41 protein-coding genes (1 of these 41 running past the window's edge) are annotated in these 43,724 nt (G+C 65.4%); 13 read left to right on the top strand and 28 right to left on the bottom strand.

All coding sequences use genetic code 11. From position 1 onward, the window contains the following. Positions 1 to 321: 321 nt before the first annotated feature. The 3 genes from flbT to ACQR10_RS03730 all read right to left on the bottom strand — a co-directional run bounded on the left by flbT (position 322) and on the right by ACQR10_RS03730 (position 3,528). Positions 322 to 717: a flagellar biosynthesis repressor FlbT gene (gene flbT, locus ACQR10_RS03740; protein WP_315716969.1), complete on the bottom strand. Its 396-nt coding sequence runs from the start codon at positions 715 to 717 to the stop codon at positions 322 to 324. A 216-nt stretch (positions 718 to 933) separates the two neighbouring features. Continuing rightward, a complete protein-coding gene (locus tag ACQR10_RS03735; RefSeq protein WP_315800636.1) occupies positions 934 to 2,481 on the bottom strand; it encodes a flagellin in 1,548 nt (515 codons plus the stop codon). A gap of 297 nt (positions 2,482 to 2,778) precedes the next feature. Further along, positions 2,779 to 3,528: a histidine kinase dimerization/phospho-acceptor domain-containing protein gene (locus ACQR10_RS03730; RefSeq protein WP_316180410.1), complete on the bottom strand. Its 750-nt coding sequence runs from the start codon at positions 3,526 to 3,528 to the stop codon at positions 2,779 to 2,781. A 669-nt stretch (positions 3,529 to 4,197) separates the two neighbouring features. Between ACQR10_RS03730 and ACQR10_RS03725 the strand changes: the two genes are divergently transcribed. The 5 genes from ACQR10_RS03725 (at position 4,198) to ACQR10_RS03705 (ending at position 9,138) form a co-directional block, all read left to right on the top strand. Then, positions 4,198 to 4,920: a Crp/Fnr family transcriptional regulator gene (locus tag ACQR10_RS03725; protein ID WP_315800638.1), complete on the top strand. Its 723-nt coding sequence runs from the start codon at positions 4,198 to 4,200 to the stop codon at positions 4,918 to 4,920. 237 nt (positions 4,921 to 5,157) lie between these two features. Continuing rightward, positions 5,158 to 5,547 (top strand): response regulator, encoded by a 390-nt coding sequence (locus ACQR10_RS03720; RefSeq protein WP_008968243.1) that lies wholly within the window; start codon positions 5,158 to 5,160, stop codon positions 5,545 to 5,547. 223 nt (positions 5,548 to 5,770) lie between these two features. After that, a complete protein-coding gene (locus ACQR10_RS03715; protein ID WP_434848434.1) occupies positions 5,771 to 6,094 on the top strand; it encodes a response regulator in 324 nt (107 codons plus the stop codon). Beyond that, entirely contained in the window at positions 6,091 to 8,646 is a 2,556-nt protein-coding gene (locus ACQR10_RS03710) for a hybrid sensor histidine kinase/response regulator (protein WP_315800639.1), read from the top strand. The genes ACQR10_RS03715 and ACQR10_RS03710 overlap by 4 nt, the downstream gene beginning before the upstream one ends. A gap of 246 nt (positions 8,647 to 8,892) precedes the next feature. After that, positions 8,893 to 9,138: a hypothetical protein gene (locus ACQR10_RS03705; protein ID WP_006614403.1), complete on the top strand. Its 246-nt coding sequence runs from the start codon at positions 8,893 to 8,895 to the stop codon at positions 9,136 to 9,138. Between the two features lie 128 nt (positions 9,139 to 9,266). Here the strand turns inward: ACQR10_RS03705 and ACQR10_RS03700 are convergent, their stop codons facing one another. Then, a complete protein-coding gene (locus tag ACQR10_RS03700) occupies positions 9,267 to 9,872 on the bottom strand; it encodes a helix-turn-helix transcriptional regulator (protein WP_315800640.1) in 606 nt (201 codons plus the stop codon). 314 nt (positions 9,873 to 10,186) lie between these two features. Between ACQR10_RS03700 and ACQR10_RS03695 the strand changes: the two genes are divergently transcribed. After that, a complete protein-coding gene (locus ACQR10_RS03695) occupies positions 10,187 to 11,338 on the top strand; it encodes a hypothetical protein (RefSeq protein ID WP_315800641.1) in 1,152 nt (383 codons plus the stop codon). Between the two features lie 35 nt (positions 11,339 to 11,373). On the opposite strand, the gene ipdC is transcribed toward ACQR10_RS03695, so the two are convergent. From ipdC to ACQR10_RS03675, 4 genes are all read right to left on the bottom strand, one after another. Beyond that, positions 11,374 to 13,011 carry an indolepyruvate/phenylpyruvate decarboxylase gene (ipdC, locus tag ACQR10_RS03690; RefSeq protein ID WP_315800642.1) on the bottom strand — a complete coding sequence of 546 codons (1,638 nt, stop codon included), beginning with the start codon at positions 13,009 to 13,011 and terminating at the stop codon, positions 11,374 to 11,376. 156 nt (positions 13,012 to 13,167) lie between these two features. Beyond that, a complete protein-coding gene (locus ACQR10_RS03685) occupies positions 13,168 to 13,359 on the bottom strand; it encodes a hypothetical protein (RefSeq protein WP_315800643.1) in 192 nt (63 codons plus the stop codon). A gap of 141 nt (positions 13,360 to 13,500) precedes the next feature. Beyond that, the gene (locus ACQR10_RS03680) at positions 13,501 to 14,412 is read right to left on the bottom strand and encodes an acyl-CoA acyltransferase (RefSeq protein WP_434848433.1); all 912 of its coding nucleotides are present in this window, start codon (positions 14,410 to 14,412) and stop codon (positions 13,501 to 13,503) included. 192 nt (positions 14,413 to 14,604) lie between these two features. Then, complete coding sequence (locus tag ACQR10_RS03675) at positions 14,605 to 15,825, bottom strand: hypothetical protein (RefSeq protein ID WP_434848437.1); 1,221 nt, start codon at positions 15,823 to 15,825, stop codon at positions 14,605 to 14,607. Between the two features lie 147 nt (positions 15,826 to 15,972). Here ACQR10_RS03675 and ACQR10_RS03670 point away from each other — a divergent pair, with 147 nt between their 5' ends. Continuing rightward, a complete protein-coding gene (locus tag ACQR10_RS03670) occupies positions 15,973 to 17,157 on the top strand; it encodes a glycosyltransferase family 4 protein (protein ID WP_434848432.1) in 1,185 nt (394 codons plus the stop codon). On the opposite strand, the gene ACQR10_RS03665 is transcribed toward ACQR10_RS03670, so the two are convergent. The 13 genes from ACQR10_RS03665 to ACQR10_RS03605 form a co-directional block, all read right to left on the bottom strand. Beyond that, positions 17,158 to 18,336, bottom strand: coding sequence for a glycosyltransferase (locus ACQR10_RS03665; protein WP_434848431.1), 1,179 nt, complete (start codon positions 18,334 to 18,336; stop codon positions 17,158 to 17,160). It abuts the gene before it with no gap. Then, the gene (locus ACQR10_RS03660) at positions 18,329 to 19,351 is read right to left on the bottom strand and encodes a polysaccharide deacetylase family protein (RefSeq protein ID WP_434848430.1); all 1,023 of its coding nucleotides are present in this window, start codon (positions 19,349 to 19,351) and stop codon (positions 18,329 to 18,331) included. The genes ACQR10_RS03665 and ACQR10_RS03660 overlap by 8 nt, the downstream gene beginning before the upstream one ends. Further along, positions 19,348 to 20,868 (bottom strand): lipid II flippase MurJ, encoded by a 1,521-nt coding sequence (locus ACQR10_RS03655; protein WP_316215555.1) that lies wholly within the window; start codon positions 20,866 to 20,868, stop codon positions 19,348 to 19,350. Before ACQR10_RS03655 ends, ACQR10_RS03660 begins: the two co-directional genes overlap by 4 nt. 181 nt (positions 20,869 to 21,049) lie before the next feature. After that, entirely contained in the window at positions 21,050 to 22,207 is a 1,158-nt protein-coding gene (locus tag ACQR10_RS03650) for a glycosyltransferase (protein WP_315800649.1), read from the bottom strand. Then, complete coding sequence (locus tag ACQR10_RS03645) at positions 22,204 to 24,474, bottom strand: exopolysaccharide transport family protein (RefSeq protein WP_316215554.1); 2,271 nt, start codon at positions 24,472 to 24,474, stop codon at positions 22,204 to 22,206. Before ACQR10_RS03645 ends, ACQR10_RS03650 begins: the two co-directional genes overlap by 4 nt. Before the next feature lie 26 nt (positions 24,475 to 24,500). Beyond that, on the bottom strand, positions 24,501 to 25,655 hold the full coding sequence (locus ACQR10_RS03640) for a glycosyltransferase (protein WP_315800651.1): 1,155 nt from the start codon (positions 25,653 to 25,655) through the stop codon (positions 24,501 to 24,503). A 370-nt stretch (positions 25,656 to 26,025) separates the two neighbouring features. After that, positions 26,026 to 26,718, bottom strand: coding sequence for a DUF2848 domain-containing protein (locus ACQR10_RS03635; RefSeq protein ID WP_316215553.1), 693 nt, complete (start codon positions 26,716 to 26,718; stop codon positions 26,026 to 26,028). A gap of 72 nt (positions 26,719 to 26,790) precedes the next feature. Continuing rightward, a complete protein-coding gene (locus tag ACQR10_RS03630) occupies positions 26,791 to 28,116 on the bottom strand; it encodes a DUF3422 domain-containing protein (protein WP_316215552.1) in 1,326 nt (441 codons plus the stop codon). A gap of 760 nt (positions 28,117 to 28,876) precedes the next feature. Then, positions 28,877 to 29,632: a hypothetical protein gene (locus ACQR10_RS03625; RefSeq protein WP_316215551.1), complete on the bottom strand. Its 756-nt coding sequence runs from the start codon at positions 29,630 to 29,632 to the stop codon at positions 28,877 to 28,879. 16 nt (positions 29,633 to 29,648) lie between these two features. Then, complete coding sequence (locus ACQR10_RS03620) at positions 29,649 to 30,314, bottom strand: hypothetical protein (RefSeq protein WP_316215550.1); 666 nt, start codon at positions 30,312 to 30,314, stop codon at positions 29,649 to 29,651. A 19-nt stretch (positions 30,315 to 30,333) separates the two neighbouring features. Continuing rightward, complete coding sequence (locus ACQR10_RS03615; RefSeq protein WP_316215549.1) at positions 30,334 to 30,774, bottom strand: hypothetical protein; 441 nt, start codon at positions 30,772 to 30,774, stop codon at positions 30,334 to 30,336. A 61-nt stretch (positions 30,775 to 30,835) separates the two neighbouring features. Further along, the gene (locus tag ACQR10_RS03610; RefSeq protein ID WP_316215548.1) at positions 30,836 to 31,393 is read right to left on the bottom strand and encodes an ATP/GTP-binding protein; all 558 of its coding nucleotides are present in this window, start codon (positions 31,391 to 31,393) and stop codon (positions 30,836 to 30,838) included. A gap of 3 nt (positions 31,394 to 31,396) precedes the next feature. Continuing rightward, positions 31,397 to 32,191, bottom strand: coding sequence for a phosphoribosyltransferase (locus ACQR10_RS03605; protein WP_316215547.1), 795 nt, complete (start codon positions 32,189 to 32,191; stop codon positions 31,397 to 31,399). Positions 32,192 to 32,612: 421 nt separating this feature from the next. Between ACQR10_RS03605 and ACQR10_RS03600 the strand changes: the two genes are divergently transcribed. Next, positions 32,613 to 33,917 (top strand): PQQ-dependent sugar dehydrogenase, encoded by a 1,305-nt coding sequence (locus ACQR10_RS03600; RefSeq protein ID WP_316215546.1) that lies wholly within the window; start codon positions 32,613 to 32,615, stop codon positions 33,915 to 33,917. A gap of 62 nt (positions 33,918 to 33,979) precedes the next feature. Then, on the top strand, positions 33,980 to 34,153 hold the full coding sequence (locus tag ACQR10_RS03595) for a hypothetical protein (protein ID WP_316215545.1): 174 nt from the start codon (positions 33,980 to 33,982) through the stop codon (positions 34,151 to 34,153). A gap of 56 nt (positions 34,154 to 34,209) precedes the next feature. Here ACQR10_RS03595 and ACQR10_RS03590 read toward each other — a convergent pair whose 3' ends face one another. Further along, positions 34,210 to 35,025 (bottom strand): NAD-dependent protein deacetylase, encoded by an 816-nt coding sequence (locus ACQR10_RS03590; protein WP_316215544.1) that lies wholly within the window; start codon positions 35,023 to 35,025, stop codon positions 34,210 to 34,212. Positions 35,026 to 35,135: 110 nt separating this feature from the next. On the opposite strand from ACQR10_RS03590, the gene ACQR10_RS03585 reads away from it, so the two are divergent. Further along, a complete protein-coding gene (locus ACQR10_RS03585) occupies positions 35,136 to 35,288 on the top strand; it encodes a hypothetical protein (protein WP_316215543.1) in 153 nt (50 codons plus the stop codon). Between the two features lie 6 nt (positions 35,289 to 35,294). Here the strand turns inward: ACQR10_RS03585 and ACQR10_RS03580 are convergent, their stop codons facing one another. Genes ACQR10_RS03580 through ACQR10_RS03560 form a run of 5 tightly spaced genes read right to left on the bottom strand, consistent with a single transcriptional unit; the run spans position 35,295 to position 39,972 of the window. Then, positions 35,295 to 36,200 (bottom strand): polysaccharide deacetylase family protein, encoded by a 906-nt coding sequence (locus tag ACQR10_RS03580; protein ID WP_316215542.1) that lies wholly within the window; start codon positions 36,198 to 36,200, stop codon positions 35,295 to 35,297. 4 nt (positions 36,201 to 36,204) lie between these two features. Next, positions 36,205 to 37,005, bottom strand: a complete 801-nt coding sequence (locus ACQR10_RS03575; RefSeq protein WP_316215541.1) for an ABC transporter permease — start codon at positions 37,003 to 37,005, stop codon at positions 36,205 to 36,207. Beyond that, positions 37,002 to 37,868: an ABC transporter permease gene (locus ACQR10_RS03570; RefSeq protein WP_316180379.1), complete on the bottom strand. Its 867-nt coding sequence runs from the start codon at positions 37,866 to 37,868 to the stop codon at positions 37,002 to 37,004. Before ACQR10_RS03570 ends, ACQR10_RS03575 begins: the two co-directional genes overlap by 4 nt. A gap of 2 nt (positions 37,869 to 37,870) precedes the next feature. Beyond that, a complete protein-coding gene (locus ACQR10_RS03565; protein ID WP_316215540.1) occupies positions 37,871 to 38,941 on the bottom strand; it encodes an ABC transporter ATP-binding protein in 1,071 nt (356 codons plus the stop codon). After that, positions 38,938 to 39,972 (bottom strand): extracellular solute-binding protein, encoded by a 1,035-nt coding sequence (locus tag ACQR10_RS03560; RefSeq protein WP_315800663.1) that lies wholly within the window; start codon positions 39,970 to 39,972, stop codon positions 38,938 to 38,940. Before ACQR10_RS03560 ends, ACQR10_RS03565 begins: the two co-directional genes overlap by 4 nt. 197 nt (positions 39,973 to 40,169) lie before the next feature. Here ACQR10_RS03560 and ACQR10_RS03555 point away from each other — a divergent pair, with 197 nt between their 5' ends. Further along, positions 40,170 to 40,907, top strand: coding sequence for a GntR family transcriptional regulator (locus ACQR10_RS03555; protein ID WP_315800664.1), 738 nt, complete (start codon positions 40,170 to 40,172; stop codon positions 40,905 to 40,907). Positions 40,908 to 40,922: 15 nt separating this feature from the next. On the opposite strand, the gene ACQR10_RS03550 is transcribed toward ACQR10_RS03555, so the two are convergent. Continuing rightward, complete coding sequence (locus tag ACQR10_RS03550) at positions 40,923 to 43,016, bottom strand: adenylate/guanylate cyclase domain-containing protein (RefSeq protein ID WP_316215577.1); 2,094 nt, start codon at positions 43,014 to 43,016, stop codon at positions 40,923 to 40,925. A 292-nt stretch (positions 43,017 to 43,308) separates the two neighbouring features. Between ACQR10_RS03550 and ACQR10_RS03545 the strand changes: the two genes are divergently transcribed. Continuing rightward, positions 43,309 to 43,614 carry a BufA1 family periplasmic bufferin-type metallophore gene (locus tag ACQR10_RS03545; protein ID WP_315800665.1) on the top strand — a complete coding sequence of 102 codons (306 nt, stop codon included), beginning with the start codon at positions 43,309 to 43,311 and terminating at the stop codon, positions 43,612 to 43,614. Between the two features lie 39 nt (positions 43,615 to 43,653). Next, a protein-coding gene (gene bufB / locus ACQR10_RS03540; protein ID WP_316215539.1) for an MNIO family bufferin maturase crosses the window boundary here: on the top strand, positions 43,654 to 43,724 show its beginning. It continues 850 nt past the right edge of the window; only the first 71 of its 921 coding nucleotides appear in the window; the start codon lies at positions 43,654 to 43,656; its stop codon lies off the right edge, out of view.

Genomic DNA, 43,724 nt, shown 5'->3' with positions numbered 1-43,724 from the left:
GATTGTCGACGGTATCCAGGCTCTCGCTGGTCTCCGTCAGGAACTCACGCAACAGATCGTCCATGAAACTGGCCTTCCAAGAATTGGCGCCGCGGTCACGGGGCGACCGCTGATCCTGTCAGAGCGACGGTCGGTCCCGGCCTTCACCAGCAGCGCGGATCGATACCCGGCCCTCGCCGACTCGGCTGAACAGACTTTCGTCCAAGCCATCGTTAGGTGGGGCTTTTATCCGTCCCGTTAATTTTATCGTCCGTGCTAATACGGACGTAGCACCGACCTCTCAGGCTGAGGTGAGCCCGGCACCTTTCCGCGGCCGGAATGTCAAGGCATCGCTTCTGCCGGCGCGACTGCGCGATCCTCTCGCTCGATCAGCGCCCTGATCTCCTTCAGCGCCTTGTACAGCGCTCCTTCCGTGACATGGCGATCCACCATCTCGGCTTGGCCGGCGGCTTCCGGAATCGCCCTGCGCAACTCGTTCATACAGGCGAGATAGGACGCGCGATAACGGATCGCGTCGTTCTTCAGATACATCGTCTGGACGCAGAGGTAGAGGCGCTTGGCCGGCGTATCGGCGGTCTCGGCGGTGACGGTGTCGCGCTCGCGGAGGATAGGCGCGTCGCCTTCGACGATGAAGCGGGCGCGCGTGTTCGAATTCACGATAACGCTGTCGCCGATCACGATGCGCTCGAAAGGCTTCAGCTCGACCCGCAGGGGCATGGCCCAGTCTCCTCTCAGAAGGCTCCTCTCGGGAGTCTCCTCTCGGGAGCGGCGTCGTCGGCAGGCTGCACTCGCGTCGACACGACGTTGCTCTCGTGCTCGCTGCCCGGCTGATCCGGCGCCGCAGCCGAGCGGCGTCAATTTGCGAATAGTCTAGAGCCGAAAACGGCGGGGCAAGCCCCGCCGCCTCCGATATTCGTGGGTGCCGTCCGCGCCTTAGCGCAGCAGCTGCAGCACGCTCGCCTGCGACTGGTTGGCGAGCGACAGCGCGGACACCGCGATCGACTGGCGGGTCGACAGCGCCTGGCTGTTGGCCGCTTCCTCGTTGGTGTCGGCCAGCGTCAGGTTCGACGAACCGGTCTGCAGCACGTTGATCAGGTTCTTGTTGAAGTCCTGACGAACCTGCACGACCGAGAGGTTCGAACCCAGCGTCGAGGCCTCGTTGCGCAGCGTCGAGCTCGCCGAGTTGAGCACGCCGATGACCTTGTTCGCCGAGTTGTTGTCGAGGAAGTCGGTGCCCGAGGTCAACGTCGAGAGGCCGAGGCCCGCCGAGTTGAACGTGACACCGGTGATCGACAGCGTCGACTTGCCGGTTTCGTTGAAGGTCAGCTTCAGCGTGTCGCCGTTCAGCAGGTTGATGCCGTTGAACGAGGCGTCAGCCGCGGTCGTGTTGATCTGCGCCAGCACGTTGTTGTACTGGGAGACCAGGCTCGCGCGCTGCGTCTGAGCAGTCGCGTCCGCCACCGGAGCCGCCGCCGTCAGGCCGTTGAAGGACTGGCTGGAAGCAGCCGCCGTACCACCGATCGCGCCGATCGTGGCCGAAGCCGCGTCGTTGGTCGTGGTGATCGAGATCTTGCCGGTGGACGAGTCAACGGTGGCCTGCAGGTTGTTGGCTGCGAGCTTGGCGTTGAGATCGTTCAGCGACTTGACCTGCCCTGTCCCGAGGCCGAACGTGATGCTGGTCGCCGTGCCACCTCCTGTGGCGCCGACAGTCAACGTCTGTCCGGATAGGCCATCGCCGACGGCAGTCAGTCCGAGCTTGGCCAAGGTGCCGGTGCTGCCCGAGAGCGTCAATCCGGACGCCGGCGGCGTCAGGGTGATCGCACCCGCGGTGATCGACGCGGTGACGCCGGTCTGGGTCTGGATCGCCGAGAGCAGATTGCTGACGCTGTCGCCAATGCCGATGTTGGTGCCGGTCGAGGACGTGCCGGTGACGAAGGTGAAGGTGGTGCCGTTGACGACCAGCGTCTCGCCCGAGGTGATGCCGGTGGACAGATCGTTCGACGAGCTGCCCGACGTACCCGACAGCTTGGTCGAGCCGGTGATCGCCGCCGGCGTCGTGTTGTCGTTCTGCACGACCGAGCCGGTCACCGCCGTCGAGCTGGAGCCCAGCAGGTCGGTGGCGGTCGCGCCGGTCAGAGCCGCCGAGGTCACGCTCGACTTGGTGGAGTAGCCCACCGCGCTCTGCAGCACCTGGTTGGCGATCGACTTGGCGCTGTCGACGAGCTTCTGCAGCGAGGTGATGCCGGTGTTGGCGGCCTGCAGCACCTGCACGCCGTTGCCGATGCCGTCGAGCAGATTGGAGATGTCGGAAGCGCGGTTGTCGAGACCCTGGGCGGTGAAGAAGTTGGTCGGATTGTCGAGCGCCGAGTTGACCTTCTTGCCCGTGGAGAGGTTGTTCTGCGTGGTCGCGAGGAGCTGAGCCGTCGACTGGAGCGAGAGCAGGTTCTGGCGAACCGACGCAGAGAGTACGATACCTGACATTGTCATTCCCTTCTGGATGAACATGAGTAGACATCGCCGCACCGTTCTGTCGGCGATGGCGCAGACTGATCCGCGGAATCCTACCCGTTCGTTAAATTGACTTCGGAACGGCCCCTCGGGGCGTCCGCTGCCGCCGTTAATGCTAATTGGCCGCTAATCAGCTCGATCAAATGCGCGCAGATCGCCGGAATTCGCGGTAAAATGGCGTGCAAACGCAGGCCTTGCGGCCGGCCCACGCCAATGCGCGGTGCGACCGTTAAGGCAGCGCTAACCAAGAGCTTGGGGAAGGGTGGCAGGTCAGGAGGGGGCGCGGTCGGCGCACGGGAGGACGATCTCGACGCTGGCGGCCGGGCCGTGCGGCTCCTTGAGCTCCAGTCGCCCATTCGAGCGCCTGACGAAGTCCTCGACCAGCCGGATCTCCGAGAATACCGCATCGGCTGGAGCCGCGTCCGCCGCGCCCGCTGACGCCGTCAACACGATCTGCACGTCGGAGGAGTTGCCGCCGGCGCCCGAGCCGTCGACCCTCATGCGCCTGGCCTGGATATCGATGCGGCCGCCATGCTCCAGTCGATGCCGCGCACCGATCGCAAGACACAGCAGTGCCGCCATCAGCTGACCCGGATCGGCGAAGACGGCCGGCACGTCCGCGCTCACCGATGTCGTCACCTCGACCCCGGTGCCCAATGTCGGACGAAGCAGGCGAGCGACGTCGACCAGGAGCTCGTTCAACTCCACCGCACATGGCTGCGGCGGCCGGCCCCTTGCGAACGACAGAAGCTGCGACGTCAATCGAGCGCCCCGGGTCGCAGCCTCGTCGATCAGACGCGCGACGGCCGCCAGTTCGGGCTTGTCCTCGACCGCCTCGGCGAGGATGTCGATGGTCCCCGTGATCACGGTGAGAATGTTGTTGAAGTCGTGCAGCAGGCCACCGGCAACCTGACCGACGATGGCCATCCCTGGATGGATGTCGGGCGTCGCTGCAGCCGGAATGTCTGCGCTCGGGCTCGGCAGCGACTGATTGGACCGCTGGTAGGTGGAAGAAGCCATGAATCCTGCAATACCTGTTTGGGGGGGAGGACGGCGGGGCTATCGGAACGCAAATGAACGGACGCCGCTGCAATGTTCAGCTTCGTCTTGACGCTCAGCCTTGGCGCTCAGTCTCATCGCTGACCATCGATCGCGCCCCGGCTGGATGCAGCATCAGTCGGACTCCTGCTCCTGCCATGACGACAACCTCGTCACCGCCAGTCGCAGGACACCGGCCGATGCCTCCACTCGCGACGAGAGTTGCATCCGACAGAAAAAGATCCGTCAACGAATCAGCGCGCTTATTAGCGATTTTGGCTTCAAGATGTCCGCTGTCAATTGCGGCGCTTGCTACGTGGTGCCGTGCCCGGCGGAGCTGCGGCGCCCGGAGCAACGAGACATTCGCCGCAAGCGTGCTGCGCTGCCTTCACGAGCCGAGGCGGGGGCCGATGCGTGCCGACTGTATACAACCGCGCGCGGTCAGACCAGCACATCGCACACACGTTGATGGCTTGAATCCGCAACGCGCATTCGCGCCCGTCTGCACGACAACGCACACAGCAGGAGCGAATGGTCTTTACTGGGAATATTACCCGCGATTCTTCTTGTCAGCGGATGGGACGCAGTTCTATGGAACCATGAGGGCATTGAGATCTGCGAGGCTTCGTTACTGCAATGCAGGAGATGGCTTTGGACCCCAGCTTGCGTTCTCCGAACGGCTTCCTGTCGTCGCTGTCCGACGATGATTTCGAGCTGATCCGACCCTATCTGCGGACCGTGGATCTGGTGCAAGACTCCGTTCTCGCCGAGGTCGGCGAAAAGCTGACACGCATCTACTTCCCCCATCGCGGTGTCATCTCGCTGGTCGTGAACCTCGCGCGCGGAGAGCGCGTTCAGGTGGCCATGATCGGTCGCGATAGTCTCTTCGGAAGCATGTCCCTGCTCGCAGGCAGCGATCCGGTGGTGCTGAACAGCGCGGCGGTCCTCGTTCCCGGTGCTGCATCGGTCGTCGACATCGACAGGGTCCGGGCAGCCGCCGAACAGAGCCCCTCGTTTCGCGCGCTGATGTTGCGCCACGCACTCGCCATCTACGTGCAGTGTCAGCAGACCGCCGGTTGCAACGCCGCCCACACCGTCGAGTCGCGTCTCGCCCGTTGCCTGCTGCAGACGCATGACCTTTCAGGCGGCAACAAGCTCTACATCACCCAGGAGTCCCTGGCGCAGATGATCGGTGCCCGTCGCAACAGCGTCTCGCTGGTGGCGAGCACGCTGCAGCAGGCCGACTTCATCCACTATAGCCGCGGCCATATCGAGATCATCGATCTGGACGGGCTGAAGAGGACGGCGTGTGAGTGCTACGGCGCCGTGAAGGCTCACTACGAGAATCTGGTCCGGCCGCGCAGCCTGCCGTAGGCAGGCGTCGTTCCGGCCGTCGCGCGCCGGCGCCTCGCCGAACGCCCTTGCCTCCGTACAACTACGGCCCATCGCATGATCCCCATCACCGATGCGGACGGAATTAACGCGCTGTTCAACGGGCGCTGATAATTGTCGACGTGCTGACGAGCGCGAGTTCCAAGAAGCGTCGAATAATCTTCGTGCTGATATATCTCGCCCGTGTTCGGCTTTTGACCAGACGCGCGGAGTAATGACATGGCCTTTGATCTGTCGATGCCGATCCTGGTGGTCGATGACTACGCCACTATGATCCGGATCATCCGCAACCTGCTGAAGCAGCTCGGATTCGAGAACGTCGACGACGCCAGCGACGGATCGGCCGCGCTCTCCAAGATGCAGGCCAAGAAGTATGGGCTCGTGATCTCCGACTGGAACATGGAGCCGATGACCGGCTACGACCTGCTGCGCGAGGTGCGTGCCAGCCCGGAACTGTCGAAGACCCCGTTCATCATGATCACGGCCGAGTCGAAGACCGAGAACGTCATCGCCGCCAAGAAGGCCGGCGTGAGCAACTACATCGTCAAGCCGTTCAATGCTGCGACGCTCAAGACCAAGATGGAAGCCGTGTTCGGCCCGGCCGAATAGCCGAACTCCCTTTGAATGCCCTGCGCGGCGGCCGGACCGGTGTCTGGCCGCTTTCTCTTTAGCGGACGAACTCCGCGCGGTTGACGTCGGCAGGACGCATACATCGCCGCCCCCTCCCCGTAGTCGTACGGAAACCAAAATTTACGAGGGGGTCAGAGCCGGCCGATAGACGTAATCCTGCTTGCCGATGACCATGTCAGGGTGGCAACGGGACAGGGAATTCATGCGCAACGAACTCCTCGTGATCGAAGATGCCGCCGTGCATCTTTCCATCTTGCGAAAGATTGCAGCCCAGGCCGGCCTCGCCACGACGGGCGTGAGCTCGGTCGACGCCGCCTCGCTCGTCCTGCACAAGAGGGACTTCGACTGCGTCACGCCTTACCCCTCCCTGGGAGACCGCTCCGGCACCGAGGTTCTTGAGCTCGACATAGCTCCCCCCTTCTCGACGCCGATCGACCTGAAGCGGTTCCGGCAAACTCTCAAGCAGATCGCGCAGGAGACCGATCGCCGGCGGCTTTCAGAGCGGCAGGCTGGTAGCAGGCGATGAGCAAAAAGAAGCGCTTTCTGGGAGCGCCTGCAGCGATCGCGCTGATCCTCATCTGCGTCATTGCCGGCAGCAACCTCTTCTTCCTCACCAACCTGCGCGAGAACGCGCTTCAGCACGCCGAGGAAGATCTCAGCCGCCATAGCCTCACGCTGGCGGAGAACGCCGACCGTTCGGTGAAGTCCGTCGACCTCGTGCTCACGAGCGTGCGCGACTACCTCGTGCGCGGCGGCGCTATCGACGCTGCGACGTATCGCAATGTCGCGTCAGACCATCAGACCCACCTCCTGCTCAAGGAGAAAATCGCGGGACTGCCGCAGATCGATGCGGTGACGCTGATCGACGCACAAGGCAGGCTCCTGAACTTCTCGCGCTACTGGCCGATCCCGGACGTCAACATCGCCGACCGCGACTACTTCAAGGCGCTGAAGGCCGACCCTGCGCTGCAGACGTTCCTCAGCACACCGGTTCAGAACCGCGGCGACGGCACCTGGAACATCTATTTTGCCCGCCGGCTCGACGATTCCAATGGCAAGTTCATGGGCATGATGCTCGGCGCCATGTCCGTACCCTATCTGGAGAACTTCTTCGGCTCCACCGCGCAGGGTCTCGATGCCGCGGTATCGCTGGTCCGCGAGGACGGTACGCTGCTCGCGCATTTTCCGCCCACGAGCGAGATCGGCAAGCCGACCTCCGGCTTCGGTCAGCGCGCGCTGTCGGCCGGCGGCGTGCTGCGCGAGCCCTCCGCACGAACCGGCGAGATGCGCCTGCGGGCCGCAAAGATGCTGCCCAACTATCCCGCGATGATCGTGGTGTCGGTATTCGAGCACGACGTCCTGAAGGCCTGGCGTGACATGGCGACGCTTCTGGTCATCGTGTCGCTGGTGAGCGCGATGGCCGTGCTCGCGGCCGCGGTCCTGATCTCCCGCTGGTGGGAACGCCACGAGCACCTGATCGAGGCCGCCGAGGCCGCGAACGCGGCGAAGTCCACCTTCGTCGCCATGATGAGCCACGAGATCCGCACGCCGATGAACGCGGTGCTCGGCCTCGCCACGACGCTGCTGGAAACCAATCTCGATCCCGAGCAGCGCCGCTCGGTGGTGGCGATCCACAATGCCGGCGACAATCTGCTCGAGATCCTCAACGACATTCTCGACTTCTCCAAGCTCGAATCCGGCCAGCTCTCGCTCGAGGACATCGCCTTCTCCGCCGAGGCCCTGGTCCACAACACGCTCAGCATCATCGGGCCGCGGGCTTCCGCCAAGGACCTGAAGCTGAGGAGCGTCGGCGACCCATCCGTGCCGCCGGCGCTGGTCGGCGACGCCGGCCGCATTCGCCAGATCCTGCTCAACCTGGTTTCCAACGCGGTCAAGTTCACCTCGTCCGGCGAAGTGGTCGTCACGACGCGCTGCATCGAGCAGGATGACGAGAAGGCGACCGTGGAATGGACGGTGACCGATACCGGAATCGGCATTGCCGCCGACAAGATCGGCTCGCTGTTCGCGAACTTCGTCCAGGCCGACAATTCGATCAGCCGCCGGTTCGGCGGCTCCGGACTCGGACTCGCGATCTGCAAGCGACTGATCGAGCAGATGGGGGGTGACATCAAGGTCACCTCGACGCTGGGCAGCGGATCCACGTTCTCGTTCCGCCTGACGCTGCCGATTGCCGAGACCGTCGCGGTGCCAGAGCAGAACGACGACGGCATCTACGCCTCGCTGCAGAACCGGATCGCGGCGTTCGGCCGGCCGCTGCGCGTCCTCGTGGTCGACGACAATCCGACCAACCGCCTGGTCGCGACCAAGATGCTCAAGGATTTCGACATCCAGACCGACACGGCCTGCGACGGCGCCGAGGCCGTCACCGCCGCCAGCCGCTTCAACTACGACCTGATCCTGATGGACGTCCGCATGCCGGAGATGGACGGCTTCCAGGCGACCCGCACCATTCGCGCACGTGGCGAGCGCCGCTCCAACGTGCCGATCATCGCCTTCACGGCGAACGCCTTCATGGAGGATATCCGAGCCTGCCGGGAAGCCGGGATGAACGACTTCGTCGTCAAGCCGGCCCGCAAGAAAGCGCTCGTGGAGGCGATCCTGCGCGTGCTGCCCCTGCCCGTTCCGGTGCCGGTGCCGGAAACCGCGGCGTCGGACGCCCCGCTGGTGCCGGCTCAGCCGGATGCCGCGGCCGCCGACGTTGCCGCCGACACCGAAATTGCTCCCGAAGCTGCGCTGGACCGCGAAGCCTATGCCGAGCTGGTCGGCGAGATCGGCGACGAGGCAGCACAGGAGATCCGCGACGTGTTCTTCAGCGAAACGGATGCGCGGCTGAAGCAGCTCCGCCAGCTGACGCTCGACGGCGAGCGCATCAAGATCGGCCGCGAGGCGCACTCGCTGAAGAGCGCAGCCGGCACCTTCGGGTACCGCCGGCTCGCAACCTACGCACTCGCGCTCGAGAAGAGCGCGCCGCGCCTGTCCGCCAGGGAGTATGCCGAGCTGCTCGACAACATCGAGGCCGCCTACGCCGCCGCCCGCGCCCAGGAGCTGCAATATTGAAGCGGGGAGGCCGCAGGCCTCCATGGCGCATGCCGATCGGCGCGACGTCCCCGTACGGCGCACCGCGGCGACGAGGACGGGCTCGGACGATCGAGATGGCAAACGAGACGTTCACGACGCGGATTCGCCGAACCTGATCTTCATATTCCCTTACAATGGGTTGACGCCGTACTTCTACGGCTCACGATTTTCACAATCAACTAATCATGAGCTGCCAGACTTGGGGTCACATAGGAGATGTGTCCCATGTTTACTTTTGAAACCGCCGACCAGAAGGAAGTCAGGCGTTTCCGAATTGCGCAGTTCAACGGCCGGACCGCGACCGTGAAATCCGGCGGATCCACGATCACCGGCCACGTCCGTTCAGTCATGGAAAAGGAAGCGAGCGTCCCGCCGCGCTGGACCATTACGATTGTGCCGACGCCGCCCAAAGCCCAAGCGCCGCTGCGACCGACCTCCCGGGTTCGCCCCTTCGCCGAGGATTATTTCTGACAGCACGGACGTCCGCGTCCGCAATCAGCGCGTTCGACCGAGCCGGTCGGACGCCAATTGTCGTTGTCTGCGTTGCGGGGGCACCGCGGGGTGGAAGGCGCGAGCGCGGCATTCGCGCTCGTCCGTCGTCATCCGATCTGGTTGAGGAGTGCTGCGCGGACGAGTTCGGCGGTGTTGCGCGCGCCGACCTTGCGCATGGCTTCGGCGCGATGGCTCTCGAAGGTGCGGGGGCTGATGCCCATGCGCAAGGCGCCCTCCTTGTTCGAATGGCCTTCGCTGATCAGCTTGAGGACCTCGTGTTCGCGCGGGGTCAGCGACTTGCTGGCCCGGCCGGGCGGTCGCGCGGACGCCGCGCCCTGCTCGTGAGCCGGCACCGCCCGCGACAACGGTCCGAACTGCCCGTGCGCGCCGGACATCTGGTTGACCAGGGCGCAGACCCGCTCGGTCTGTAGCAGCGCATTGTCGACGACCACCTGGACATGCCGGCGCTCGCCGGGCGTCCTGGCAATCTCGTCACTGCGCTGCTTGATCTCCTCCATGTAGAGCATCAGCGCGGTCAGCGAACCGTTCAGTTGACGAGCCAAGGCGAGCGTGCCCCGGTCGTCCTGCTGTCCCACCGCAAGCGGGGCCGGGGCGCGCAACCGGGGCGCCGGGAGGCCCGGGTCGTTAACCTCCAGGCCGCCGGGAGCAGGTGCGACGTGATCGTCGGATAGGCTGTTGTTCAGCTGTGCCATGCCTCATTCTGGCGCCACAGCGACTTTAACATGGTTAATTCTACTACCCGTAGCAATACGGGCTTCTCCGGCAACTCGCGCAACCGTCGATAATTTCTCCCGAAAGTTGCAAGCCGAAATAGTTAAGCCGGTGCGCGATGCCGGGCTTCGGAAGACCGTCCCCGGCGTGCGCGGCGGCGCCTGTCCAAGACGCCGCGCATTCCTACGATTGTTTACTGACATTAATTTCGCACCAACTGTTTCGTGCTTCCATGCGTTCCGTGCCCGTCCGTGGAGACGAGCGACCTTGACATGTAGCTGACAGCCTGACGCCAATGGGACCGGTCGACCGGATCTGGGAATTCCTGCAGCGGTTGTCACCGCTGACACGAAGCTGTCTGCTCAGCGAGCTCGAACGGCTGGAGCTGAGCGGCGTCGACATGCCGGGATCCGCCGACCTCCAGGCGCGGCTGCGCGCCGAGATCCGCAACAACAACGGCGCCGGCGGCCACCGCACCATCAATCCGTCGCGCTACTTCTTCATGCCGGTCGAGCAGCTTCTCATCGACGGATCGCCGGAGCATGCCAATGAGGGCCGCATTGCCCGCGGCTCCCTCACGCCGATCTGGGAATGGATCTCGCGCGATCTGCTGCCGACCATGGCGCGCGACTACAACGCACAGATGAAGGACCTCATCGCCGCGGACAAGCAGCGCGAGATCCGCCAGACGGCGAGCGCGTTCCAGACCAAGGTGACGAAGTCGCTGGAAGGCACGCTGGCGCGCGCCGAAGGCATCGAGCAGGTCCGCAGCAAGCTGAAGGCCTATACGGCATCGCCGTCGGTGTTCGACGACGTCGTGAAGCTGATGAAGGCGCTGCGCGCCCGTGAGGAACTTGCAAAGTTCGCCGATTCGTTGCCGGACCGGATCGCGGAGTTCGACGATCCGCAGGTGAAGAAGATGGTGCTGCTGCTCGATGCGCTGCGCAAGAAGCAGCCGGAAGCCGTGCCCTTTGCGTTGACGCTCGTCGCCAAGCGTCTGAAGGAGCCGTGGCAGGTGATGCGGCTGGCGACGAAGGCGGCGCGTTCGAAGAACATCGCCGACGTCATCGCGGCACCCTACGCGATGACCGTGCCGATGGTGCTCGACCAGCTGGAGGACAAGCGGCTCGCGCTCCGGATCGCGCTGAAGAACAACCGCGTCGTGACCGCCAAGGAAATCCTGACCAGCATCTATGACATCGAATATGCGATCCAGGTCCGCATCGATCGCATCGAGGACTCGGACTGGGGGACGCGCCTGAACGCCATCATGGCCAATACCGACAAGATGGTACAGGCCGAGGTCAAGCGCTTCCCCGAAGAGGTCGGACACGTGCTCGGCTCGAACAGGCTGCGCAGCCATCGCACGTTCGGCGGCCGCCTCACCTATTTCGCCTGGAAGGGCCGCGATGCGATCAAGACGGTGCTGCGGTCGGCAACCGGTTGACGGCCGCGCGTTCGAAGCGGCCCCTGGACCGATCCTCAGCCCTGCGCCATACGCTCCCGCGCCGACTTGAAGCCCGCCACGAAGCGCGCCAGCGTGTCCGAGGTCTTGCCGCGCGGCAGCATCACTTCGATCAGCGAGAACCGTCCCCGACGATGCACCGCGCGCTCCAGCGCGGCGACCAGTTCGCCGCGGGTGGCGACGCGCTCGCCCGTGCCGCCGATGGAATTGGCGATATCGGCATAGTGCCAGTCGTCGAGATCGTTGAACCGCGACTCCGGCTGGAACACGCGCAGCATCTCCCAGCTGCAATTGTTGAACAGCACGACGATCGGATCGAGGCCGTAGCGGCGGCAATTGCCGAGCTCCCATCCGGTCATCTGGAACGCGCCGTCGCCAACCAGGATCAGCGGACGAAGCCCGGTCGCGGCCACGCCGATGCCGGCCGGCACGCCGAAGCCCATCCCGGCGTAGTAGCCCGGCGCTGCCAGCGCCGTGTTGTCGATCTCCATCGCCGTGAACAGGCAGTCGCCGATATCGGAGGTCATCGGCATCCGGCCATGGCGATCGAACATGTCGTTGATCGCGGTCGCGATGTCCGAAGGCGCGATCGGCGCGCCATCGGCAGCCAGGCCACGCGGATACGCCGAGCGCTGCCGCGGCAGACCGGGAGCCGCAGCCTGCGGTGCCGCGCGCTCGTCCAGCGCATCGATCAGATCGCCGAGCGGCATGTCGCGATAGGTGTGATGGCCGATCTGGACCTCGCGGCTGGCGGCCAGGATCATGCGGCGCGGGTCCGGCGCCCGGTTCGACAGCGCGAAATTGGTGTCCGAGAGGATGACGCCGAGCATAAGCACAAGATCGGCATTCTCGACCAGCTCCGTGATCGCCGGATTGCCCGCGGCGCCGAGATAGGTGCCGGCGACGACATCGTCGGCCCTGTCGAGCAGGCCGCGACCCATGAAGGTCGTCACGAGCGGCAGGCGGAGCTTGCGCGCCAGCGCGGCGATCCTGTCCTCGACGCCGTAGCGGCGGATTTCGACGTCGACGACGATCACGGGACGCTCTGCCTGCGCGATGCGGGCGAGGATCTCCTCGACGCACTCGTCGAGCGCCTCGCGGCTGGCCCGCCGTGGCGGCAGCGGCGCCACCGGCTCGACCTCGGCATCGACCATGTCGCGCGGAAATTCGAGATACACCGGCAGCGACATCTCCTTGGCGCTGCGCAGCACGCGCGCGATCTGCGCCGGCGCCGTGGCCGGATCGCTCAGCACCGCCTGATCGCAGGTGATCTCCTTGAACACCGCGAGCTGCGTGTCGACGGTGCGGGCCTGATGATGCAGCAGGAAGCCGGAGACGCGCTCACGCGCACCGGGCGCGCCCGCGATCACCACGACCGGCGAGCGTTCGGCATAGGCGCCGGCGACCGCGTTCACGACGTTGAAGGCGCCGGCGCCATAGGTGACGACGGCGACGCCGAGGCCGCCATGATAGCGCGCCGCCGCATCCGCCGCGAAGCCGACCGCCGGCTCATGGCTCAGCGTGACGCTCGGCAGGATGTTGCTCTCCTCGATGACCTTGAACAGCGGCAGCACGAAGTCGCCGGGAATGCCGAAGATCTCGCGGGCGCCGTGGTCCTTCAGGGCGGCAAGCAGCGCATGGGCAAGAGCAGGCATCCGGATCCCCTGAGCGTAGCGTGACGTTCAGCCGGTGCTACACGATGAGGGCCGGACTGCCAACCACCCGCCGCTCGGTCGGCGAGCCATGCCGTCCGGATCGCCTCGTCCAAACTTCATGAGGGAGCGCCAAGGCCCAAGCTCACCCGCGCCGCATCAGTTCGCCGTCAGCAGCAGGGCCTGGGCGGAGGGTGCGCCGCCATGCGGCATGGCAAGCGTAACCGTGAACAGGATGGCGACTGTCATGATCATGCAGAGCTTCATCATGACCGTCCTGCGATCGGTGATCGGCAGGAACAGGAAGAACAGCAGCATCGCCGCCAGCGCGAGTTCGAAAACGTAAGACATGGATGACCTCCTCCGTTGCCAGGAGGATGGCGCATGCCGGAAGCCCAGACTGTGCGTGCCGTCACATCGGTCCCATGGTCCACGCGAGCCAGTATCCCGGCCTCCGCAGCGGGACCGCGCAAACCAATCGATTGCCACCTCTCAGCCGTCGAACAGCGCGGCCTCGGTAAAGGCGAGATCGCCGAGACGCGGCGGATGCGGCCCTTTGGCGTATTTGCGTCCGCGCTTGTCCGAGTACCAGCCGGCCAGCCCTGCGATGGGCGCATTGGCATCGAGCCGCACCAGCAGGCCGCCGCGCCGCAGCAGCAGCCAGCCGATGTTGCCTGCCAGCCGCACGAGGTCGGCGACATCCCGGCAATACAGCAGGCGATACACCGGCAGCGCATTCATCACCCGGTGCTTCTGAAACACGAACGGATACGCCGCATCGGCCGCACGCGCGACGAGACTGAGACATCCCCACTCCGCATGCTGCCGCAACAGCTCGGCCTCGTCGGGAGATAGCCCGTGCAGATTGTCCGCGGAGAATTCATCGACACGGACATCCGGGCGCGGTCGTGACAGCGCCAGCGCGGCATAGACCTGTCCCTTGCAGTAGACCGAAAAGCCCTGAGCCTCGACCTGCGGCCAGGTGTGCGGGGCCGGCGTGATGTTGAAATAGGTCACCGTCTTGTCGCGCGTCGCCGCGCGCACCAGCATCGAGCTGAAGGCACGGAACGCCGGCTCGACATACCAGCTCGAGACATTGGCCCTGACGATCGGCTCACCGCCGATGCGGAGCGCGGAGAACAGCAGCAGGATGACGCCGACGGGGACCCCGCCATGGTCGAGACAATAGCCGAACGCCGGATAGCCGGCCGGCCGCGGGCGCGCCGCGTGGCGTTCGAGTCCGCGCAACCAATAGGCTTCACTGCGAAAGGCGAATCCGCGCGTCAGCAGTGCGGCAACCGCCGGCAGATCCGCCGCGCCGATCTCCCGGATGCGAACGCCGGTCACGGCCTGCGCGTGGGCCGGCCTGTCGTTCGCAATCTCAGCCTTCTTGATTGGCTGCATTCCAGCATCACCCGAGAGAGATCCAGCACCACCCGTCGCGCGGCGGGATCGTCACGGCGGCAATTATCGTAAAAAGCTTTGGCGGTAGTGAACCACGTCGTGCTGGCCTTACTTTTCAGTTAACGGAATGCGCAACACACACCCCCTGCTTCGATCACCGTCGACATCATCATCGCAATTGGTGGCCGCCGCTCACGGCCGCGGCACGCGAAACATGTAGGTTTCATCGGCATTGAGGCCGTCGACGAAGAAACGGCCGGGCTTCGCCGCGATCCGGCGCTTCAGGCCATCCCAGCCCCAGACCTCGAGGCTGCGCGTCCATGTCGGCAGTTCGAGCTCGACCGCGCGCCCCGGCTGGTCGGTCCAGCCGGCAATGTTCTGCCACACGATCAGATCGGCGTCGGCTCCGCGCAGCGTGTACAGCGCCAGCCGCCGGTCGATGGACACGATCTTCATGTGGCCGGCGAGCTGCAGCACCGTCTTCACCACGAGGCTGCGCGCCTCCGGGGTCCAGGGATCCTTGCCCGTCGCCATCGCATAGGCCAGGCCGTCGACATCGGGCGTGTCGCCAAGATTCCACGGAAACGCCAGCACGGATACCGGCGAGCGGCCGTCCTTGCCGACCACCGCGAGCTGGTCCCAGATCGCATTGAGAAACAATCTCGCCGCGTCCGGCTCGCTGTCCCACGCGCCGGCGCGCGCGACGTTGAACTCGGTGGCGTAGAAGTTGATGTCGCGGCTCAGCCCCATCGCCCGCTTGATGCGGTCGAAGCAGGTCTGCACCGAGAACTCGCGGCCGTGGGTCATCGGATACCATTTGTCATTGTAGTAGGTATGCAGGTCGATGCCGTCGAGACGGCCGTCCTCAAGCAGATCGGCGATCGCCGGACCGTAGCCGCGCAACGTCGCATCGCCATGCGAGTTGCAGGTGGCGAAGCCTCCGGGAACCACCCGCAGCTTGGGGTCGACGCTGTGAACACCGTCGGCAAGTCCGGCCAGCGCGTCGTGATAGTCCTGGCGCGGAATCGTGGCCTGCACATCGGGCTCGTTGATTGCGGTGAAGACCGTAGCACCCCAATCGGGAATACCGTTTTCGCGGCCCCAAGCGCCACCGGGACGGAAACGTCTTGCCATCGCCTGCCCAGCCGCGAACCAGTCCTGATAGGACCCGATCGGCTGCGGTGGATCGAGGCTCTGATAGCTGCCTTCATACTCCAGCAGGATCAGCGGCATGATACCGTTCTTGTGCGCTTCCAGCATGGCGGCATCGAAATCGTGCGGTGTCGGCAGCCGCACCAGCGTCCGCCAGCCATAGGAGTCCATTCGCCCCATCCTGGCACCAACGCCGTGCAGCGCCTGATAGATCTGCTTGCTCCTGCCGGCCAGATGCGTGACCAGATTGCCGCCGCCGATGCGCTCGTCGATCCGCAGTGCCGAGGCGTTCGTTTCGCCTGCGCGGACAGCGCTCGGCCATGGCGACGTGAAAAACGTTAAAAGGGCTGTGCTAATGACCAGCAGATTGGAACGAAGTCGCAATGTCTGATCCCTTAGATGTCCGTTATGACGTTTGAGATCGTCCAGGTCGTTCAAGAGATAAGCAATGCCGGCGGCGTGGAAACCGTCGCTATCGAGCTGGCGCGCGTTTTCGGCCGGAATGGTTTATCGAACGTCGTGCTCGCAAGCACCGTCACGGACAATCTCGAACACACGATCAGAGTCGAGCGCGTCGCGCCGTGGCTGGCGCGGATTCCGACGCGCGGACTGTTCCGGCACATCGGCCGCGCCATTGTCGTGCCGCTGTTCACCCTGGCCGCGACACGGGCGCTGGCGCGGCACCCCGACGCCGTCGTCGTCAGCCACGGCGACAGTCTCAAGGGCGACGTGCTGATCGTGCATGCGGTCAATGCGCAGAGCCTGGCCGAGAAGCGCGCCGCCGGCAGCTGGCGCTGGATGCTCAACCCGATGCATCTGTGGGTCGCGCTACGCGATCGGTTCATGATCGGAGGCCTGCGGTATCGGGCGTTCGTGGCGGTGTCCTCCCGCGTCACCGCGGAGCTGCAGCGCTTCTTCCGCGTGCCGGCCGCCCGCATCCACGTCATCTCCAACGGCATTGATCTCGCGCGCTTCAAGCGCGACACCGCCAGCGGCCAGGCGATCCGGCGTGAGTTCGGCATCCCGGACAATGCGCGCCTGCTGCTATTCGCCGGCCACGAATTCAACCGCAAGGGACTGGCGCATGCGATCGGCGCGCTCGATCGGCTCGGCGACGACGTCTGGCTGCTGGTCGTCGGCTCGGACAATCCCGCGCCCTACCGCAGGCTGACGCGCAACGCCCAGGAACGACTGATCTTCGCTGGCTCACGCTCGGACATGCCCGCGCTGTACTCGGCGGCCGACGCCTTCGTGCTCCCCACGAGCTATGAGACCTTCTCGCTGGTCTGCATGGAGGCCATGGCCTGCGGAGTGCCAGTGTTCGCAACGCCGGTCGGCGGCATCGAGGATTATCTGCACGACGGCGTCAACGGCTTCCGCATCACGGCCGATGCCGTCGATATCGCTGCCAAGCTCGCTTCCGTCTTCGCCGATCCCGCGCTGATGCGCCGGCTGCAGGACGGCGCCCGGGCGACCGCGCAGACCTATGGCTGGGACCAGATCGGACTGCAATACATCGAACTGCTCAAGCAGATCGATGCCGCCAAGCGACAGCCTGGCCGCGCAGCGATGGCGCTGCCGGTGAAGGCCTAGCTAATTCGTCTGCAGCCGCTGTTGGCGGGCGAGGCCGGATGCGGCTCTCGACTGATGCGCCGCACGGCATGCCGTTTCAATCGCCGCCGCGACCGCTTCATAGGTGAAGCGCCGGAGCACGTTCGCGCGGGCCGCCTCACTGCGAACGGCGAGCTCCGCCCGCCGGCCGCTGAGCTCATCGATGAGCCGACACAGGCTGCCGGGGTCCCGCTCCGGCACGATCCAGCCGCCGTCGCCGACGACATCCGGAATCGCTCCGCAGGTCGATCCGATCACCGGGATGGCACAGGCCTGGGCCTCGATGATCACCCGGCCGAACTGCTCGCGCACCGCGTCCGTGGTGCGCGTCAGCAGCAGCAATGCGTCCAGGCCGCGCAGAAAAGCCGCGACCGCAGCGGGTGCAGCCCAGCCCTGGATGGTGACGCGCCCGACCAAGCCAAGTTCGGCGACGCGCCGGCGGAGATGCGGCTCGTGCGGACCTTCGCCCATGATGCTCAGCGTCGCCGCCGACTTGCTGAGCGCGAGCGCTTCGAGCGCATCGTCGAGTCCCTTCTCGATCACCAGCCGGCCGACATAGCCGAGCCGCAGCGGCGAGCAGGCCGTCGCATTCGATCGATCATCCGCCGGCATGAAGGTCGTAAGATCGACGCCATAACCGATCGGCGTCACCGGCCCCGTGTAGCCACACGCCCTCACGACCTCGGCCGCATCGGGACTGCGTGACAGGATATGAGCGGTGCGGCCGAGGACGAATTTGCGGATCGCCTCGAATGGTGGCGGCAGCCGTTTCAGGATGTTCTGGTCGACCTCGAGCACGAGCGCCGCACGGCCGCGCAGCATCTGCGCCTGCAGCGCGACGATGCTCCAGGGCTCCTCCCAAAGGTGAATCACGTCGGGATCGAGCTCGCGCAAAAGGCGGCGCAGCGCCGGATAGAAGTGCAGGTACCATTTCATCGGACCCGCATCGGGGAGCCGGATCGGGAGGCGATGGATGGGAAACCCTTCGTTGGAGTGAGCCGCGGTGATGGTGCGGCCGAACTCCTTCCACACTTCGGGCACCACGAGATGCAGCTCGACGTCGGGCCGGGACGCGAGATGGCGGTAGCGCAGCCGGCCGGCCTCGCTGCTGGTGGCCGGATGCGCAATCGAGACGATCCGCAAGCGTCCCCTGCTAGACACGGCCCATCACCTTCGCTGCAGTCCCGCTGAAGCCCGTGAGATGCAGCTCCATCGCCGCCAGCGTCCGATGCGCGCCATTCATGGTGTTACGCGGAATCGAGAACGCATCCTGCCCGGCTTTGACGAGGCCCTTGCGGGTGGTGGCAGCACTGGCAAATCCGGCCTGCCGCGCCAGCGCAAAGTCCCGCGGTCCGCAATCGGCGGCGCGCCCGTAGGGAAACGCGAAGTGCCGGACGTCGATGCCGAGCCGCTCGTTCAGCCGCAGCCGCGCGCCGGCCATCTCGTGCAGGGCGGCTTCCGGAGACAGCGACGAGATGCGCGCATGCGAGACGGTGTGAGCTCCGATCTCGACCAGGGGATCGGCTGTCAGCGCCTCCAGCATGTCCCAGGAGATCGCATGTTTCCAATGCATCGCCTCGATGTCGATGGCGTTGGCGGCACAGAACGCGGCGTAACGATCCGCGGCCTGCGGGCCATCCCAGCGCGAGGCGACCTGCGCGAACACCGCGCGGCGCTGCTCGTCGCTCGACAGCGCGATCCTCTCATCGTCGACCGTGACATGGCCCCTGTGCCGCAGCGCATCCTCCAGGCCAGCGGCCCACAGCGGCAAGGTGCCGTCGGGAATCCCGGTCGTCACGAACAGCGTCACCGGCACCTTGTGCCTGCGGAACACCGGCACCAGCAGCTCGCACGTATCGCGGTAGCAGTCGTCGATCGAGAAGTTGACGTAGCGGCCGGACGGCTCGGCGCTTGCAGCCCGGCGGAGCGCCTCGCTGATTGTCACGATATCCCAACCCTGGTCGAGGACATAGCCGAGGAAGCGATTGAGAAAGTCGACATCGACGTAGAAGTCGCGATTGGGCAGACGCTCCCACTGCTCTGCCGGCGCGGTGCGATGGAACGTCAAACAGCAGCCGCGCGGGCCGAGCACACGATCGACGGCCTTGGCGACAGGAAGGACGAAGGCACCGGATGCCATCATCGCCTTGGCGGCAGCGAGGGCCAGCAGGGTCAACTCAGCTCTCCCTTCATCTTGAACGTACGACGAACATGACGGAGCGCCGTGCCCACCACGGCCGGCAGCAGGATGCCGATCGCAAAGGCCAGGCAGAGCAGATACGCTAATCCGCCGGCGAACAGGCGCGGCAGCAGGCCCGGCACGGAAGTCTGAATCATCAGGCCGAGCACGACCATCAATGCGGTCGGCAGCAGGGCCAGGCCGATCACGAGCAGGAGCTTTCGCGCATCGCCGAGCACGAACACCACGCCCGACAGCAGCACGAGGCTGCGGATCGCTTCGCCAACGCCGAGCAGCTGCATGCCGGCCGCCGGCGACGGATCGAACAGCGGCATCAGCAGGTTGAAGCCCATGTTGGCGAGATAGGCCGAGACGATGATGACCGCAGCGACGCCGTTGCGCCCCGCGCCATTGAGCAGACGGATCAGGATCCAGCCGAGGGTCGCAGCCCAGACGCCGCAGGCGATGCCCTTGAGCGCATGCGAGGTCAGCAGCAGGGCCTCGTCGCCGAACGCGCCGCGGAAATAGATCAAGCGGACGATGTCGGTCGAGAAGACCAGCAGGAACGCCGAGGCCGGCAAGGTCAGCGCGAGCAGCGGCCGCAGCAGCGCCTCGGTCTGCGCGCGCGGATCGCGCGGGGCGTGCTGCGACAGCACCGCCATGCCGAGCGGCTGGCTGATCAGCAGCAGCGCGCTCTCGGTCAGCGAGCGCGCGTAGTCCAGCGACGCAACGGCGCCGGTCGTCAGCCGCGATGCCGTGAAGCGCTCGATCCAGACGTTGCCCTGCTCCGCCAGCGGCAACGCCAGCAGGACGCGCAGCCGGCGGAAGAATTCGAACCCCTTCTCGATCACCATGCCGGCGGTCAGGCCGGAGACGCTCAGCGCGCCGTCGCGCCAGAGCGTGAACAGACCCCAGGCGGCGAGGCCATTGAAAGCAACGGTGAAGGCGCAGGCGAGCATGTAGGCGTCGCCGGTCAGAACCAGCAGGCCGATGCCGCCGATCACCGCGACGTTGAGCAGGCTGGCACGGACATTGGTCAACCGCGTGCGGCCGAGCGCGATCTCGCCGGCGGCAAGCACGTTGAGCACCGCCGAGGCCGGCATGCCGAACGCCATCATCCGCACGAAGTGCAAGGTGAGCTCGCGCCCCTCCGCCGAGAAGCCGCCGACGACGGCGTTCACCCAGAGCTCACCGAGCAGCAGGATGATCGCGGTCACTAGGCTCGAGACGACGGCAATGACGATCGTCAGCGCACCGAGGCTGCGCGCGGCATCAGGCCGCTGCAGCGCCTCGCGATGCATCGGGATCATGATCGCCGGCACGCTCTCGTTCTGCAGGAACGCGAGCGGGATGAGCACGGCCGCCATGGCGGCGCGGAAGCCGTCGGCGACGAGCGAGGCGCCCAGCACATGCGCCATCAGCACCTCGCGACCGAAGCCGAGCATCTTGCTGGCCAGCGCACCGCTGATCAGCAGCGCACTGAAGCGCTTGAGCGAAGGACCGGAGGCGCTCATGCGACCCCCTCCGATACGGCCTGCGGCCCTATCCACCGCGCAGGGACTTGTCCGTCCTCGAGCAGTTTCGGCCACGGCAGCACTGGCGCGAGAATGGCGAGGGTCGGGCCGAGCGAATCGCAGTCTGCGACGAGATCGACCGTACACCGCTCGGAGGACGGGGCAGATGCAGCGATCGTGCTCACACCGCCGCTCCCGCGCCGACATTGCGGATCAGAAGCCCGATCGAGTCCAGCATGCGTGCAAGACTGTAGTGGGTGCGCGCGCGGCGCGACGCGTAGTCGAGCTGTGGCGCGAGGATCTCGGGTTCAGCCAGCACCGCGTCCAAAGCCTCGGACAGCGCACGCGCATCACCTGGCGGCACGAGCAGACCGGCCCGGCCATGTTCGAGGATGTCCGGCGCAGCGCCGGCGTCAGTGGCAATCACCGGCACGCCGGCGAGCATCGCTTCGACCAGGGTGCGGCCGAACGGCTCGGGATCGATCGACGGATGCACCATCGCGTCCATCGCCTGCATCAGCAGCGGCACGTCGCTGCGATGTCCCAGGAAATGAACGCGGTCGCCGAGGCCGAGATCGGCAACGAGCCGTCTCAGCTCAGCCGCGTAGTCCTGCTCGCCGAACAATGCGTCGCCAACGATGACACCGTGCACGCCCGGCAAATCGGCCAGCGCCTCGATCAGAACATGCTGTCCCTTCCACCGCGCGAGCCGGCTGAACACGCCGACCAGCGGTCCCGACGGCAGGCCGAGCCGCTGCCTCAGCTCCTGGCGCGACGCCGGCACGGGTTCGACGGCGAGACCATTGGGCACGACCTCGACGAGAGAGCGTCGACCTCCGGCCGCGATGAAGGCGGCTGCGGCGGCTTCGGAGGGGACGACGACCTTCGCCGCAAAGCGGTTGGCGAGAAAGATCTGCATGCGACGCTGCAGCACGCCGAAATGAGCCGGGCTGATGATGTCGTGCAGATGCCAGATCAATGGCCGCCGTGCCGCGATGTTGGCGATGGCCGACAGGACAAAGGCCTTCTGCGAATTGGCATAGAGGACGTCATGCTTGCGTGCGACATGCGCGAGCTCCGCGGTGATCGCCGCGAGTCTGCCGAACAGCGGCAGCGCCTTGAGCCACGAACTGTCGCGTCTGAACTGCCCCAGGCCGCGGCCCCAGCGCGACGTGATGACCGGCATGCGACGCTCAGCCAGCGCCTTGCCGAGCGGGCCCGGCTCGAACAGGAACACCGCGGAATCCCTGCGGCCCTGGACGACATCGAGCAGGATCAGCTCGGCGCCGCCGATCTGCCCGGTATGATCGACGAACAGGACACGCTCGGTCGACATCACCCGGCTCCGGCGTAGGCTGCCACGGGCGCGGTCTGGACCACAGGCGCGCTGCGGTGCTCGACGTCGGTCATGGTGACGACGATGCCGACATCGCGGGCTCCGAGCGCCCTGCTCCTGTTCACCGTCGCGACCGCCGGCTCGATCAACGACCGGTCGCTGCGAACGCAGACGATCGCCCAGTCCGTACCGGCAAGGAAGTCGTTCCGTTGCGACGGCAATGGTGTGTCGACGATCACGGCATCATAGCCATCGAGACCAGCGAGGAGACCGTCGAGGCTGATCGCGTCGAGAATGTCGCCGACCGGACCGGTCGCCTCACCAACCGGCAGCACGTCGAGCGAGGGATGCGCGGTGGGCAGAACCATGTACCGGAGCGGCGTCCCGCGCTCCAGCGCGCCGACCCATCCGGGGTCTGCCGGCAGCGCCATGATCTCGGCAAAGGCGGGATGCGAGACGTCGCACTCGACGACCAGCACGCGCCGGCCTGCGGCCGCGAGGTGCTCTGCCAGCGCACAGGTCGTGGTCGTCTTGCCATCTGCTGCATCAGGAGAGGTCACGACGATGCGCTGCGATCGGGCGGACCGCTTCAAACCGAGTTCGTGGACGAGCTCATGCAGCGTGTGCTGAAAATCAGCGTCCTCGGAGGCGAGGCGCAAGACGCGCGGGATCGCCAGCGGTTGATGGCCCTGCAGGATGGCGCCGAGCGCCGACATCTCACGCAGACTCTTCAGGCGCGGCAGGCAGGCCAGGATCGAAACGTCGGCGACGCTCGGGAGATGAGACCCTCGTTCGGGCGATGCCGGTGGCTTCGCCGCCTCCGGTGCGGTCACACGCTCGGCCAATTCAGGGACGATGGCGGGAGCCTCGTCGACAGCGGACGTCTCGACCTGCCCGGCCGGCGCTTCCGGAGCGACGGGCACGGGCGGGCTGATCAGGCGCGCGCCGAGCTTATCGGCGAGCAGCGCAGCGCCGACACCGAAGATCAACGCGAGCGTCATGCCGGCGGCGAGGAAGGGGATCTTCTTCGGGAAGAACGGCTTGCTCGGCAGCTCAGCGAGGCTGACGAGACGCGTGCTGCCGCGCAGGACGCGCCGTTCGGTCTCGAGCTCGCTCGCTTTCTTGTAGAGCTCGGCATATTGCTGGCGCTTGATCTCGGTGTCGCGCACCATGCTCTCGATGGAGGCCTCGTCCAGCGTGGCCGAGCCGGCCTCGGCCTTCGCCGCGTCCATCTGCTTCTTCAGCGAGGCCACCAGCGCGGTGTTGGCATCGTACGTCTTCTGCGCGCTCGCCGCGATGCTCTGCATCTCTGCGACCAGCCGCTGCTGGATGATCGCCTGCTCGCGCGTCAGCGCCAGGATCGAGGGATGCTTCGGCCCGAGCACGCCGGTCGCGCTGGCGAGCTGCGCGCTCACGGTCGTCAGTTGCTGCTTGAGGTCGGCGATGGTGCGGCTCTGCAGCACCGACGGGGCGTCGGTCGGCCCGCGCTCCTGCTCCGACTTGATCTCCTGCAGCCGCGCGGCAGCGTCGGCGCGCGCGGCCTCCGCCTGCGACAGCTGCTGGCCGATGCTGGTCAGCCGCTCCGAGGAGATCGGCGCATTGGCGCCACGCATCAGACCCTTGATGCGGCGGAACTTCTGGATCTTGTCGTCGGCCTCACGCAGTTGCTGGTCGAGCTGCTTCAATTCCTTCCAGAGCCAGGAGCTCGCGACCTCGCGGCTGTTGGCGCCTTCGGTGCGCTGGTCCTCGAGAAAGGTCTGCGTCAACGCGTTGGCGAGCGTCTTCGCAACCTCGGGACTGCTCGACTGATAGGAGATGTTGATGACGCGCGAGCGGCCGGCCGAGGCGATGCTGAAGCGGCTGTCGACATGATCGATGAACGCGCCCGGATCGGTCTTCAGGCGCTGGCACGCATCGGCTGAACCCGTGAGACGGCCGCGCTCGCATTCGCCGACCACGGCGTCGACCACGCCGGGCGACGACATGATCTGACGCAGCAGGCGCGGCGAGCGGATCACCAGGAGCTGGCTTTCCATGTCGGCGGGATCGCCGATCTTCTGCGCCCACGCCGCCGAGGTGTTGGCACCCGGCTCCTGCTCGGCGATGATCACCGAAGCGGTGGCGAGATAGCGCACCGGCAGCAGCACGAGTGCGGCCACGGCGAGCGCGAGGATGGCGCCGGCCACGATGGCGAACACGCCGCGGCGGCGCCAGATCCGGGCGACGGCGTCAATGCCGGACAAGGCCTCGCCAAGAGCCGCCTGCCTCATGATCTGCACCCGCGCCACATCCAACACTACGCAATCAGCCGCGTCGCGCGGCCCTGATGTCCCGCACGGAAACTGTCGATCTCCTCGTTGACCGCCGCGACGAACTGGCTGCGGAAACGCTCGGCCGAGAAGAAGCCGGCGCGCTGGCGGCAATCGAGACGCGAGATCGACTTCTCCTTGGCCGCGAACGCACGCACGCAAGACGCGATCGCCTCGGGCTCGGGCGACTCGAAGAACATGCCCGTCGGGCGCGGCCCCGTGGTGAGGATCGACTCGCGCGCACCGCCGCGGCCGAGCGCCAGCACCGGTGCGCCTTCGGACTGCGCCTCGACCGGAATGATGCCGAAATCCTCCTCCGCCGCGAACACGAAGGCGCGGGCGGTGGTCATGAGGTCGCGCAACTGCTTGTCGGGCACGAAGCCGGCAAACTTCACGTTCGGCCCCGCGATCGCCTTGAGCCGCGCGGCTTCCGGACCGTCACCGGCCACGACCAGCTCGAGGTCCGGCATGGTGTTGAAGGCGCGCACGATCGGCTCGATGCGCTTGTAGGGCACCAGCCGGCTCGCGGCGAGGAAGTGGTTGCCGACCGGGAGGATCGCCGCGCGCTGCGCGATCGTCACCGGCGGGTAGATCACCTTGGCGTCGCGGCCGTAGATCTTCTTGATGCGGCGGGCGACGAACTGCGAATTGGTGAAGATGGCGTCGGGGCCGTGCGCGGTGCGGGCGTCCCAGATTCGCATCTTGTGCAGCAAAGCGCGGGCGATCAGGCCCTTGACGCCGGTGGCGTAGCCGCTCTCCTGCAGATACTGGTGCTGCAGATCCCAGGCATAGCGCATCGGCGAATGCACATAGGCGATGTGCAGCTGCTCCGGCCCGGTCAGAACGCCCTTGGCCACCGCGCAGCTCGAGGAGATCACCAGGTCGTAGCTCGACAGGTCGAGCTGCTCGATCGCGAGCGGCATCAGCGGCAGATAGGAGCGGTGATACTTCCGCAACAGCGGCATCTTCTGCAGGAAGCTGGTGTGCGACGTCTCGAATCCCAGCTTGGCGCGGTCCTCGGGACGCAGCAGGTCGAACAGCGTGAAGACGTCGGCGCCGGGATAGCAGCGCAGGATCTCCTGAAGGACCTTCTCGGCGCCGCCGAGAACGTAAAGCCAATCGTGGACGATCGCGACGCGCATCGCACTCTCCCAATTCCCGGGGTATTTAATAAAACCCTTAAGGGAGACGTTCACGCGCACAAACCCAATCCTAAACTTCTAGTTAATCGCCCTTCTCCTCCGACCCGTCGAATCCGCTGCTAACAAGTAAGGATCAGTTAAGGATCGGCAAGACGCATCGCGTCTCAGATCGTGACAGGCGTGTGCCGGACCAGAACGCGCAACAAGACTTTGGTCCGCTTCGGCACACTCGGGCACCCTAGGCGGTCTTGCTTAACAGGCCCTTGCCGATTGCAACGCCTGCGCGCGCCGTGATCGGTGGAGCCAAACCGCGACGACGCGCCGCGGCCCGTTCGTTAACCTCTGCCGCCGCACACGAACGTGATCGCGATCAGCCGGCGATGGCGAGCTGCGCGACCGCGTAGCCGTGGCGGATGGCGCGGTTCAGCACGGGATCGACCAGCTCGAAATCGAAGCGGTCGGCCGGGCGGATGCCGCCCTTGGCGGCAAAGGTGCCGCCGAACATCGCGGTGCCCTCGGGCAGGCCGGCCTCACCATAACGGCGCGCGATCAGGTCGAAGGGCGCCAGCATGCCGCTCAGCGCGCCCTCCTGATACAGCACGCGCTCGCCGTCGATGGTCGCGAACGCGCGCAGCAGCAGCCGGTCCCAATGCGCGGCGACGTCGTCGACCAGCCACAGCTCCGGCGCGACCGGCTTGTCGCACATCTGCTTGGACACGGTGATGTTGTAGGTCTCGACCTTCCGGTCGGTATGATCGGAGCCGACGCCGACCAGCAGCCGACCGCCCGCCTGCACCAGCACGAACTCGACCTCTCCGGAGGAGTCGCCGCCGCTGACCTCGATGCTGTCCGACGTCGTCAGCCGGCTGGCCGCGACCTCGTAATAGATCGGCGTCGTCGCGGGCCTGGGAATGCCGAGCTCTTCCAGCTCGGCGATGTGCTTGTCGCGGGCGACCGGATCGCGCCCGGTCCAGCCGGCGATGTCGAGGCGGCTCAGCGTGATCCGCTGCCGCGTCGCCGCACCATCCGCGTGAACCAGGACATCGATCGTTGCACCGCTCATCGTCTCATCGCCTCTTGCTGACCAGCCCGCCGCTTAGCCGTCCGGCCGCACGCTGGCAAGCCGCCCGGCCGTTCACTCCTGCTCGGCCTTCTCCGCCTCGTGATCCTCCTTCAGGTGCCGCTTGCGGATCTGGTGGGTGGTGAACCAGATCAGCGCGATCGCGGCCGGCACGAAGGCGGCGGTGGCCAGCGTCGGCTCGACTGGCAGGCCGGTGTCGTGCGCGCCCTTGGCGAGATAGCCGAACAGGCTGACGACGTAGTAGCCGATCGCGGCCACCGACAGGCCCTCGACCGTGCTCTGCAGGCGCAATTGCAGCTTGGTGCGCTCGTTCATCGAGCGCAGGAGATCGCGGTTCTGCTGCTCCAGCTCGACATTGACGCGGGTGCGCAGCAGGTCCGCGGCGCGCGCCAGCTTGAGCGACAGGTTGGACTGCCGGCCCTCCAGCGCGTTGCAGGTGCGCATCGCCGGCGCGGTGCGCCGCGCCAGGAACGACGACCAGCTCGAATACGGCGCGACCGGCTCGCCCTCGATCACCGCCAGGCGGGCCTGCACCAGGTCGTAATAGGCGCGGCTGGCGCCGAACCGGAACAGGCTGCCGGTGGCGCCGCGCTCCAGCAGCGCTTCGAGCTCGGTCAGCTCGCGCAGCAGGTGGTTGTTGAGCTTGAACGACTGCGCGCCCTGCATCTCCGCGAGCACCTCGACCAGCCGCCGCTCGATGCGGTCGACGTCCGGCGCCAGCGCTAGCGCCGCCGGCAGGCCGAGCAGCGCCAGGGTGCGGTAGGTCTCGAGCTCCAGCACGCGCTGCACCAACGCGCCAAGCCGCTCCGGCGTCGGGCCGTCGGCGCAGACCAGGATGCGGGTGAAGCCGTCATCGTCGAGACGAAAATCGGAGGCGACCGCGCCGGCGCTGCCCTTGATCGTCACGATGGCGAGGCTGCTCTTGTCGAAGATCTCCTCGGCGCGCGCCACCGGATCGGCCGCGTTCTCGACCTCCAGCTTGACCGCGACCAAGAGCTCGCCGGCCTGCGGCAGCGCCGCGATCAGCGCCTGCAGCTCGGGCGCGATGGCCCCGAAGCGGCGCCGGCCTGAGTCCGCGGGCGGGCTCCAGATCCAGGTCAGCGTGGCGAATTCCGAATGCTGCTCGAAGCGCAGCCTGACCGGGCCGAGATCGACCTGGTGATGCTTGACGCCCGGCTCCGGCGCCGGCGCGCCATGCTGCGCGCAGAACGCGGCAAGGCTGGCGCGGTCGACCACCAGACTGTCGCCTCTCGCCATGAAGGCGAAGCGGATCACCAGCACCGGCTGCGTCAGCGGCGTGAACGGCCGCGCATGCACCTCGTTCAGCACGCTCTCGCGCAGGGCATGCGGCGTGAAGGCGGACTTGTCGAGCGACGTCATCGGGAGAGTCCGCTGTTGAGAGCGACACCTGACGCAGACGATCGCGCTGCGCCTGAATTGATCACCCCCGTCATGCCGTCCATCCTCCTGACTTCCGCTGTCGCCCCGCCGCCAACGCGGCAGCCGCGTGCGTGCGACACCAGTGTAGCGCAATTCGATGACGACGCCACGGCCGCGGCCATGCTGTGCGTGTTGGCGGCTCTCTCGGCGCCACAGCAAGTCGAGCGTGATGCCCGCAGACACACCAACATCTCCCGCGGAGCGATCGCACCCGGGATCATCATCACCAAGACCCTCTTCAAATGCCGAGGGCGCAGGGAAGGCCGGACCTCGACTGAGGCCCGTGGCCCCCGTGCGGAAAAATTGCACGGGGCAGGAACCACAGGTTCAGCCGGACAGACCCGACCCTCCCTGCGCGATGGGTTTAACGGCTGCTCCGAGCTCTCCCCGGGGACCGGGCTTGTTTGCCCCCGTCACCTCGTGACACGTCATGTCATCGAGGCTTAGCGCCAGCGTCGGGGCGCCAGGACCACACGGCTTGACCGTCCGCGAGCTGCCAATCGTCCAGCGCAAAAGCACCTGACAGGCCAGCGGCCACCGCTCCCCGCCTCAACGTATCGTGACGACGCGTACGCCCCTCTGCATGAGGACGGGATGCGGAGAGTAGAGCATGATTTCGGGAAAATAGCAAGGAAAAATTTGATGCTGCAGATCGGCCAAGCCAGTTGGCATAGCACGTCGCGGGACCAATCGCCCCGGCCTAAAAACGCGATTTCATTTCAGCCAAACGTTGCGCGACCATCTCGCCCGCCGAAACGCCTCCAACGATGACTTCTGGTGACGGATTCACAAAGAATACTACAGACATCGTTTGCTCGGCCGCGCCGAGCACTCGGTGCTTCGCAGCTTTGATCCTTCCCATAGTTTTACTCTCCAGCATCTCGCCAGCGAGAATAACAGCCGCCCCTTCAATATTTTCGATTATGACGCCCGGGCTATTCGCCTGCTCAACGACTAGCTTACGTCCCTTGATGGCCGGAATTACCGTGAACAAGTCTATATCGGTATGGGTCTCAGCAAAGTTTTCCAAGTCCGCCATTGGAAGATATCGAATCACCCTAAGCAAGAGACTACTTGAATTTGCGACCATCGCCCTGAGCGAGACTTCGTCGTTAGAGTGAACATCAAGACGCTCAGCCACCTGCAGCGCCAACGCACTGCATGCGTCGAAGAGAACATCGGCGACAGCCCGAAGCTGCGGAGGACAGTTCCCACCACGGAAGTAATGGAAAAACTCTTTCGGATCAGAAACGCTAGCGGAGACAGCACGCTCAGAACGAAACGGATGGTAGCCAGAAAGCTCACCCGGAGGCACGCCGTAATCGAATTTGGCGGACGATTCGAAAAAGGCATTCCAATCACGGAAGAATCCACAGAAATCAAAAGTAGGAAAATCTACAAAGGCGAAAGAACGACTTTCCAGCTCCTCTCCAAATCGAACACCTACATGATTCATCTCGACCCACTCTTGGCTATGAGCAAAGCGCAGAGACTATCTCGCAAGCGATATCGCCGGGCTCCCTCAAAACCTCACCCACGACTGGCTCCACCACCATCCAAGCAGAAACTATACTTTCTCTGACAAGAACAGAATAGGATTCGTAGATTTTGCGCTGAAGTTCATCATCGGCCTCGTGAAGATCGAAAACCGACTCTGTATAGCTACGCGTCGATTTCATGGATACGAGGCGCTTCGCCTGAGCTACCGGCATACGAAGAAGAATTGACAAATTGGGCGCCGGAACCCCGAATTGCTCCAATTCCAAGCGCTCAATCCAGCGCATGCAAGCAAGAGCATCTGAAGCCACTACTTTCGAGCCCTGATAGGCAACATTGGACCCAACATATCGATCCATGATTACGAAGTCGTTCTCTTCTTGAGACCTGTGGATCCACTCCAAAGACTCAAAACGATCAATGGCATAGTACACTGCCAGCGTTCTTGGCGACATTGCGAGCGTTAGGCGCTGCGCGAGATAGTCACCGATGACGTTTGCTCCGACCGTCTCACCATATCTCGGAAAAGAAATTACAGCCGCCTTCAGACCACGACCGCGCAGCTGATCAGCCACCGCGAACGAAGTAGTTCTTTTTCCAGCTCCATCTCCCCCCTCGATTGCAACTATCTTCCCCAACATTAGACAAACCTCGGACGGATTAGATAAGCCCCAGAACGTGACGTACATTTGTGGACAAAAAGATGAACTGGGATACCGAAAATTGGCCCTCCGCAGCATAGTCAGACAAGCGACGTTCTCGGATGTCCTGAGGAAGATACAAGATTGAATCTACATGATCTCTTGCCAATTGGATAGCAACAAGGACTCCCGCTAGCGAACGGGTCACCGGAGCCGCATCGATCCGATCTCCAAAAACCTTTGCGCAGATGCCAGCATCTGGATAAGCCAAGTCGTGATCGTCGGCAAAATCAACCAATTTCGCGAGAACTACATCCGAATTGAAGGCCAGCTCCACCTCGCCCGCAGCTGCACGGACATCGATAGACGAAGGTACTCTGTTGAGCAAGACAGCTAGATCAACCGCAAGCAATTGCAATTTATCTCCAACAGAATTCTCACTCACGACCTGGGTAGCCACGGCTTCACGGGGCGCCTCGCTTTGCCAAACTCGATCGATCTTCTCAGATAAACTTGACACATTACACCCCAGACATGACCAGTTGCCGAACTTCCCGCTCAAAGACTACTGCCCGCTCAAGTCGACCGTGAGGCAACTCAATAAACGGCACTCTCGCGTCATTCAACAGCTCAAAAATGATCTGGTCCAATTCAGAGCGGTATTCCCTATCCAAGACCCTCAATCCGTCCGGCTCAACCTGGACACCCGAATCAACTCTGGTAAGAAAAATCAGATCGTACGTACCAATCCAACTGAGCGCGAACGCTCGAAAGTCGCGATGTACACTATCCCGCTCACCTCGGAACATCCAAAGATAGTGCGATAGAATATCCGGAACTCCCCTATCGCAAATGACAAGATCAGTCCCACGCCAGCAAGCCTCCGACTCCTCCTGAATCTGCCTTCCGAGCAGCCAAATAAACGAATCAAATTTTTGATCCTTGTTAAGCGGCATCGGACATTGTCGGGCAACGTCTTCAATTGAGCGGGCGGATCCGAGCGACAACACCAAACTACTCACGTCCGAAATCAGAGTAGTTTTTCCAGTCGAGAAAGCACCACAAATCAGCAGCTTCATGGATCATGTCTTCACGATGGAATGGAGATTGACGCCTTTGGACGCCAAAAGGTCCTTAGCGTTCTTAAGCACCGGCTCGAATACGACTAAACAGTCGCTAGACACGTAGCCAAACCTTCTCAAGTCATCCACAGCTCTGAGAACCTTGTTTCCTCCGGTGGTACTATCATCAACGATCAAAGCCACCGCTCCGGCGCCTGGGACAGACCGTGCATCAAAACGCGACTGAAAAATCTCTTTCTCAGTTTTGAACTTCGTCTCGGTACAATGCAAGACTAATGGCTTGTTGAACAATTTTGAGAACTCATACGCCAGGATCGGAGATCCCCCCTTAGGACATACGACGAAATCAAACACCGGAGACTTTACCGATTTTGGATCAACCAGAACACCCTTCCAGTAGCTTGCCATTAGGCGAGCGAAGATAGCTGCAGACTGAGGCTCGGTCGACGCTCCCATTAGATCTATATATTTGTCCGAAGGCACAACATTGATTGATCCAACCATGATTTTTCTGCGAATAGTAATTTTGTCCAGCGCCCCTCTGGCTTGCATAACCACCTCGCTTGACGGAAAATACTCCGGAATTTCAGAAGCAATATTCACCCGGCGATGCTTATCTACATCGACGCCTAACTCCTTCAAGACATCCAAAGTTGGCTGAAGCTTGTTGCGTGTCAGAATGCGCGATATTTTGCGTGGGAGAAAGCCAACGTAGTCGAGAATCGAGATAACACTTGATACAGACAGAATGGCCGCAATAACTAGAATCTTCGGATCTGAGAAAACGATATTCAAGCTGGCCTCCAAGGCTTTGGATCTTCTTAGAAGAGCACCTACAGCGGATCTCTATCGACTGTTCCTCAGTATAGCGCCTCGCGCCGACTATCGCACCGAAAAATGCGGTGACGCTTTGGCTGATCTCAACCTGAGGATGCCACCAAAGGTCAGGCTATTTCCTTACAACTTTCAGTGCAGTCGCCTGTTCGACTGATTACGCTCGGGAAGACCAATCCTCCTCCCTTCCCGAAGGCCTCGAGAAAGAGATTCGGCCATTGGAGGCGGACCATAGACAGCGGCGCTGTGGGAGTTCATCGCAACGCCATTTGACACAGCCGCGCAGTTGTCATGTCCACGGTGATGGACCATAACGGCCTCGTCTTTGCTCATCCTCAAGAGCGGCTCTCCTCAGTTCCCTCCCTAGCCTCACAGGACTCCCATGACCACCCTCTCCTCCATCGTCGCGCGCGGTGTCGCGCTGGTTGGCAATGCGGCGCTGCAGTGGCGCAAGCTGCAGGGGGAGACGCCGCAGCCGGCGTGGGGGTCGCAGCCGCAGATACCCCTGGCGAAGCCACAGGGCCTGCTGCCGACCTTGAAGATGCCGACGGCGCGCGGCTGGCGCGACGGCGAGAAGCCGGTGGCGGCGGTTGGGCTGAAGGTCAATGCGTTCGCGACCGGGCTGGATCACCCGAGATGGATCCATGTGATGCCGGACAAATCGGTGCTGATCGCGGAAGCGACGCAGGTGCCGAGCCCGGTGCGCAACATGTTCGGCTACGCGATGCAGGCGACGATGCGCCGCGCCGCCGCGCTCGGCGTCAGCGCCAACCGCATCACGCGGCTGGTCGATGCCGACGGCGACGGCACGGCCGAACGCCGTAACGCCTTCATGGAGAATCTCAGCCAGCCGTTCGGCATGGCGCTGGTCGGCGGCACCTTCTATGTCGGCAACACCGACGGCATCACAGCCTTTCCCTATAGCGCGGGCGCCGAGCGCATCACCGCGCAGGGCCAGCGGCTGACGAATTTCAAGCCGGGCGGGCACTGGACGCGCAGCCTGCTGGTCAGCCCCGAGGGCACGAAGATCTATGCCGGCGTCGGCTCGCTCACCAACATCGCCGAGCTGGGGTTCGAGGTCGAGGAGGGACGTGCCTGCATCTATGAGCTGGACATCGCGAGCGGCGCGAGCCGCATCTTCGCGGCCGGCCTGCGCAACGCGGTGGGGCTGGCGTTCGAGCCGTCGACGAAGGTGCTGTGGACCGTCGTCAACGAGCGCGACGGGCTCGGCGACGAGACGCCGCCGGACTACCTGACCTCGGTGCGCGAGGGCGGCTTCTATGGCTGGCCCTATTGCTACTGGGGCAGGACGGTCGACGACCGCGTGCCGCAGGATCCGAAGCTGGTCGCGACCGCGCTGACGCCGGACTATGCGCTCGGCGGCCACACTGCCTCGCTCGGCCTGTGCTGGCTGCCGGCGGGCACGCTCCCGGGTTTTCCGGATGGCATGGTGATCGGCCAGCACGGCTCGTGGAACCGCAGCAAGCTGTCCGGCTACAAGGTCGTGTTCATCCCGTTCGAGAACGGCAAGCCGTCGGGACCTGCGCGCGACATCCTGTCCGGCTTCCTGGCGCCGGACGAGAGCTTCTCCTATGGCCGCCCGGTCGGCGTCGTCATCGGTCCGGACGGATCGCTGCTGGTGGCGGACGATGTCGGCAACTGCATCTGGCGCGTGACCGGGGCGTAGCGGAACCGGGCCGGCCTCGAGCCGTTGTCGCCGGGACAACGGACAGTCCCGAGGAGAGCGCCATGGCCGACAACGTCAATCCGAACCAGAAGCAGCCCGGCGAGAAGCAGGAAGGGCAGTATCACTACAATCCCGGCAACCAGTCCGGGAAGACCATCGACGTGGGCAAGCCGGAAGACCAGCAGGTCAACAACAAGGACCGCATCGAGCAGCGCAAGGAGCCGCAGTCGCGGTGAAATCCTCGGACTTCACCTCTCGCCATGCCCGGGCTTGACGCTGAGAGAGTGCAGCCCTACCTCTCCAACAGGAACGCCAGCGCCGCGTCGCAGGGCGCTTCGACCTTCAGCGACAAGAGATCATCCGCGCGGGTGCGGCCGAGATTGACGGCGGCGATGGGGATGTTGCGATCGGCGGCGGCGCGAACGAAGCGGAAGCCGGAATAGACCATCAGCGAGGTGCCGACGACGAGCATGGCGTCGGCCTGCTCGACATGCTCGCGCGCGGTGGCGACGACCTCGCGCGGGACTGTTTCGCCGAAGAACACGACGTCGGGCTTGAGCATGCCGCCGCAGGCCCGGCACGCGGGCACCGTGAACGTGGCGAAATCGACGCCGTCGAGATCGGCATCGCCGTCGGGCGCATCGGCGGCGTCGTGCGCCAGCCAGTGCGGATTGGCGCGGGCCAGTTCGTCCTGAAAGTCCGCCCGCGACAGCATGGCGCCGCATCCCATGCAACAGACGCGGTCGAGCCGGCCGTGCAGGTCGATGACATTGCTGGTTCCGGCGGCCTGGTGCAGCCGGTCGACATTCTGGGTCACCAGCAGCGCGCAGCGGCCCTGCGCCTCCAGCCGCGCCAGCGCATGATGCGCGCCGTTCGGCTGGGCGCGGCCGAAGCGGCGCCAGCCGACCATGCTGCGCGCCCAATAGCGGCGGCGCGTGTCGTCGCTGCCGACGAAGGCCTGGTAGGTCACCGGCGGCGTGCGCTTCCATTGCCCGTCGCTGTCGCGGTAATCGGGAATGCCGGAATTGGTGCTGCAGCCGGCGCCGGTCAGCACGACGATGCGGCGGTGGCTGTCGAGGAAGGATTTCAGCGCGGCGGGATCGACCATGATCCCGCAGATGTAGGTGGCCGTGGCGGACCGCGCCAGAGTGCCGCAACGCAGCGCTCTCGGTCTGAACCATTGCTCGTTGCCGGCCTTATCCCGTGGGAGGACCAGCCATGACACCACGCAACGGGCATGATCGCGGACTCTGGCCGCTCGACGAGCCGGCCGACGACGCTGACATCGACGACGAGCGCGACCTCGCTACCGGCGAGGGCGGCACGATCGAGGTGCCGCTGACCGACGACGACATCGCCAACGACGATTGACGCCGCTCAGGCGGGCGGTGGCACCGTCGCCAGCCAGTGCCGGGCGATGTCGGCCCGCGGCGCGATCCACGCCGCGCCGCTGCCGGAGATGTGCGCGAGGATGCGGTCGAGCGCGCCGATCCGGCCGGGGCGGCCGATCATGCGCAGATGCAGCCCGATCGACAGCATCTTCGGCGCGCTCGTGCCCTCGCGCACCAGCCAGTCGAAGGCATCGATCACGTAGTCGGCGAAATCGCCGCCGCGGAAGCGCGAGCCGTTGAAGAACTGCATGTCGTTGCTGTCGAAGGCGTAGGGCAGCACCAGATGCGGGCGGCCGCAGACATCGACATAATACGGCAGGTCGTCGTTGTAGGCATCGCTGTCGTAGAGGAAGCCGCCCTGCTCGACCAGCAGCCGCCGCGTGTTCGGCGAGCTCGCCGAGCGCGTATGCCAGCCGAGCGGCCGCTGGCCGGTGACCCGCTGGATCGTCTCCACCGTGCGCGCGATCACGCGGCGCTCCTCGGTCTCGCCCATGCCGGCGTGGCTCTGCCAGCGCCAGCCATGCGCCGAGACCTCATGCCCGCGCGCCACGGCATCGCGGGCGAGCTGCGGCGAGCGCTCCACCGCGCGGCCGCAGGCGCTGACGGTGACCTTGACGCCGTGCGCGTCGAACAGATCCATCAGGCGCCACCAGGCCGCGCGCGTGCCGTATTCGAAATGGCTGTCGATGCAGGGGTCGGGGCCGTCGAGCCGGTGCACGACCTCGTAGATCGCCTCGTTGCTCGTATCGCCGTCGCACACCGAGAATTCAGAGCCCTCCTCGAAATTCACGACCAGCGACACCGCGACGCGGGCGTCGTGGGGCCAACGCGGATGCGGCGGCCTGCCGGCATAGCCGGTGAGATCGCGGCGGAAGGCGGGCTGTGAGGTCATCGTGTCAATCCGCGGTTCCGGCCATGCGGTGCAGGCCGACCAGGCGATCGCTGATCAGCAGCAGCACGAGCGTGCCGGCGAGAATGAGGGTGGAGAGCGCAGCCAAGGTCGGATCGGGCGCCTCCTCGATATATTGCAGCATGCGGATCGGCAGGGTTTTCGAACGCACGTCGGTGAGAAAGATCGAGACCGGATAGTTGTCGAACGAGGCGAGCAGGCTGAACAGCCCTGCAATCAGGAACGACGGCGCCAAAGCCGGCACCATCACCCTGATCACGCTGCCGGCATAGGTGCAGCCGAGCGTGCGCGCCGCCTCGATCAGGGTGAAGTCGAACCGCGACAAGCCGGCAATCATGGTGCGCGCCACGTAGGGCAGCGTCACCACGAGATGGGCCACCAGCAGCGCGCTCCAGGTCGCGGTGAAGCCGACCATGCGGAAATATTGCAGCAGCGCGATGCCGAGCACGAGGCCGGGCATCATCAGCGGCGACACCAGCAGCGTTCCGAGCGCGGTCGCACCCGGCAGTTTTCCACGAGCGATCGCGATGGCGGCGAGCGTGCCGGCGACCATCGAGAGCGCGGTCGACAGCACGGCGATCTGCAGCGACAGGACCAGCGACGGCCAGAAGCCGTCGAGCCGCCCGATGCGGCCATACCAGCGCAGCGACGCGCCCGACAGCGGCAGATCGAACACCGGTGTCGGCGAGAACGAGGCGGCGGCGATCACGACCAGCGGCAGCAGCAGGAACAGTGCGAGGCCGATCGCGAGCACCCAGCAGATGATGATGGCGAGGCGCGACATCATTTCGGCTCCCGGGACAGCATCGCACTGAGCGCGACGACGATGATTGCGATCGCCAACAGCACGACGCCGGCGGCCGCGCCGAAGCCGGGCTCGCGCGCCAGCAGATAGGCCTTGGCGATGGTGGTGGCGAGGGTCGGATATTTCTCGCCGATGAGCAGCGTCGGCACCACATAGGCCGACACCGACAGCGAGAACACCAGCGCCACGCCGGCGATGATGCCCGGCAGGGTCAGCGGCAGGATGACGCGAAAGAACACGACCAGCGGCGAGGCGCCGAGCGTGGCCGCGGCTTCAGCGTAGCGGCCGTCGAGCTGCGCCACGACGGCGTAGATCGGCAGCACCATGAACGGCAGGAAGATGTTGACGGCACCGACGATCAGCGCGGTCTGGGTGAAGATCATGCGGATCGGATCCTCGATGATCCCCATTGCGATCAGCACCGTGTTGATGAGGCCGTCGCTGCGCAACAGGATGGTCCAGGCGAAGGCCTTGACGATGACCGAGGCGGCGAGCGGCAGGAACAGCGTGGCCAGCAGGATCGAGCGCAGCGGCCCACGTGCGCGGGCCAGCGCGAAGGCCGCGGGATAGGAGATGAGAAATGCGATCAGCGTCGTCAGCAGGCCGAGCCGCAGCGAATTCCAGATGATTCCGAGATAATAGGGCGTACCGAGCAGCCTCGTGTAGTTCGCCGGCGTGATGCCGCCGTTGGCGTCGAGCACGCTGACGCCAAGCAGCAGCGCCAGCGGCAGCACGAACACCAGTGCCGTTATCAGCAGCGATGGCGCGACGAAGCCGAACGCCGCGAGCCGCTCGCGATCCGGCGCGGTCTTGACGATGGGCGCGGTCAGCACGGCGTCGGTCATGGTCAGATCTCGGCGGCGAAGGCGAAGGTTTCGGCGACGGGCCACGCGAAGCGGACCTCGTCGTGCACGCGCGGCACCTCGGCCTCGCGCCCCGACAGCTCGGCGAGCAAGCTCGCGCCGGCGCCGGCATCGACGTCCACGAGGGTCCGCGAGCCCTGGAACACGACCGACCGAACGCGGCCGGCCGCGGAGTTGGCGCCCTCTCCAACGCCGAGCCGCAGCTGCTCCGGCCGCGTCACCACGATCACCGAGGCCCCGGGCTGGAACGCGCCGCGCGCCGACAGACGGCCGACCGGCGTGACGACTTCCACCGTGCCGTCCTGCGCGCCGACCACCTGGCCGGCGATGCGCGTCGACAGCCCTACGAAGTTGAGCGCGAACAGGCTGGCCGGCCGGGCATAAAGCTCGCGCGGCTCGGCGAGCTGCTCGATGCGGCCCTTGTTCATGACCGCGACGCGGTCCGACATGGTCAGCGCCTCGTCCTGGTCGTGGGTGACGAAGATCGCGGTTGCCTTGACCTCCTGCAGCAGCCGGCGCAGCTCGACCTGCATCTCCTCGCGCAGCTTGCGGTCGAGCGCCGACAGCGCTTCGTCGAACAGCAGCACGTCCGGCTCGACCGCGATGGCGCGCGCCAGCGCGACGCGCTGCTGCTGGCCGCCCGACAGCGCCGAGATGCGGCGGCTGCCGAGATGGCCGAGCTTGACCAGCGACAGCGCGCGCTCCACCGCACGATCGATCTCGGCCTTGGGCGTGCCGCGCACCTTCAGGCCGAAGGCGACATTGCCGGCAACGGTGAGATGCGGAAACAGCGCATAGCTCTGGAACACGACGCCGACATTGCGCCGGTGCGGCGGCACATGGGTGACGTCGCGCCCCGCGAGCGCGATCGTCCCGGCGTCGGGCGGTGCAAGGCCGGCGATCGCGCGCAGCAAGGTGGTCTTGCCGCAGCCGGACGGGCCGAGCAGGGTCACCAGCTCGCCGCGGCGGATTGTGAGATCGACGCGATCGAGCACGGTCGCGGCGCCAAACCGCTTGGAGACCCCGCTGATGACGAGATGCGGCGCGCCGGTCATGTCATCTCCTTGCTCCAGCGATCGACCCAGCCGGCGCGGTTCTTGGCGATGAAGGCCCAGTCGGGCGCGAACAATGTCGCGGGATCGGGATAGCCTGAAGGCAGCGGCGTGGCCTGGTTGGTCGGCGCGATGAAGGCCGTCTTGGCGAGGATGCTCTGCGCCTCTGGGCTGAGGTAGAAGTCGATCACGGCGTCGGCGAGATCGCCGGCCGGCGCGCCGCTCACCTTGGCGATGCCCGACGGCATCGAGAAGCCGCCATCCTTCGGGATCGCGAGGTCGACCGGCGAGCCGTCGGCCTTGCGGATCAAGGTGTAGGCCGAGAACTGGCCGCCGATCATCCAGGCCTCGCCCTGCTCCAGCAGATTGATGGCTTGCGGGGCATTGGTATAGACGTTCAGCAGGTTGGCCTTCAGGGTCTTGATCTTCTTGAAGCCGGCGTCGATCTCGTACTGCGCCTCCTTGTAGGGCTTGCCGGTCTCGAGATGCGCGGCGGCGAGCAAGGTCCAGAACCCTTCGGTGTTGGACAGCGACGGCACGACGATCTTGGAATCGTATTTCGCATCCCACAGCTCGGCCCAGCTGCCAGGTGCCGTCTTCATGCGCCTGGTGGAATAGGCGATGCCGGCCCACGGCTTCTGATAGTTGGCCCACATGCCGTCCTGGTGCACGGCATCGCCGACAAGCTTGCCGAGATTGGGGATCGCCGAGGACGACATCTTGGTGATCAGCCCCTCGGCCGCGGCCGGCAGCATCACCGGATCGTCCATGATCACCACCGAGATCTTCGGGCTTGCCTTGTCGGCCTGCATCTTCTGCAGATTGGTCAGCGAGTTGGTGCCCTCATAGAGCACCTTGCAGTCGAGCTTCTTCTCCAGCACCGGAAACAGGTCGGAGTTGAAATATTTGGCGGCGCCGGCGGGGCCGCCGATCACGATCTCTTTCGGGGCGGCGCGCACCAAAGCGGGCGCGGCGAAGGTGGCGGCGAAGGCCGCACCAGTCTTCAGGAGGCTGCGGCGGGAGAAGGGGTGCATGAGAGGATCCCGTGTGAGCTGTCGCGTGGCGTGTCACCCGAGATCAGCAAGCGTCGTGCCAAATGTGCACATTTCTTGATTCGGCAATGAGATCAACGTTCTGAGCTACCTCTCGATCCGCATCGTGCCCGGCCACGGGCAGAATGTGCACATTTTTTGGAGGTGACGTGCCGCGCCTTTGGGCCTAGCAGTTCGCCATGGCGATGCGAGCGCAGCGAATCGGAAAGGCCAATCCCGCCGAGGACGAGGCGGTGTATCAGGCCATCCTGCGTGCGCTGCTGGAAGGCAAGCTCAAGGCCGGTACCAAGCTCGCCGAGACGCCGCTGGCCGACATCTTCGGCGTGTCGCGCGAGCGCATCCGAAAAGTTTTGCACCGGCTCGGCGCCGAGCGGCGGCTGGAGATGATCCCGAACCGTGGCGCACGGGTGCCGCGGCCGACGCTCGATGATGTCAGGCGAGTCTATGAGGCGCATCGCGTCCTCGAGGCCGGCGTGCTCAGCCAGCTGGTGCTGCGGGTCGATGATCTCCTGCTCGCCCGGCTCGATGCGCATCTGGCGGAGGAGCGCGCGGCGGCACAGCGCGGCGATCGCGCGACCTCGGTGCGGCTGTCTGGCGCCTTCCACGTCCATCTCGTCGACTCCATCGGCAATCCCGAGCTGTCGCGCATGCTCGGCGATCTGCTCAGCCGCTCCTCGGTGATGGTGTCGGTGTACGAGCCGGCGGCGCAGTCGATCTGCGCGGTCGACGAGCACGGCGCGATCGTCGCGGCGCTGCGCGACCGCGACCTGATGCGCGCGATCGCGGTGTCGCGCGAGCACTTCCTGCATGTCGAAGGCCGGCTGCGGCTCGACCAGGACGCGGCGACGCCCACCCAGGATCTCGCCGCGGTGTTTGCCGGACGACGGCCGCTGCGCGGCAAGCGGCGCTCGGCCTAGCCGTGCCGGCAAACGCTACTTCGTGGTCAGCGCCGTCACCGGATGCCAATGATGCTCCGGCCGCGTGCCTGCCAGGGGCCTGCAGCGCGCGATCATGGACTCGGCGGAGCGATCGCCGGGCTTGAGCGCGAGGACAGCTTCGAAGGCCGCGCTGGCAGCCGCAAAGTCCTGCGCGCGATAGTCACGCAGTCCGCGCGCGTAGTGCGCGATCCAGCGCATGTCCTGCGCGGCGACATTCTCCGCAAGCCCGACCAGTTCGTGGACGCGCAGGCCCTCCTCGCGGCCATAGACGGCGATGCGGTCGATCTCGCGGGTGAGAAACGCCTCGCCCGCCAGCTGCGCGGTGCCCTCGCCGATCAGGATGTCCGTGCCGTAGACCTTGTTGGCGCCCTCGAGTCGGCTCGCGACGTTCACGGCATCGCCGATCACCGTATAGTTGAGACGCAGTTCGGAGCCGATGTTGCCGACCAGCATGGGACCGGAGTTGATGCCGATGCGGATCGCGAGCGGCCGGCCGTCATCGTCGCACAGGCCGCTGGCCGCGACCGCGTCCCGGCACGCCAGCGCGGCGCGGCAGCACAGACCCGCATGATCCGGCTGCGCGGCCGGCGCGCCCCAGAACGCCATCACGGCATCGCCGATGAACTTGTCGATCGTGCCGCCGTGATCGACGATGACGGTCGAGATCAGATCGAGATGGCGCGACAGCAGCGGCACGACGCGGTCGCCCATGCGCTCCGACAGGCCGGTGAAGCCGGCGATGTCGATGAACATGACGCTGAGCTCCTGGACATGGCCGCCCGGCCTGGCATCGACGCCCTGTCGCAGCAATTGCCGGACGAGATCGGCGGGAATGAACTTGCGGAACGACGACAGGCCGCCGGCCATCTCGGCGATGGCGCCGGACAGACTCGCGATCTCGCGCAGCCGCGACGGATGGCGGCGCACCTGCTCGAGCGCGAAGGCCTCGACGTGACGCAGTTCGGCCACCACGCGCCCGAGCGGCGCGGCGATCACGGCACGCGCCAGCGCGGCGGAAACCAGCGCCGCGAGCACGGCGCCGATGCCGAGACCGACGATCACGCGCCGCAGCGCCGCGTCGACCGGACCGAGAAATTCCGCTTCCGGAATCACCGTGACCAGCGACCAGCCGGGAAACGGCAGCGCCGTGCGCGCGACCTCGAAGGCGCCGCCGCCCGATTGCACGCGGCCGCGCCAGGCCTCGTCGCCTGCGGGCGAGGACCGCATCGCCTGCTGCGCGACCGGCAGCAGCGGCTGGCGGCCCTGCCCGGCATTGACCTCGTCGGCGGTCTCGTCGGGCGCCGCGACCACGCCGCCGTCATGCGCCAGGATGAAGGCGCTGCCAGTGCGGCCGACCTGGAGCTGGGCGAGAAAGCGCGAGATGCGCGCGTGCTCGATGATGATGGCGAGCACGCCCTGCCGCTCCTGATAGACATCGATAGGCCCCGCCAGCGCGATCGCGGGACGGTCACCGCCGGGATGCACGTCGACGCTGAACCAGCGCGGCTCGTCCGCGGCGAGGCTCTCCTTGAACCAGGGCTGGTCGGCGACCTTGAAACGGGTCGGCTCGAAGCGACGCGCCGCGAACTCGATATCGCCGGGCACGACATCGTATTCATCGACGCGGCGCTGGCCGGGATGATCGGTCAGTGAGATCTCCATCATCTCCAGGCGCCGGTTGCCGAGCTTGTGGGCGGCGAAGAACGAGCCGTCGGGCCAGCCGAACGCCGCCGATGAGATCGTCGCCTGCGACTGCAGCTGCGACAGGAACACGAATTCGCGCTTGTCCGCCTCGCGGGTGTCGAGCACGTTCTGCAGGAACAGCGTGCGGATGGCGGTGTGCGCCGCGCGCGCCTCGCTGACGATCGCGCTCACCTCCTTGCGCACGGCGCTCGCGATCTGCGCATTGATGGTGCTGGCGAGCTGACGGCTGATCGCCTCCGAGGTGCGCCACCACAACAGGCTCGAGGCCAGCGCCGTCAGCAGGATCGCGGTCAGCACCAGCGCCGACACGGCGAAGCGGATGCTGACGGTCAACCGCTCGCCGGCGGCGTCTCGGCGCGGCACTCGGCTGTTTTCGCTCGCCATCATCGCAGGTCGATCTCCGATCGGACCGATCGGCGCGCGGGGCTGCGCCCGACGGGGAGCCGCCAGACTGCGCTCTCATGACGTGCGCCACCAATGCCGGCTGGCTAAGTCGATGATGCCTGCAAAGCATTGGCACTTCGAACCCGCCTGCGTTCGATTGGACGCAGCTCCGAAGCACGCAATACCGCTCACAGGGTCGTGAGCGGAGTCGCCGCGTAACATTCTCGTGGCTGCGGGCGAAGGAGAGATGCGCATCGCCAAGCGGGCGATGCAGAACACGAGAGGAATTGTCATGCCCGCCAAGAGAACCGTCACCACGCTGGCGCTCGCCGGCGCCGTCAGCACCGCGCTCGCAAGCCTCGCAATGGCTGGGCCACTGACCAAGGCCGAAGCGGAAGCCGCAATGGCCGCCAAGAAGGAGAAATGCTTCGGCGTTGCCCTGAAGGGCCAGAACGATTGCGCCGCCGGTCCCGGCACGACCTGCCAAGGCACCTCCACGATCGACTTCCAGGGCAACGCGTGGAAATTCGTCCAGGGCGGCACCTGCACCAGCATCGACGTGCCCGGCGGCCGCAAGGGCTCGCTGAAGCCGATCTGATCGCTCTCGTTCACCCCAAGCGGAAAGCGGAGACGCAGCATGAGCACCGATGCCCCCCCTGCACCGTGCCCCACCATGCCGCTTCGCTTTCCGCCACCTCTCGGCGGCGT

It is taken from the genome of Bradyrhizobium sp. HKCCYLRH2060 (assembly GCF_051168135.1).
Taxonomy (GTDB): Bacteria; Pseudomonadota; Alphaproteobacteria; order Rhizobiales; family Xanthobacteraceae; genus Bradyrhizobium.
Note: the sequence above shows the minus strand (reverse complement) of the source record. Positions and strands in the feature narration are given on the sequence as shown.

Excerpts from the sequence above, each read along its gene's own strand:
- ACQR10_RS03700 (WP_315800640.1), bottom strand. The coding sequence starts at position 9,872 with ATGGCACAGCTGAACAACAGCCTATCCGACGATCACGTCGCACCTGCT.
- ACQR10_RS03590 (WP_316215544.1), bottom strand. The coding sequence starts at position 35,025 with ATGGTCGATCCCGCCGCGCTGAAATCCTTCCTCGACAGCCACCGCCGC.
- ACQR10_RS03545 (WP_315800665.1), top strand. The coding sequence starts at position 43,309 with ATGCCCGCCAAGAGAACCGTCACCACGCTGGCGCTCGCCGGCGCCGTC.
- ACQR10_RS03585 (WP_316215543.1), top strand. The coding sequence starts at position 35,136 with ATGACACCACGCAACGGGCATGATCGCGGACTCTGGCCGCTCGACGAG.
- ACQR10_RS03670 (WP_434848432.1), top strand. The coding sequence starts at position 15,973 with ATGACGTTTGAGATCGTCCAGGTCGTTCAAGAGATAAGCAATGCCGGC.
- ACQR10_RS03550 (WP_316215577.1), bottom strand. The coding sequence starts at position 43,016 with ATGGCGAGCGAAAACAGCCGAGTGCCGCGCCGAGACGCCGCCGGCGAG.
- ACQR10_RS03600 (WP_316215546.1), top strand. The coding sequence starts at position 32,613 with ATGACCACCCTCTCCTCCATCGTCGCGCGCGGTGTCGCGCTGGTTGGC.
- ACQR10_RS03640 (WP_315800651.1), bottom strand. The coding sequence starts at position 25,655 with ATGCGCGTCGCGATCGTCCACGATTGGCTTTACGTTCTCGGCGGCGCC.
- ACQR10_RS03680 (WP_434848433.1), bottom strand. The coding sequence starts at position 14,412 with ATGCAGCCAATCAAGAAGGCTGAGATTGCGAACGACAGGCCGGCCCAC.
- ACQR10_RS03610 (WP_316215548.1), bottom strand. The coding sequence starts at position 31,393 with ATGAAGCTGCTGATTTGTGGTGCTTTCTCGACTGGAAAAACTACTCTG.
- ACQR10_RS03570 (WP_316180379.1), bottom strand. The coding sequence starts at position 37,868 with ATGACCGACGCCGTGCTGACCGCGCCCATCGTCAAGACCGCGCCGGAT.
- ACQR10_RS03565 (WP_316215540.1), bottom strand. The coding sequence starts at position 38,941 with ATGACCGGCGCGCCGCATCTCGTCATCAGCGGGGTCTCCAAGCGGTTT.
- ACQR10_RS03635 (WP_316215553.1), bottom strand. The coding sequence starts at position 26,718 with ATGAGCGGTGCAACGATCGATGTCCTGGTTCACGCGGATGGTGCGGCG.
- ACQR10_RS03730 (WP_316180410.1), bottom strand. The coding sequence starts at position 3,528 with ATGGCTTCTTCCACCTACCAGCGGTCCAATCAGTCGCTGCCGAGCCCG.
- ACQR10_RS03715 (WP_434848434.1), top strand. The coding sequence starts at position 5,771 with ATGCGCAACGAACTCCTCGTGATCGAAGATGCCGCCGTGCATCTTTCC.
- ACQR10_RS03720 (WP_008968243.1), top strand. The coding sequence starts at position 5,158 with ATGGCCTTTGATCTGTCGATGCCGATCCTGGTGGTCGATGACTACGCC.
- ACQR10_RS03630 (WP_316215552.1), bottom strand. The coding sequence starts at position 28,116 with ATGACGTCGCTCGACAAGTCCGCCTTCACGCCGCATGCCCTGCGCGAG.
- ACQR10_RS03575 (WP_316215541.1), bottom strand. The coding sequence starts at position 37,005 with ATGATGTCGCGCCTCGCCATCATCATCTGCTGGGTGCTCGCGATCGGC.
- ACQR10_RS03580 (WP_316215542.1), bottom strand. The coding sequence starts at position 36,200 with ATGACCTCACAGCCCGCCTTCCGCCGCGATCTCACCGGCTATGCCGGC.
- ACQR10_RS03620 (WP_316215550.1), bottom strand. The coding sequence starts at position 30,314 with ATGTTGGGGAAGATAGTTGCAATCGAGGGGGGAGATGGAGCTGGAAAA.
- ipdC (WP_315800642.1), bottom strand. The coding sequence starts at position 13,011 with ATGCCTGCTCTTGCCCATGCGCTGCTTGCCGCCCTGAAGGACCACGGC.
- ACQR10_RS03735 (WP_315800636.1), bottom strand. The coding sequence starts at position 2,481 with ATGTCAGGTATCGTACTCTCTGCGTCGGTTCGCCAGAACCTGCTCTCG.
- ACQR10_RS03695 (WP_315800641.1), top strand. The coding sequence starts at position 10,187 with ATGGGACCGGTCGACCGGATCTGGGAATTCCTGCAGCGGTTGTCACCG.
- flbT (WP_315716969.1), bottom strand. The coding sequence starts at position 717 with ATGCCCCTGCGGGTCGAGCTGAAGCCTTTCGAGCGCATCGTGATCGGC.
- ACQR10_RS03625 (WP_316215551.1), bottom strand. The coding sequence starts at position 29,632 with ATGAATCATGTAGGTGTTCGATTTGGAGAGGAGCTGGAAAGTCGTTCT.
- ACQR10_RS03645 (WP_316215554.1), bottom strand. The coding sequence starts at position 24,474 with ATGAGGCAGGCGGCTCTTGGCGAGGCCTTGTCCGGCATTGACGCCGTC.
- ACQR10_RS03560 (WP_315800663.1), bottom strand. The coding sequence starts at position 39,972 with ATGCACCCCTTCTCCCGCCGCAGCCTCCTGAAGACTGGTGCGGCCTTC.
- ACQR10_RS03705 (WP_006614403.1), top strand. The coding sequence starts at position 8,893 with ATGTTTACTTTTGAAACCGCCGACCAGAAGGAAGTCAGGCGTTTCCGA.
- ACQR10_RS03595 (WP_316215545.1), top strand. The coding sequence starts at position 33,980 with ATGGCCGACAACGTCAATCCGAACCAGAAGCAGCCCGGCGAGAAGCAG.
- ACQR10_RS03710 (WP_315800639.1), top strand. The coding sequence starts at position 6,091 with ATGAGCAAAAAGAAGCGCTTTCTGGGAGCGCCTGCAGCGATCGCGCTG.
- ACQR10_RS03655 (WP_316215555.1), bottom strand. The coding sequence starts at position 20,868 with ATGAGCGCCTCCGGTCCTTCGCTCAAGCGCTTCAGTGCGCTGCTGATC.
- ACQR10_RS03685 (WP_315800643.1), bottom strand. The coding sequence starts at position 13,359 with ATGTCTTACGTTTTCGAACTCGCGCTGGCGGCGATGCTGCTGTTCTTC.
- ACQR10_RS03555 (WP_315800664.1), top strand. The coding sequence starts at position 40,170 with ATGGCGATGCGAGCGCAGCGAATCGGAAAGGCCAATCCCGCCGAGGAC.